47 protein-coding genes, 6 tRNA genes and 1 pseudogene (1 of these 54 only partly in view) are annotated in these 57,552 nt (G+C 62.8%); 42 read left to right on the top strand and 12 right to left on the bottom strand.

The features are described 5' to 3' along the window. The 4 genes from ABIB24_RS23825 to ABIB24_RS23810 form a co-directional block, all read left to right on the top strand. Positions 1-3,737: the 3' portion of an RHS repeat domain-containing protein gene (locus ABIB24_RS23825; RefSeq protein ID WP_354317366.1), read on the top strand. 55 nt of this gene lie to the left of the window's left edge; only the last 3,737 of its 3,792 coding nucleotides appear in the window; its start codon lies beyond the left edge, outside the window; the stop codon is at positions 3,735-3,737. A gap of 373 nt (positions 3,738-4,110) precedes the next feature. Beyond that, positions 4,111-6,060, top strand: coding sequence for a hypothetical protein (locus ABIB24_RS23820; RefSeq protein WP_354317365.1), 1,950 nt, complete (start codon positions 4,111-4,113; stop codon positions 6,058-6,060). Positions 6,061-6,207: 147 nt separating this feature from the next. Then, the gene (locus ABIB24_RS23815) at positions 6,208-8,409 is read left to right on the top strand and encodes an autotransporter outer membrane beta-barrel domain-containing protein (protein WP_354317364.1); all 2,202 of its coding nucleotides are present in this window, start codon (positions 6,208-6,210) and stop codon (positions 8,407-8,409) included. 51 nt (positions 8,410-8,460) lie between these two features. Beyond that, complete coding sequence (locus ABIB24_RS23810; RefSeq protein WP_354317363.1) at positions 8,461-9,921, top strand: hypothetical protein; 1,461 nt, start codon at positions 8,461-8,463, stop codon at positions 9,919-9,921. Between the two features lie 9 nt (positions 9,922-9,930). Here the strand turns inward: ABIB24_RS23810 and ABIB24_RS23805 are convergent, their stop codons facing one another. The 4 genes from ABIB24_RS23805 to ABIB24_RS23790 all read right to left on the bottom strand — a co-directional run bounded on the left by ABIB24_RS23805 (position 9,931) and on the right by ABIB24_RS23790 (position 14,352). After that, positions 9,931-10,665 carry a fimbrial biogenesis chaperone gene (locus ABIB24_RS23805; RefSeq protein ID WP_354317362.1) on the bottom strand — a complete coding sequence of 245 codons (735 nt, stop codon included), beginning with the start codon at positions 10,663-10,665 and terminating at the stop codon, positions 9,931-9,933. A gap of 63 nt (positions 10,666-10,728) precedes the next feature. Continuing rightward, complete coding sequence (locus tag ABIB24_RS23800) at positions 10,729-11,256, bottom strand: fimbrial protein (protein ID WP_170978822.1); 528 nt, start codon at positions 11,254-11,256, stop codon at positions 10,729-10,731. A gap of 159 nt (positions 11,257-11,415) precedes the next feature. Next, positions 11,416-11,826, bottom strand: coding sequence for a PA2817 family protein (locus ABIB24_RS23795; RefSeq protein WP_137163269.1), 411 nt, complete (start codon positions 11,824-11,826; stop codon positions 11,416-11,418). A 78-nt stretch (positions 11,827-11,904) separates the two neighbouring features. Then, on the bottom strand, positions 11,905-14,352 hold the full coding sequence (locus ABIB24_RS23790) for an acyl-CoA dehydrogenase (protein WP_354317361.1): 2,448 nt from the start codon (positions 14,350-14,352) through the stop codon (positions 11,905-11,907). A gap of 284 nt (positions 14,353-14,636) precedes the next feature. Between ABIB24_RS23790 and ABIB24_RS23785 the strand changes: the two genes are divergently transcribed. From ABIB24_RS23785 to ABIB24_RS23775, 3 genes are all read left to right on the top strand, one after another. Continuing rightward, positions 14,637-15,260, top strand: coding sequence for a glutathione S-transferase (locus ABIB24_RS23785; RefSeq protein ID WP_024086519.1), 624 nt, complete (start codon positions 14,637-14,639; stop codon positions 15,258-15,260). Positions 15,261-15,404: 144 nt separating this feature from the next. Next, on the top strand, positions 15,405-16,337 hold the full coding sequence (locus ABIB24_RS23780; RefSeq protein ID WP_085693398.1) for an ABC transporter ATP-binding protein: 933 nt from the start codon (positions 15,405-15,407) through the stop codon (positions 16,335-16,337). Continuing rightward, positions 16,334-17,113, top strand: coding sequence for an ABC transporter permease (locus tag ABIB24_RS23775; protein ID WP_003260104.1), 780 nt, complete (start codon positions 16,334-16,336; stop codon positions 17,111-17,113). Before ABIB24_RS23780 ends, ABIB24_RS23775 begins: the two co-directional genes overlap by 4 nt. 9 nt (positions 17,114-17,122) lie before the next feature. Here ABIB24_RS23775 and ABIB24_RS23770 read toward each other — a convergent pair. Then, a pseudogene (locus ABIB24_RS23770) lies at positions 17,123-17,629 on the bottom strand (DUF2062 domain-containing protein); the annotation flags it as partial. 142 nt (positions 17,630-17,771) lie between these two features. On the opposite strand from ABIB24_RS23770, the gene ABIB24_RS23765 reads away from it, so the two are divergent. The 8 genes from ABIB24_RS23765 to murB all read left to right on the top strand — a co-directional run bounded on the left by ABIB24_RS23765 (position 17,772) and on the right by murB (position 24,914). Next, positions 17,772-19,982, top strand: a complete 2,211-nt coding sequence (locus tag ABIB24_RS23765) for a DNA internalization-related competence protein ComEC/Rec2 (protein ID WP_354317360.1) — start codon at positions 17,772-17,774, stop codon at positions 19,980-19,982. A gap of 393 nt (positions 19,983-20,375) precedes the next feature. Continuing rightward, positions 20,376-21,011: a flagellar polar localization protein PocA gene (gene pocA, locus ABIB24_RS23760; RefSeq protein WP_016391244.1), complete on the top strand. Its 636-nt coding sequence runs from the start codon at positions 20,376-20,378 to the stop codon at positions 21,009-21,011. Next, on the top strand, positions 21,008-21,442 hold the full coding sequence (gene pocB, locus ABIB24_RS23755) for a flagellar polar localization protein PocB (protein ID WP_025338207.1): 435 nt from the start codon (positions 21,008-21,010) through the stop codon (positions 21,440-21,442). Before pocA ends, pocB begins: the two co-directional genes overlap by 4 nt. Then, positions 21,442-22,443, top strand: a complete 1,002-nt coding sequence (lpxK, locus tag ABIB24_RS23750; RefSeq protein ID WP_137163272.1) for a tetraacyldisaccharide 4'-kinase — start codon at positions 21,442-21,444, stop codon at positions 22,441-22,443. Before pocB ends, lpxK begins: the two co-directional genes overlap by 1 nt. 44 nt (positions 22,444-22,487) lie before the next feature. Then, a complete protein-coding gene (locus ABIB24_RS23745; RefSeq protein ID WP_011532874.1) occupies positions 22,488-22,673 on the top strand; it encodes a Trm112 family protein in 186 nt (61 codons plus the stop codon). Next, positions 22,670-23,434 (top strand): 3-deoxy-manno-octulosonate cytidylyltransferase, encoded by a 765-nt coding sequence (kdsB, locus tag ABIB24_RS23740; protein ID WP_025338209.1) that lies wholly within the window; start codon positions 22,670-22,672, stop codon positions 23,432-23,434. Before ABIB24_RS23745 ends, kdsB begins: the two co-directional genes overlap by 4 nt. Further along, on the top strand, positions 23,434-23,898 hold the full coding sequence (locus ABIB24_RS23735; protein ID WP_003259973.1) for a low molecular weight protein-tyrosine-phosphatase: 465 nt from the start codon (positions 23,434-23,436) through the stop codon (positions 23,896-23,898). The genes kdsB and ABIB24_RS23735 overlap by 1 nt, the downstream gene beginning before the upstream one ends. Continuing rightward, entirely contained in the window at positions 23,895-24,914 is a 1,020-nt protein-coding gene (murB, locus tag ABIB24_RS23730; RefSeq protein WP_354317358.1) for a UDP-N-acetylmuramate dehydrogenase, read from the top strand. Before ABIB24_RS23735 ends, murB begins: the two co-directional genes overlap by 4 nt. Positions 24,915-25,100: 186 nt before the next feature. Here murB and rne read toward each other — a convergent pair whose 3' ends face one another. Continuing rightward, a complete protein-coding gene (gene rne, locus ABIB24_RS23725) occupies positions 25,101-28,388 on the bottom strand; it encodes a ribonuclease E (protein WP_354317357.1) in 3,288 nt (1,095 codons plus the stop codon). 799 nt (positions 28,389-29,187) lie between these two features. On the opposite strand from rne, the gene rluC reads away from it, so the two are divergent. The 3 genes from rluC to sppA are packed head-to-tail and all read left to right on the top strand — an operon-like array spanning position 29,188 to position 31,818. Then, positions 29,188-30,144, top strand: coding sequence for a 23S rRNA pseudouridine(955/2504/2580) synthase RluC (gene rluC / locus ABIB24_RS23720; RefSeq protein WP_025338212.1), 957 nt, complete (start codon positions 29,188-29,190; stop codon positions 30,142-30,144). 3 nt (positions 30,145-30,147) lie between these two features. Beyond that, on the top strand, positions 30,148-30,822 hold the full coding sequence (locus tag ABIB24_RS23715) for an HAD family hydrolase (protein ID WP_075044131.1): 675 nt from the start codon (positions 30,148-30,150) through the stop codon (positions 30,820-30,822). A gap of 6 nt (positions 30,823-30,828) precedes the next feature. Beyond that, positions 30,829-31,818, top strand: coding sequence for a signal peptide peptidase SppA (sppA, locus tag ABIB24_RS23710; protein ID WP_013971572.1), 990 nt, complete (start codon positions 30,829-30,831; stop codon positions 31,816-31,818). A 280-nt stretch (positions 31,819-32,098) separates the two neighbouring features. Here sppA and ABIB24_RS23705 read toward each other — a convergent pair whose 3' ends face one another. Further along, positions 32,099-32,677, bottom strand: a complete 579-nt coding sequence (locus ABIB24_RS23705) for a Maf family protein (RefSeq protein WP_063911718.1) — start codon at positions 32,675-32,677, stop codon at positions 32,099-32,101. Between the two features lie 96 nt (positions 32,678-32,773). Here ABIB24_RS23705 and ABIB24_RS23700 point away from each other — a divergent pair, with 96 nt between their 5' ends. The 17 genes from ABIB24_RS23700 (at position 32,774) to ABIB24_RS23620 (ending at position 47,191) form a co-directional block, all read left to right on the top strand. Then, positions 32,774-33,301 (top strand): YceD family protein, encoded by a 528-nt coding sequence (locus ABIB24_RS23700; protein WP_012313431.1) that lies wholly within the window; start codon positions 32,774-32,776, stop codon positions 33,299-33,301. A 13-nt stretch (positions 33,302-33,314) separates the two neighbouring features. Beyond that, positions 33,315-33,497, top strand: coding sequence for a 50S ribosomal protein L32 (gene rpmF, locus ABIB24_RS23695; protein WP_003247154.1), 183 nt, complete (start codon positions 33,315-33,317; stop codon positions 33,495-33,497). Between the two features lie 3 nt (positions 33,498-33,500). Further along, on the top strand, positions 33,501-34,511 hold the full coding sequence (plsX, locus tag ABIB24_RS23690; RefSeq protein ID WP_354317356.1) for a phosphate acyltransferase PlsX: 1,011 nt from the start codon (positions 33,501-33,503) through the stop codon (positions 34,509-34,511). Between the two features lie 253 nt (positions 34,512-34,764). Further along, entirely contained in the window at positions 34,765-35,703 is a 939-nt protein-coding gene (gene fabD / locus ABIB24_RS23685; protein WP_354317354.1) for an ACP S-malonyltransferase, read from the top strand. Positions 35,704-35,718: 15 nt separating this feature from the next. Beyond that, positions 35,719-36,459, top strand: coding sequence for a 3-oxoacyl-ACP reductase FabG (gene fabG, locus ABIB24_RS23680; RefSeq protein WP_003247160.1), 741 nt, complete (start codon positions 35,719-35,721; stop codon positions 36,457-36,459). Positions 36,460-36,661: 202 nt separating this feature from the next. Continuing rightward, entirely contained in the window at positions 36,662-36,898 is a 237-nt protein-coding gene (gene acpP, locus ABIB24_RS23675) for an acyl carrier protein (RefSeq protein WP_016715141.1), read from the top strand. A gap of 188 nt (positions 36,899-37,086) precedes the next feature. Next, a complete protein-coding gene (gene fabF, locus ABIB24_RS23670) occupies positions 37,087-38,331 on the top strand; it encodes a beta-ketoacyl-ACP synthase II (RefSeq protein WP_025338216.1) in 1,245 nt (414 codons plus the stop codon). Further along, positions 38,331-39,146, top strand: a complete 816-nt coding sequence (gene pabC / locus ABIB24_RS23665; protein WP_137163278.1) for an aminodeoxychorismate lyase — start codon at positions 38,331-38,333, stop codon at positions 39,144-39,146. Before fabF ends, pabC begins: the two co-directional genes overlap by 1 nt. 4 nt (positions 39,147-39,150) lie before the next feature. Continuing rightward, positions 39,151-40,371, top strand: coding sequence for an endolytic transglycosylase MltG (gene mltG, locus ABIB24_RS23660; RefSeq protein ID WP_354317352.1), 1,221 nt, complete (start codon positions 39,151-39,153; stop codon positions 40,369-40,371). A gap of 9 nt (positions 40,372-40,380) precedes the next feature. Then, positions 40,381-41,013, top strand: a complete 633-nt coding sequence (gene tmk / locus ABIB24_RS23655; RefSeq protein ID WP_075044136.1) for a dTMP kinase — start codon at positions 40,381-40,383, stop codon at positions 41,011-41,013. Further along, positions 41,006-41,992, top strand: a complete 987-nt coding sequence (locus tag ABIB24_RS23650; protein WP_137163280.1) for a DNA polymerase III subunit delta' — start codon at positions 41,006-41,008, stop codon at positions 41,990-41,992. The genes tmk and ABIB24_RS23650 overlap by 8 nt, the downstream gene beginning before the upstream one ends. A gap of 30 nt (positions 41,993-42,022) precedes the next feature. Further along, the gene (locus tag ABIB24_RS23645; protein ID WP_025338221.1) at positions 42,023-42,805 is read left to right on the top strand and encodes a TatD family hydrolase; all 783 of its coding nucleotides are present in this window, start codon (positions 42,023-42,025) and stop codon (positions 42,803-42,805) included. Positions 42,806-43,510: 705 nt separating this feature from the next. Further along, a complete protein-coding gene (locus tag ABIB24_RS23640; protein WP_003260720.1) occupies positions 43,511-44,146 on the top strand; it encodes a TetR/AcrR family transcriptional regulator in 636 nt (211 codons plus the stop codon). Between the two features lie 209 nt (positions 44,147-44,355). Next, on the top strand, positions 44,356-45,324 hold the full coding sequence (locus ABIB24_RS23635) for a GTP 3',8-cyclase MoaA (RefSeq protein ID WP_354317350.1): 969 nt from the start codon (positions 44,356-44,358) through the stop codon (positions 45,322-45,324). Between the two features lie 66 nt (positions 45,325-45,390). Then, entirely contained in the window at positions 45,391-45,996 is a 606-nt protein-coding gene (locus tag ABIB24_RS23630; protein ID WP_013971585.1) for a DUF4823 domain-containing protein, read from the top strand. Between the two features lie 10 nt (positions 45,997-46,006). Next, a complete protein-coding gene (locus ABIB24_RS23625) occupies positions 46,007-46,567 on the top strand; it encodes a DUF1285 domain-containing protein (RefSeq protein ID WP_274078907.1) in 561 nt (186 codons plus the stop codon). Positions 46,568-46,774: 207 nt separating this feature from the next. After that, complete coding sequence (locus ABIB24_RS23620; RefSeq protein ID WP_137163284.1) at positions 46,775-47,191, top strand: cupin domain-containing protein; 417 nt, start codon at positions 46,775-46,777, stop codon at positions 47,189-47,191. Here the strand turns inward: ABIB24_RS23620 and ABIB24_RS23615 are convergent. From ABIB24_RS23615 to ABIB24_RS23605, 3 genes are all read right to left on the bottom strand, one after another. Next, positions 47,164-48,450 (bottom strand): cytidine/deoxycytidylate deaminase family protein, encoded by a 1,287-nt coding sequence (locus ABIB24_RS23615; protein ID WP_289515158.1) that lies wholly within the window; start codon positions 48,448-48,450, stop codon positions 47,164-47,166. The genes ABIB24_RS23620 and ABIB24_RS23615 overlap by 28 nt on opposite strands. 114 nt (positions 48,451-48,564) lie before the next feature. After that, positions 48,565-48,640 (bottom strand) — tRNA-Asn (locus tag ABIB24_RS23610). A gap of 62 nt (positions 48,641-48,702) precedes the next feature. Continuing rightward, complete coding sequence (locus tag ABIB24_RS23605; protein WP_137163286.1) at positions 48,703-49,899, bottom strand: amino acid aminotransferase; 1,197 nt, start codon at positions 49,897-49,899, stop codon at positions 48,703-48,705. A gap of 288 nt (positions 49,900-50,187) precedes the next feature. Between ABIB24_RS23605 and uvrB the strand changes: the two genes are divergently transcribed. Beyond that, the gene (gene uvrB, locus ABIB24_RS23600; RefSeq protein ID WP_039615454.1) at positions 50,188-52,203 is read left to right on the top strand and encodes an excinuclease ABC subunit UvrB; all 2,016 of its coding nucleotides are present in this window, start codon (positions 50,188-50,190) and stop codon (positions 52,201-52,203) included. Positions 52,204-52,335: 132 nt separating this feature from the next. Here uvrB and ABIB24_RS23595 read toward each other — a convergent pair whose 3' ends face one another. Together ABIB24_RS23595 and ABIB24_RS23590 are read right to left on the bottom strand one after the other, a co-directional pair. Then, positions 52,336-53,886, bottom strand: coding sequence for an MDR family MFS transporter (locus ABIB24_RS23595; RefSeq protein WP_085618191.1), 1,551 nt, complete (start codon positions 53,884-53,886; stop codon positions 52,336-52,338). Further along, a complete protein-coding gene (locus ABIB24_RS23590) occupies positions 53,876-54,931 on the bottom strand; it encodes an HlyD family secretion protein (protein WP_274078911.1) in 1,056 nt (351 codons plus the stop codon). The genes ABIB24_RS23595 and ABIB24_RS23590 overlap by 11 nt, the downstream gene beginning before the upstream one ends. A gap of 143 nt (positions 54,932-55,074) precedes the next feature. On the opposite strand from ABIB24_RS23590, the gene gltX reads away from it, so the two are divergent. The 6 genes from gltX (at position 55,075) to ABIB24_RS23560 (ending at position 57,453) form a co-directional block, all read left to right on the top strand. Beyond that, positions 55,075-56,556 (top strand): glutamate--tRNA ligase, encoded by a 1,482-nt coding sequence (gltX, locus tag ABIB24_RS23585; RefSeq protein ID WP_025338230.1) that lies wholly within the window; start codon positions 55,075-55,077, stop codon positions 56,554-56,556. A 289-nt stretch (positions 56,557-56,845) separates the two neighbouring features. Beyond that, a tRNA-Ala gene (locus ABIB24_RS23580) sits at positions 56,846-56,921 on the top strand. Between the two features lie 72 nt (positions 56,922-56,993). Next, positions 56,994-57,069, top strand: a tRNA-Glu gene (locus ABIB24_RS23575). A 53-nt stretch (positions 57,070-57,122) separates the two neighbouring features. After that, positions 57,123-57,198, top strand: a tRNA-Ala gene (locus tag ABIB24_RS23570). Between the two features lie 43 nt (positions 57,199-57,241). Further along, a tRNA-Glu gene (locus ABIB24_RS23565) sits at positions 57,242-57,317 on the top strand. A gap of 60 nt (positions 57,318-57,377) precedes the next feature. Further along, a tRNA-Ala gene (locus ABIB24_RS23560) sits at positions 57,378-57,453 on the top strand. Positions 57,454-57,552 lie beyond the last annotated feature (99 nt).

Here is a 57,552-nt window from a genome sequence, read left to right as displayed (position 1 = left end):
GTAATCGTGTTGACCCGCGTACCGGCCAGTATGGCCTGAGTATTGTATTACCTGTCTTGCGTGGCGACTATTTGGGTGGCGTAAGCTTCCCGCCATCGTTTACATACAGTTCGGTGGGCGCAGGTGACTTCGGCTATGGGCAAGGCTGGGATATCAATCTTAGCAGCTTCATCGAGCATGCTTATCCTGAAGGCGGGAGTGCGCTATCGTTGTACACCGGTGAGCGTTTCACGGTAGACGGTGTCGAGAGTATCAGTGAGAAAAAACTGGATACTTTCCATTTTCACAAGGATGGCGATGGGGTGTTTCGAGTCGAGCATAAAGATGCTCAGTTGACAGAAATTCTGGAACTTGTACAGATCGGTACCAAAAAACTGGCGCTGCCCACAAAGATTTACTCCGATTCGAAGCGCTGGCTCGAATTTGTCTACCGTGACAACCCGCAATTGCCAGGCAACCCCTGCTTGAGTGAAGTGCGTGACTCCGGGATAGATGGGCAACAGGGGCGTCGCCTGCTGTTGATCGAGTACCCGGGCGATATGATCATCACCTTGTACCCCGATCAACCTGCGGCGCGAGCCAGTTATACCCTCAAGTTCAAAGGGCGGCAGCTCGAGCGTATAGTCCTGCCCACCGATGATGCGGCTTATTGGGAGTTCGCTTATCAACAGGTGCACGGGCAAACCTGTGTGACCCGGGTGCGCAGGCCGACCGGTGCGGTGGAACATATCGAATATGGCATAGACGGTGATCCGGGCCACAAGCTCCCAGGCGTCGATCAGTACTTGCCGCGGGTCAAGCGTCACCGCATCGTTCCGGGTTTTGGCCAGGCCGAACAGGTTACCGACTACGAGTACTCTTCGACCAACTTCGTGGGTAATGGCAGCTCTGTTGTCTGGAACAATAATGGCCGCGATAACCTCTACGATGTGGCCGACGCCAACTATTCCTACTGGAGTAAAACCACCGAACGCTGCCCCGGGCAAGCTGACCGCACCGTGCTGAGAACCTTCGACCGCTTCCATCGTATGGTCGAGGAAAAACAAGTTCAGGGCAGTTGCGTCATTACCACGGTTAGCCAATACCCAGGCAATTCGGCTGAGCCGTTCGGCAAGCAACCTGAAAACTTCCAGTTGCAGCAACTTTCGACTCAGAGCTGGCAAAAAGCGAATGGTAAGCCGGGCACTGCCGTACACACCACCGAGTATGACCTGTTCGGCAACCTGATCAGAGAAGTTGCAGTCACTGGCGTCGAAACGGTGTACGAGTACTTCCCCGTTGACGGAGAGCCCGGCAAGTGCCCGGCCGACCCCCAGGGTTTTGTACGCTGGCGCAAGAGCCAAACCATCAAGCCATCGGCCAAAGGTGAGGGCGCAGCCGCGACCGAGCGTACCGAATTCGTATACAAGGCCCTTGACCCGGTTCCCCTGCCTGAGGGCACGCCCGACCCTGTCGCCAAGCCGTGGCTCGTGTTGAAAGAAGAACAAGCCTTCGTCATGGCGGGTGAGATGAAGGTGCCGCTGAGCCAGACGATTACCCATTACCATGAGTCCAAAGAAGACCTGCTGAGTTATGGGCGGCCGGCCGAGACGATCATGACCATGGGCGCAAAGCCTACGACCACCTCGTACAGCTACACGACAGAGGTGGTGGAAAACCATCCAGCCCTGGTCGTCAATCAGGTAGTGACGGGTTTCGATCATGGGCAGGCGCTGGAAGATGGAACCGTTCGCAATGTGCAGAAAACCTTTGCCTTGAAGCACTCGGCATTGACCGCAGAGCCGTTGCTCAACCGCGATGACAACGATGTGGAAATCGCCTATGCCTATGATCTGCTGGGCCGTGTGACTGTCGAGACGGTTGCGCCAAACGACAAGATTTACAAGGCTTCCCGCAAATACAGCTACGTGCTGGCGGTGGGGGACAGCCCGGCGGTGCAGACCTCGACCGATGTCAAGGGCGTGACCACCCGCACCCTGCTCGACGGCCTTGGCCGTGTGTTCGAAGAACAGCGTATGGAGGCCGACAGTGTCGAAATCTGGCGGCGCCAGCGGTACCGCAAGACCTACCTGGCCACCTACAACGCTTATGGCCAGCTTGCCGAAGAAACCGAGTACGACTGGATGGCCGATGTGGTTACCGAGCCGGGTATCCACCACGCAGTGGACCTGACGCTGCAGACAACATACGGCTACGACGACTGGGGCCAGCAAGCATGGCAAAGGGGGCCGGACGGCATCTGCCATTTCGAGGTGACGGACCCGGTTGGCACCGAGGCGTCGGCCCAACTGCCCATCACGCGTAGCTGGCGTGAGTCGGCGGATGGCACGGTTGCAAGCGGCGTGACCGAGACCTGGCTCAACCGCTTCGAAGAGGCCACGCACGTCAGGCGCTTCAGGAAGAAGGACGACACCGTTGCGTACAGCCAGCATACCTATCATTACGATGGCCTGGGGCGTGTGGCCCGGGAAGTGGCTGCCGACAAGTCCACCACGCTGAGCACGTACGACACCTTTGGCCGGTTGCTGACACAGACGCTCCCCGACAGGTCGGTGGTAACTCGCCGCTACGCCACGTTTGACAGTGACGACCTTCCGGAGAGCATCGATGTCGATGGCATTGTGCTGGGCACGCAAACGTTCGATGGCCTGAAGCGGCTTTACCGGTCTGTCACCGGTGGGCGAGAGCGCATTCTGCACTACAAGCCTGGGTATAACCGACCAGAGAAGGTGTTCACGCCTTCCAGGCAATGGGTCGAGTATGAATATAACCCGGTGTTGGGCGAAGAGCCGCTCAAACGGACATCCAGTCGGTTCACGGCTGACTACACGTATGACCCGGAGAATGCCCGGTTGCTGCGCTGTACAGAAGATGGGCAAACCCTGGAACGGGATTATTTCAGTACCGGGCAGATGAAATGGGAGAAGCGCACCGAGGGCAACGAAACGTTCGAAATGACGTATGCGTACAGCTATCGCGACCGTATGTTGAGCTACACCGATGTACTGGGCCAAGTGCAGGACTATCAGTATGACGATGCCGGGCGGCTGCAGAAGACTACCCTGGGCACGACAGTGGCGATGTTCGAGTACGACAAGCTGGGCCGAACATCGAAGATCGAAACCCGTGATGGTGATAACTACCTGATCACCTGGTTGGAGTATGACGAGTTCGATCGTGAAACCCTTCGCCGTTTTGACATGCCAAGCGAGATACAGACATTGAAGCAGGACTACGATGTCTGCGACCGGATTGAACTGAAGGCATTGAAACTCGGCGAGCAGGAAACGGGGGAGCTGCTCAGAGAGGAAACCTTTGCCTACGATGCGCGTGGCCGTCTGTATGATTACCAGTGCAGCGGGCCACTGTCCCCGGTCGACCCACAAGGGCATGTGATCCGTGCCCAGGCGTTCGAGTTCGATCCCTTGGACAACATTATCCTGGTTATCACCCAGCTGACAGACAAAGAAACTGATCAGCCAGGAGAAAATGTGGCCGAGTACTTCTTCGACAATGAAGACCCTGCGCAGCTCAGTAGCATAACCAATAGCTACCCGGGCTACCCCGCCACGGCGAAGTTGATCTACGATCCCGACGGGAACCTGACCGACGATGGTGAGGGCATGTTGATGGACTATGATGCAACCGGTCGTTTGAGGTCAGTCGAAAAGGCTGGTTTGATGTCGAGCTATCATTACGATGGTGTCGACCGCCTGAGTGGTCAAAGTGGAGGCTGAGTGTCTGGTCTCTTACAGTGAAAGCCCGCGTTAGTGTGTAATGTTGTTCACTCAAGTCTGATGTGACATCGATTGGGGCTGCCTTGCAGCCCTTCGCGGGCAAGCCCGCTCCCACAGGTACGGTGCAAGCCTCAAGGTACGCACAATCCTGTAGGCGCGGGCTTGCCCGCGAAGGGCCGCAAGGCGGCCCCAATCGCTTGAGTGAACAGCATTACGCGTTAGCGCGAGCTTTTTAATTTCCAGTCTGTGCATGGAAAGCAAAGAGGTCTTTCTGGCAACTGATAAAACTGTCAGTTGTGTGGGGGGTAGCCTCGGTTCTAAATATTCATGTGTTTTTTTCGACAACTCCCTCTTGAACTGCTGAGGCGCCAAAATGAAAATAGAAAGCGTGACCGTGGCTGATGTTGTATTTGCGCCTGTCTCACCTGAAATCGACCTGAAGCTCTTGGCAGACACATCCGACGGTACGATGCGCAGTGAGGTTTTGACCGACGATACCATCGAGATTTCTTTGACGATCAAGAGCTGGAATGCCGCAGGTGATCCCACCATGGGAGAGTTTGACCAGATGTGGCTGTATCACCTGCCAGAGGGCGGGGTGGAGGAGGAGCTCCACAGTGGTCAATATGATAAGGACAGTACTTTTCCCTTCCAGGTGAAGTTGGATAAGGCAAAGGTAAAATCATGGGGTGAAGGCAAACATGGTTTTTTTATCAGGGTGATTCCTTACAATAGTCCCTTGCCTGTTGATTTCCTCCCGTTGAACCTGATTTTCGATCGTGTGGCTCCTTATCCAAATCGACTTCCGACAGCTTTCCCGGCTATTGCCGCTGTGCTGGATGCCAATATTGGTGCGGTCAAGCTTACGTTGCCCGCCTATCCGGATTGGGATGCCAGAGACATCGTGGCGTGGATCTGGCGCAGGGAAGTGCCCAGCGACCCGGGCGACCTGGTGCCTGACGGCTTCACGCCTGTCTCTGCAGTGCCATTGTCGATACCGGTGCCTGAGAAGGTCATTCGGGATGCAGGGGATGGCGGCATCCATATTGCCTACCTTTTAAAGGACATTGCCGGCAATGTGAGTGCCGTGTCAGTGCCCACGCGCGTTACGGTGGCGACTGGCAATTTGCCTACCCCGGCGGACTTCAAAAGGCCCCTGGTCTTGGGCATGAACGGCGGAGTGGTGGACCAGGATGCCGTGTTCAACGGTATTACGGTGGAAATTGGTGCCTTCCTGCATTTCAAGGCGACTGACCTGATCACGATCAAGTGGGGTACGCATACTTTCGAAACGCGGACTGTCGGCACGTTCCCGGTCAAGCTGGCCATCCCTGCTAGCGTTGTCCTGGCTATTTATGGAAAAGGCTCTACCGGCGTGAAACCGGTCGAAGTCACGTATGAGGTGCACCGCGGTGACTACCTGTTAGGTGGCGAAAAGGATTCCTTCAACGTCAACCTCGAGCGCATTGGCCCAGTTGTACCTGATCCGGACCCGGAATGGCCGGGGCCTGTGAACCCGGAAATGGTCCTGCCGGATGTTTATGGGGGTAACGAGAACCTGAAAAACCGGCTGACCGAGGCGGATGAACTGGCCGATGCCGCACTTAAAGTAACGATCGATACCGCGTTCATGGAAGGTGATCTGGTCGAGTTCTACTATTCGGATGAGCATGTATCCGAGGCGGATTATGTACTCAAGGCGGCTGATCTCGGCAACGAAATAGAAGTGACGATTCCGTGGGTATACATTTGGCAGCACGATAATGGCGACCGCTCCGCTCACTACGTGGTCAGCCGTAAAGACGTGCCGAACAAAGCCGTATCCAACCCTCAGTCTATTCAGGTGGAGGCTATTGTCCTGCACCCTGAAGCTGGGCAGTTCCAGGGTGGGTTCAATAGCGGAGGGCGCGTCTGGCTGAATTGTACCGCCTTGTTTGATCTTGCAGATCCAACGGATACCCAACCCGGTGTACGTATTGATATCCCTGACTTGAGCGAGTGGTTGGCCGTTGGTGAGCAATTGACGCTGACCTGGACGGTGACGCACGGTACGTCTCCCGGTGGGCCCGATATACCAGGTGCCAGGTATGAGCAAACTATCGAGTTGGATACAGACAATCCGCCGACCGGGTTCGTGTGGCGTATCCCTTACGCTGACGGCCTGAAGCCAATTATCGAATTCGATCCTGGAGCCAGTTATGACGGGCTGGCGTCATTTACTTATGCATTTGAACGCAGTGGTAAAACGGTCACATCCGACCCTGCCGGGGCGGTGGTATCAATGCACAGTTTTGGTGAGGAATGCCCTCTCGTTCGCCCTTGAGCGTTGGCGGCACAGCATATTGAGCATGGTTGTTGAAAAGTCGCATTGATCATCAGGCTTTTCCTACATGGTTTTAGGCGATTTCTTAATAGCCTTGCTCACGTTTCTGCTGCCCGTTCACGGGTAAATCGATGAGGCAAAGGTGCAATGATCAAGCAACGCAGTTTTACCCAGACCCCCTTGGCGCTAGCCTTTGGGCAATTATTACTGGGCGCTTCGGCCGTATTTCTTGTCGGGCCGGCAAATGCCTTGACGTTGGTGGACCATGAGAAAACTATCGGTGCCGGCACCCCTGTTGACAGCTACAGGGTCACTGACGGCGGGCGCTTGGTAGCCGAGGGCGCTACCACACAGCAGATCGACGTGCGTACAGGCGGTGGTTTGCACCTTGAGGGCTCCACGGTGTCAGCCACGGGGGTCGCTGCGGTGATGGTCAACGGCGGTGCTTCGGCAACCATCGCCAGTGGCTCGCGCCTGACCAGCAACCTGTTCGGCCTCGATGTGCTGCGCAGTGCGACGGCTGGTGCCAGTGTGTCGGTAAATGGCAGCCATATCGAAGGGGGTATAGGCGGCGCCAGGGTGGCCGGCAGCTCTCATCTTTCTCTGACTGACAGTACCCTGGTGAGTAAAGGGGCGGCCGGTGCTGCCTTGCTGTTTGGCGATGCCCGGCTGGATGCGACCAACAGCCGGCTGACCGGCGCCAAGGATGGCATCCGGGTGGTTGGCGATGGCCTTTCGACTAAACCTGCATCGATCAATCTGCAGGGCACGCACGTGGAAGGCCAGAATGGCGCCGCCATCCGGGTGGGGAGTGCAAACCAGGCGCCCGGCGATGCGACGATCATCGTCACGGGCGGTACTACGCTGCTCGGCAGCAATGGCAACCTGCTGGAAGTGGCAAACAGCTCGAATGCCACGATGCAGGTCGAGGGCAGCAACCTGGTGGGTGATGTGTGGGTGGAGGCCGGTTCCAGTGCCAATCTGACTTTGGGCAACCAGGCCAGCCTGACCGGGCGCCTGACCAATGTCGAACGCCTGGCGCTGAGTGATGGCGGCCGCTGGAACATGGTGGAGGACAGTGAACTCGGGCAACTGACCATGGCGGGGGGCTCGGTGCGGTTCGGTGAGGCCACGCAGTACCAGCGCCTTACCCTGGGCAGCCTGTCGGGCAGTGGTACGTTCATCATGGACGCCGACTTCAGCAGCGCCCAAAGCGACTTCCTCGACATTACCGGCACGGCCACCGGCAACCACAGCCTGCTGGTGGGCAGCAGCGGCAGCGAACCCACCCAGGCAAACAGCTTGCACCTGGTTCACGCCGCGGCGGGGGATGCGCAGTTCTCCCTGCTTAACGGGCCGGTGGACCTGGGGGCGTTCTCTTATGACCTGGTGCAGCGTGGCAATGACTGGTATCTGGATGGCGCGACCAAGGTGGTAAGCCCAAGCACCGAGGCGGCCATGGCCTTGTTCAATACCGCGCCGACCGTGTGGTATGGCGAGCTGTCATCCCTGCGCAGCCGCATGGGGGAGCTGCGCCTCGACGAGCGTAAATCAGGCCTGTGGGCGCGTAGCTATGGCAACAAGTACAACGTTTCTTCTTCTACCGGTACGCCGTACAGCCAGGTGCAACAGGGCTTCTCGCTGGGTGCCGATACCCCGTTGCCGTGGGGTGACGGCCAATGGCTGGCCGGGGTGATGGCCGGCTACAGCAGCTCGGACCTGAACCTGACCCGTGGCGCCTCGGGTGAGGTGAAAAGCTACTACCTGGGGCTGTATGCCACCTGGCTGGATGCCCAGAGCGGCTATTACCTGGACAGCGTGGTCAAGCTAAACCGCTTCGACAACCAGGCCAAGGTCAGCCTCAGCGATGGCCAGCGAACCGAAGGCGATTATGACAACGTCGGCCTGGGGGCGTCGGTGGAGTTCGGGCGCCACCTGGCGTTGGACGATGGCTACTTCGTCGAGCCTTTCGGGCAGTTGTCGGTGGTCGGCATCCAGGGCAAGGATTACCACCTGGACAACGGCTTGAAGGCCGACGGTGATGCCACGCATTCCGTACTGGGCAAGGCCGGCGCGACGGCGGGCCGCACCGTCACGCTCGAGGGTGGGCAGTGGCTGCAACCCTATGTGCGTCTGGCTTATGTGCACGAGTTTGCCAACAACAACCAGGTAAAGGTCAACGATCACCAGTTCGACAATGACCTCTCGGGTTCGCGTGGGGAGCTGGGCATGGGGGTGGCGGTGTCGTTGATGGACCGCCTGCAGTTGCATGCCGACTTCGACTACAGCAACGGCAAGGCACTGGAGCAGCCGTGGGGCGTCAACCTGGGAGTGCGTTACAGCTGGTAAACCATGGCGAGCCGTTCATTGCGCCGGACTGGACACGTTGGAGGTTGAGTTATGCGAAACGGGAAGTCGGATACGCTTTTTCCTCCACCTTGGGTGGAAGGCTCGCTTGAAAACCTGGAGGGTGGCGCGCAAAACGTCATCCCTCTGGCCCTGCTGGAAAAGCCCCTGCGTGTGGATGTCCCGCCATGGCCGGGTTCCAACCCCTCCCATGACATGCCGGAGACACTGGTGCTGTTGTGCGATGGTGTGCAGATAGGCGAAACCAGGCAATGGGTGGCCCCCATTGCACTGGACGATTACTACGTCGAGATTCCCCTGGAGTACCTCAAGGACGACAGCACGCCTGAGTTGACCTACAGGGTCAAAGGTTACAACGGGGCGGAACGGTGTTCGGAGCCGCGGACCATAACCCTGGACTTGACCGGGCCCACGTTGGGCGGCGATCGCGGTAGCCTGATATTCGACGCAGAAGTGCTCACTGAGGGCGTAACGGCGGATTACCTGGAACGACACGATGATGTGCTTGTCGCACGGGTGCCGGACTATCAGACCTTTGTGCCAGGAGACCGCATTCGCTGGTTTTGGGATGCGCAGTTATACGACGACAACCTTGTTGCCGAGAAGGTAATCGAACAGGAGGGCTTTCCCGTCATCGTGGAAATCCCTGGCGATACCGTCCGTGAGCGGGGGGACGGAACTCGTTTTGCGCATTACCGGTTAAACGATTACGCCGGTAACAAGAGTACACCCGAAGAGCCGAAAGTGGTTCAGCTGAAGGTTGATACCGCGCCTGTGCCCAGGGACCTGACCTGGCCGGAAATTACCTATGCCACGGGAAGCGGGCAACAGGTGCAACTGGACCCCAACAAGAAGCTGAACTACATGCGGGTGACTGTGCCATCGGGGGCTGTATTCCCAGGGGAGAAGGTCGAGGTTTCATGGGGGGAGCCGGGTGGTGTCGGCAGCTACCTGGCGACAGAAGAAGCCCCCGGTTTTCCCGGGCAGTACGATATTCCGCTGAACCTGATTGCACAACACAGCGGCAAAGTGCTGAAAGTGTACTATCAGGTGACGGACAAGAATGGCAAGGTTCATCCGTCTGATGTACGCCTGGTATCGTTCTTGCCGCTCACTCAAGGGCTTACGACGCCAAACGTGAGCCCTTCCAGCCATAAAACGGTTTTTCTGTCCAATGTCCCTGAAGAGGGATTGACCATCACCCTCGATGCCTGGCGCTATAGCCATACGGATCACCGGGTCACGTTGGTCGTCAGCGGTGTGGATGACCAGGGTAAGCCAATGATCCAGGAGGTGCTGAAAGACCATGCCTTGACCTTGGAGGAAGTGGAAAACGGCTTGGGGTTTGATGATGCGCTCAAGGCGACCAAGGCTTTTCTGCTTTCGCTCAAGCGTGACCTGCTCACTGTGCGGGTTTCTGTCAGTTTCGATCAAGGCCTGACCTGGCCGCCATCGCCCAACTTTCCAATACTTGACCTGGACTTGCACGACTGAGCGGCTGCGTCATATCGACGAATCGGGCAGCGGTTTTTCCACCAGCCGGGTGCTGCCACCGTAGTCGTTGATTGTGCTGAAGCGTACCTGCAATCCTTCTGCGGGGCGGGTTGTCTTCAGTTCAAAGGCTTGGTTTTGCATGGGCAGCGCCATCAGCGCCGTGTCGATCTTTTCGGTTGTGCCTGCTTTGCCCACTTCCAGCCGGCCGAAGGTAAAGTGGTAGGGCGTGGGGTTGTGAACCTGCAGGAAGGTCTTGCCGTTCTCGCTGGCCAGCGACCACTGCAGGCTGTCCAGGTGCTGCTCGGGCACGCCTTGCACCTGGCTGGGCCGGTAGAACAGCTTGATGCGGGTGCGCATGGCGATCTTCAGCACATTTTGCTGCGCGCTATCGACCTGGGGAATTTCCTGCACATTGAAGTAGAACAGCGATTCGCGATCGGTGGGCAGGTTGTTTGGCAGGGCGTTTATCTTGACCAGTTGCTCGCGCTTGGGGTCGAGCCGGAACAGGGTGGGGGATACGGCAAAAGGCACTACGGTGCTGGTGTCGTCGGCCGCCGTGTTTACCCAGGCCTGCACCGCATAAGGTGCCTGGCTTGGGTTGGCGACAACCACCGAACTGCTGTGTTTGTCGCTGGGGTGGACAACGCGGGTGGCACTGATGGTCAATGCCGCTTCAGTGGTTGAGGAAAGCGTTGCCAGGCAGGCAAAGCTGAATACGTACTTGCGCAGCAGGGTCATGGACATGGTGGGACCGGCATGAGAGGTGAAACGGGTTGGTCCCCCCTGGTGGTGCCAGGGGGGCTTGAATCAGCGAATATCGACATTGAAGGAGATGTTGGTATCGATCTGCCCTTCGGTCACCGTTGCCGAAGTGGTGACAAGGCGGGCGGAAAAGACCATCTCGGTATCGCCGGTGTCCTTTACTTCATAGGCCATCGACTCGGTATTGGGCGCAAGGCGGCTCGTGAGGTCGTTGATTGCCAGACCCAGGCCGGTGCTGTATTCGAGGCCGTCCTTGAGGGCATAAAGATCGGAGTTGACGGGATCCGCACCCAAGCCCGCCTGGAAGGTGGCATAGGCATTCTGTGTGCCGGTCACGCAGCTTCCCGGTACGCGTAGTGCGAAGTGTACCTTGGGGGTTTCCTGGTCGACTGCAGTGAAGTCGAACGTATTGAAGTTACCCAGGTTGATCAGCGGCAGGCTTGGGCCGCCTGGGGTAACGACCTGGATGGGGCAGGTGCCAGGCCCGCTGACAGTACCTTCGAACTTGATGGGTTTTGCCATTGCCGCGCTGCTGCAAAGGCTCAGCGCAAGTACGGATAGTGTTTTTTTCATTGGATGATCCCTGTGTTGAGTGGCTGCGAACTCATGTATCTCAGCGCGCAGGCAGAGTACGCAGGGCAACACAGGGGGTCTGTAGGCGAAGTTTGCACATGCCGGGGGAAACAGGCTGGCCGAAGGGGCGCCATACCCCTTCGCCCGGGCAGCCCGGGATCAGTGGCGGGTATCGGCTGCCGCCGAAGCCAGCAGCTGCTTTTGCTCAAGCCAGTCAAACGCCTCGCCACGCTGCTCGCATTCGTAGCGGCGCTCTTCCAGGGCCTGGTACAGGTTCAGCTCTTCATCCGGCATGTAGTGCAGGCAGTCGCCGCCGAAGAACCAAAGCAGGTCGCGTGGCACCAGGTGGGCGATTTGCGGGTAGCGCTGGATTACCTGGCAGATCAGGTCTTGGCCCAGGTACTGGCTTTCCAGAGGGTCTTGCGGCAGCAAGCTCAACAGCTCGTCGAAGCGCTCGAGGAACAGGGCGTGGCTTTCCTCCGGTACCTGCTCGGCTTCACCCAGGGCCACCAGGATGGTACGCAGGTGGTTGAGCAGTTGCAGGTGGTATTCCAGATGGGGGGTGGCCATGGGGCGGTCCTCGGGGTGGTTGAAACGGGGGCGGAGTATACGCGGGTTACAGAAGGGGCCGCAAAACGGCCCCTTGGCTCAGCGTACCTTGCCTGGTTCGGGCAGCAACTGTGTCTTGTCGAAGGCATCCACATCGATCACTGCCCGCCGGGCGTGCTCTGCCTCCTGCAGTCGTTGCCCCTCGCCAGGCTGTAGCGCACCGCTTTCCACTGCCGCATCGATTATCGACTGCCCCGTTGCAGGCCGAACCTTGCCTTCCCTGATAGCCTGGTGCAGTGCCTTGTGCAGTGGGGCCGCCCCATCCAGCAAGTCGGCGGCCCGCTGTAGTGCCGCTACCGGGTCGCCATCGGCCTGCGGGCGGAAGCAACCTGCAAGCAGCTCCTCCAGGGCTGGGTTGCCCTTGCTGCTACCGATCAGCGCCGCCACTTCGGCATCCAGTTCATCGCTCGGCCCGGTATGGCGGCGACCGAAGGGGAACACCAAGACCCGTAGCGCGCAGCCGACAAAGCGGTTGGGGAAGTTGTCGAGCAACCGGTCCAGGGCTGTTTCGGCCTGGCCCAGGCTCTCTTCCATCGCCCAGCGCAGCAAAGGCTGCATGTGTTCCGGTGAGCCCAGGTCGTGATAGCGCTTGAGCGCGGCGCTGGACAGGTACAGGTAACTCAGCACATCCCCCAGCCTTGCGCTCAGCCTTTCACGGCGTTTCAGCGCGCCGCCCAGCAGCATCATCGACAGGTCAGCCAGCAGAGCGAAGGCCGCTGCCTGGCGGTTGAGTGCACGGAAGTAGCCTTGGCTCAGGGTATCGCCGGGCACGGATTCCAGTCGCCCCAGCCCCAGGCTGAATATCAGTGTGCTGGCCGCATTGCCGGCGGCGAACATGATGTGTTTCATCAACAGGTCGTCGAATTCCCTCAATGCCTGATCGCGGTCCTCGCGCGCGGCCAGGGCCATTTCCTTGAGCACGAACGGGTGGCAGCGGATGGCGCCCTGGCCGAAGATCATCAGGTTGCGCGAAAGAATGTTCGCCCCCTCGACGGTGATGAAGATCGGTGCACCCTGCCAGTTACGGCCCAGGTAGTTGTTCGGTCCCATGATGATGGCCTTGCCGCCGTGCACGTCCATGGCGTGCTGGATGCATTCGCGGCCGCGCTCGGTGAGGTGGTACTTGAGGATTGCCGACAGCACCGAAGGCTTCTCGCCCAGGTCCACGGCCTTGGCGGTCAGCAGCCGCGCGCTGTCCATCAGCCAGGCATTGCCGCCGATGCGTGCCAGCGACTCCTGGATGCCTTCGAATGCAGCCAGCGGGACATTGAACTGTTCGCGGATGTTGGCGTACTGGCCGGTGACCAGACTGGTGTATTTGGCTGCGCCAGTGCCCACTGCCGGCAGGGAGATGGAGCGGCCTACCGACAGGCAGTTCATCAGCATCATCCAGCCCTTGCCGAGCATGGCCTGGCCACCGATGAGGAAATCCAGCGGCACGAACACGTCCTTGCCGCTGTTGGGGCCGTTCATGAACGCGGCGCCCAGTGGCAGGTGGCGTTTGCCGATTTCGACGCCGGGCGTGTCGGTAGGGATCAGCGCCAGGCTGATACCCAGTTCTTCCTGCTCGCCCAACAGGTGGTCCGGGTCGTAGGCCTTGAACGCCAGGCCCAGCAGGGTGGCGACGGGCCCGAGGGTGATATAGCGCTTTTCCCAATTCAGGCGCAGGCCGATGACCTCTTCGCCGTTCCATTGCCCCTTGCAGACCACCCCGGTGTCAGGCATGGCGCCTGCGTCGGAGCCGGCCAGCGGGCCGGTGAGGGCGAAGCAGGGGATTTCCTCGCCACGCGCCAGGCGTGGCAGGTAGTGGTTGCGTTGTTCGTCAGTGCCGTAATGCAGCAGCAGTTCGGCCGGGCCGAGCGAGTTGGGCACCATCACGGTGGAAGCCAGGTCGCCGCTGCGGGTGGCCAGTTTCATCGCCACCTGGGAGTGGGCGTAGGCTGAAAAGCCCTTGCCGCCGTATTCCTTGGGGATGATCAGGGCGAAGAAGCCATGCTGCTTGATATGTGCCCAGGCTTCGGGCGGCAGGTCCATGTCCTGGCCGATCTGCCAGTCGCTGACCATGGCGCACAGTTGTTCGGTCGGGCCGTCGATGAAGGCCTGTTCTTCTTCGCTCAGCTGCGGCGCCGGGTAGGCGAGCAGGGTGCGCCAATCGGGACGGCCGCAGAACAGTTCGCCGTCCCACCATACGGTGCCCGCGTCGATCGCCTCGCGCTCGGTCTGCGACATCGGCGGCAGGGTACGCTGGAACCAGTTGAACACGGGGCCTGTGAATACCTTGCGGCGCCATTCCGGCAGCGCCACCAGGGCGACTTTCAGTGCCAGCGCTATCCAGAGCAGGGTCAGCAGCCAGCCGGGAGCGCTGCTGAAAATGCCCATCAGCAGCACATAAGCGGCCATGATGCCGAGAATTTGCAAGGGCGCCAGGCGCCGGTGCGTGAGGTACGCCGCGCCGATCACCAGCACTACCAACCACAACAGCAACATAATCGGTCCTCCTTGGAACCAGGGGGGTAAGCCGTCCCAGACAGCTTAGACGCAACGCTGCGAACGGCCGGGTCAGAACAGTGACAGGGCATGGCGGCGGGAGTTTCAGTCCGGTGTGTGCCTGTACCGGCCTCTTCGCGGGTGAACCCGCTCCCACAGGTACTGCATCACTCTCAGGTCTGGCGCAGAACCCTGTAGGAGCGGGTTTACCCGCGAAGAGGCCGGTACAGGCGACGAAAGTCTGGAGTAGACTGCACCACCTCCGCATTCATAAGGACGTTGCCATGCTGAAGATCTGGGGCCGCAAGAATTCGAGCAATGTGCGCAAGGCGCTGTGGATCGCCCACGAACTGGGCCTGGATTTCGAGTCGATCGATGCCGGCGGCGCCTTCGGCGTGGTCAACGAGCCGCACTACCGCGCGCGCAACCCCAACGGCCTGGTGCCGATGCTGGAAGACGGCGACCTGACCCTGTGGGAGTCCAACACCATCGTTCGCTACCTGTGCGCCGAATACGGTGCGGAGCAGGGCTGGTACCTGGACGACCCGCGTCAGCGCGCCCTGGCGGACAAGTGGATGGACTGGACCACCTCGTCCTTCGCCACGCCGTTCCGCCCACTGTTCTGGGGCCTGTTGCGCACCCCGGAAGACCAGCGCGACTGGGTGGCGATCAACGCTGCGCACAAGCAATGCGCCCAGCTGCTGGCCATTGCCGACGAAGCCCTGGCCAAACAACCGTACCTTTCCGGTGACCAGATCGGCATGGGCGACATCCCACTGGGTAGCTTCATCTATGCCTGGTTCGAAATGCCCATCGAGCGCCCGGCCATGCGTCACCTGGAGGCCTGGTACGAGCGCCTCAAGGCCCGCCCTGCGTACCAGGCAGCGGTAATGACTGCGCTGACCTGATCGAACACCACGGCCACTTCGATAGTCATTATCAATACACATGACTGTACTTGTGCGGCCAGGCCAAGCACCATTGGCCGCACTCACTGCGCCAGTGCCTTTACCTGGCGTGTCCTGCACCTTTTTCTCGGTAAGTGACCCGCTATGAGTTCCGCCCTGTCCATCCGACAGCTGACCAAGACCTACGGCAACGGCTTCCAGGCCCTCAAGGGCATCGACCTGGATGTTGCCGAAGGCGACTTCTTCGCCTTGCTCGGCCCCAACGGCGCGGGCAAGTCCACCACCATCGGCATCCTCTCCACCCTGGTCAACAAGACCAGCGGCACGGTCAACGTGTTCGGCCACGACCTGGACCGCGAGCCCTCGGCGCTCAAGCGCTGCCTGGGCGTGGTGCCGCAGGAGTTCAACTTCAACCAGTTCGAGAAAACCTTCGACATCGTCGTGACCCAGGCCGGTTACTACGGCATCCCGCCCAAGGTGGCCAAGGAGCGTGCCGAGCAGTATCTGACCCAGCTCGGCCTGTGGGACAAGCGTGACGTGCAATCGCGTTCGCTGTCGGGGGGCATGAAGCGCCGCCTGATGATTGCCCGTGCACTGATCCACGAGCCGCGCCTGCTGATTCTCGACGAGCCCACCGCCGGTGTGGACATCGAACTGCGCCGTTCGATGTGGAGCTTCCTCACCGAGCTGAACCAGAAGGGCATCACCATCATCCTCACCACCCACTACCTGGAAGAGGCCGAGCAGCTGTGCCGTAACATCGGCATCATCGACCACGGCACCATCGTCGAGAACACCAGCATGCGCCAGTTGCTGGGCAAGCTGCATGTCGAAACCTTCGTGCTCGACATCAAGCAGGACCTGGCCACTGCACCGGTGCTGCAGGGCTACCCGTGCCGGTTGCTGACCCCGCACACCCTGGAAGTGCAGGTGGAAAAGGACATCGGCATCACCGCGCTGTTCGGCCAGCTGGCGCTGCAGAACATCGAGGTGCAGAGCCTGCGCAACAAGACCAACCGACTCGAGGAGCTGTTCGTGTCCCTGGTGGAAAAAAACCTGTCGAAGGTGGCCGTATGAGTGTGGAACTACGCACCAACTGGGTCGCCCTGAACACCATCGTCTACCGCGAAGTGCGGCGCTTCCTGCGTATCTGGCCGCAGACCCTGCTGCCGCCGGCGATCACCATGGTCCTGTACTTCGTCATCTTCGGTAACCTGATCGGCCGGCAGATCGGCGACATGGGTGGCTTCACCTACATGGAATACATCGTGCCGGGGCTGATCATGATGTCGGTGATCACCAACTCCTACGGCAACGTGGTGTCGAGCTTCTTCGGCAGCAAGTTCCAGCGCTCCATCGAAGAGCTGATGGTGTCGCCGGTATCGCCACACACCATCCTCGTCGGTTATGTGCTGGGTGGCGTGCTGCGTGGCTTGGCGGTGGGCGTGATCGTGACCTTCCTGTCGCTGTTCTTCACCCATCTGCAGGTGCATCACCTGGGCGTGACCGTGGTCGTGGTGCTGCTGACCGCCACCATTTTCTCGCTGCTGGGCTTCGTCAACGCGGTGTTCGCGCGCAACTTCGACGACATCTCGATCATCCCGACCTTCGTGCTGACGCCACTGACCTACCTGGGCGGGGTGTTCTACTCGATCAACTTGCTGCCGCCGTTCTGGCAGACCGTGTCGTTGGCCAACCCGGTGCTGCACATGGTCAACTCGTTCCGCTACGGCATCCTAGGGGTGTCGGATATCAGCATTGGCACGGCGATTACCTTCATGCTGGTCGCCACCGCGGTGCTCTACCTGGTGTGCGTTCGCCTGCTGGTCAGCGGCCGCGGCATGCGTGCCTGACACCTTGCACCGGCATTGGCGCAGACGCCACTGCCGGCCCACCCACCAGCGCCAGTAGAGCATGGTGGTGAAGTAGCCGAGGATGCCCAGCACCACGCCGCACACTACCGAGCCGAGCAGGAAGGGTTGCCACAGCGTCGACAGCTGGTCGGTGATCCACTGGAAAGTCAGCTCGTCGGGCAGGGTGCGCGGCGGTACCTGCATCAGCCAGGCGCCGGTCATGTAGGTGACGAAGAACACCGGTGGCATGGTCAGCGGGTTGGTCAGCCATACCAGGCTGACCGCGATCGGCAGGTTGCCGCGCAGCGGAATGGCCAGCGCGGCGGCCAGCAGCATCTGCGCCGGCATCGGGATCAGCGCCGCGAACAGGCCAACGCCCATGGCCCTCGCCACCGAATGGCGGTTCAGGTGCCAGAGGTTCGGGTCATGCAGCAACTTGCCGAAAAAGCGTAAGGACTTGTGTTCCCGAATACTGGTCGGGTCCGGCATGTAGCGTTTGAAAAGTCGGCGCGGCATGTAGGCTCCCGGAGCGTTGATCCGGGCAGTATGCCCTGATTCCCGCTCAGCCTCGTTTAGAGTTTGTGACAATTGTTGAGCAAGCGCTGCCGGCAATTGGGCTATGCCTCAGAAGGTGATTTCGCTTCTGGAGCTCTACTTCATGCGCACAGGGATGTTTGCGCTCGCGCTCGGGCTGTTGTGCCTGGGCTTTCTCCCCGCATTGCCATCGGTCGGATGGCTGGTGCTGCTGGCTGCAGTCGGTGGCCTCGGCCTGTTCACCCGGCTGTGGCCACTGGGCTGTTTTCTGCTGGGCCTGTGTTGGGCCTGCTGGTCGGCGCAGCAGGCGCTGGATGACCGCCTGGCCACCGGGCTGGATGGCCGCACCTTGTGGCTTGAGGGCCAGGTGGTCGGCCTGCCGACCCGGACTGCGCAGGGTGTGCGTTTCGAGCTGGACGCGGCCCGCTCGCGGCGGGCAGAGCTGCCGCAGCGCCTGCAACTGAGCTGGTTCGACGGCCCGCCGCTGCGCGCGGGCGAGCAGTGGCGGCTGGCGGTGACCTTGCAGCGCCCGGCGGGGCTGCTCAACCCGCATGGGCCGGACCGTGAGGCGCAATTGCTGGCGCGGCGCGTCGGTGCGACCGGTACGGTCAAGGCCGGGCAGTTGCTGGCGCCGGTTGCCGGCGGCTGGCGCGACACGCTGCGCCAGCGCCTGCTGGCAGTCGAGGCCAATGGCCGGCAGGCAGCGTTGGTGGCGCTGGTGCTTGGCGACGGGGCGGGCCTGGCCCGGGAGGACTGGCAAACGTTGCAGGCCACCGGCACGGTGCACCTGCTGGTGATCTCTGGCCAGCACATCGGCCTGGTTGCCGGCTTGCTGTATGGCCTGGTTGCCGGGCTGGCGCGTTGGGGGCTGTGGCCCGCTCGGTTGCCCTGGCTGCCCTGGGCATGTGGCCTGGCCATGGCTGCGGCACTGGCCTACGGTTGGTTGGCTGGTGGCGGTGTACCGGTGCAGCGTGCCTGCCTGATGCTGGCCGTGGTGTTGCTCTGGCGCCTGCGTTTTCGCCAACTGGGTGCGACCTTGCCGTTGCTGCTGGCGCTGGTTGCCGTGCTGCTGCTAGAGCCGTTGGCCGCGCTGCTGCCCGGGTTCTGGCTGTCGTTCGCAGCCGTGGCCACGCTTGTCTATTGCTTCAGTGCCCGCCTGGGCAACTGGCGGCCCTGGCAGGCCTGGACGCGGGCGCAATGGGTGATTGCGATCGGCTTGCTGCCGGTACTGCTGGCTACGGGCTTGCCGGTGAGCTTGAGTGCGCCGCTGGCCAACCTTGTTGCGGTGCCGTGGGTCAGCTTGGCAGTGCTGCCATTGGCGTTGCTGGGCACTTTGCTGCTGCCGTTGGGCGGGGTAGGGGAGGCGCTGCTCTGGCTGGCGGGTGGTTTGCTTGATGTGCTTTTCCGGCTGCTGGCGCTGGCGGCGCAGCAGCCGGCGTGGCTGCCACCAGCCCTGCCGTTGTGGGCCTGGCTGCTGGTGTGCCTGGGTGCGCTGCTGGTTTTGATGCCCCGTGGCGTACCACTGCGCGGGTTGGGTGGCGTAATGCTGCTGGCGCTGTGGGTACCCCGGGAGACGGTGCCGTTCGGCCAGGTCGAGGTCTGGCAGCTGGACGTCGGCCAGGGGCTGGCGGTGCTGTTGCGCACTCGGCATCACGACCTGCTGTACGACGCCGGGCCTGCCAGGGGCGAGAGCGACCTGGGCGAGCGGGTGGTGTTGCCGACCTTGCGCAAGCTAGGGGTGGGCAGCCTGGACCTGATGCTGGTCAGCCACGCCCATGCCGACCACGCCGGTGGTGCTGGCGCAATCATGCGTGGCCTGCCGGTCGAACGGGTGATCGGCGGCGAAGTGCTGGATGACATGCAACTGCAGCCTTGTGTCAGTGGCGACCAGTGGACGTGGGATGGCGTGCGCTTTTCCCTGTGGCGCTGGGCTGATGGGCAGAGCAGCAATGACCGCTCCTGCGTGTTGCTGGTCGAGGCGCAGGGTGAGCGGTTGTTGCTGGCGGGAGATATGGAAGCCGGTGCCGAACGGGCCTGGCTGGCGGCCACAGAAGCGCCGCGGATCGACTGGCTGCAGTCGCCGCACCATGGCAGCCGCAGTTCGTCCAGCGAGGCCTTCATCCGCGCCACCGCGCCGCGCGGGGTACTGATTTCGCGCGGGCGCAACAACAGCTTCGGGCACCCGCACGCGCAGGTGGTCGAACGTTATCGGCGGCATGGGGTGGTGATGCATGACACAGCGGAGCAGGGGGCGTTGCGGTTGGTGTTGGGGAGGCAGGGGGAGGTGGAGGGTGTGCGGGGTCAGCGGCGGTTTTGGCGGGTTCGGGCGCAGTGAGGTGTAGTGGCTTGCAGGTGCTTGCCATTACATTTTCAGCGCCTGTGAGATCGAGCGCCGCCCGCGCGGCGCTTCGCAGCACAAGGCTGCTCCTACATCTGTTTCGGGCCAGTAACGCCTGTGCCAATGCGCGCGACCGCCTTGCTTGTCCGGCACGATATCGAGGTGGACACCAAGGGGCCGCGCGCCTTTGCCTCAGGAATAATTGGCCCGAAACAGATGTAGGAGCAGCCTTGTGCTGCGAAGCGCCGCGCGGGCGGCGCTCGATCTCGCAGGCGCTGCAACTGTCATGGCGAACCCCCACCCCCCCAACCCATTTCCCTGACCTCCGGCAGATGAGCCCCCGGCGCGCCTATGGTAGAGTGGCGGCCTTTTTCCGAAGGGGCGTTTACTGTGTGGGAATTGGTCAAGTCCGGTGGTTGGATGATGCTGCCGATCATTCTGAGCTCCATCGCTGCCATGGCTATCGTCGTCGAGCGCCTGTGGACCCTGCGCGCCAGCCGCGTCACCCCGCCGCACCTGCTGGGCCAGGTGTGGATGTGGATCAAGGACAAGCAACTGACCAGTGACAAGCTCAAGGCCCTGCGCGCCGATTCGCCACTGGGCGAAATCCTTGCCGCCGGTCTGGCCAACTCGCGCCATGGCCGCGAAATCATGAAGGAATGCATCGAGGAGGCCGCCTCGCGCGTCATCCACGAACTGGAACGCTACATCAGCACCCTCGGCACCATCGCCGCCATGGCTCCGCTGCTGGGCCTGTTGGGCACCGTGCTGGGCATGATCGACATCTTCAGCGCCTTCATGGGCTCGCAGATGACCGCCAACGCCGCAGTGCTGGCCGGTGGTATCTCCAAGGCCCTGGTCACCACCGCGGCCGGCCTGATGGTCGGTATCCCGGCGGTATTCTTCCACCGCTTCCTGCTGCGCCGCATCGACGAGCTGGTAGTCGGCATGGAGCAGGAAGCGATCAAGCTGGTGGAAGTGATCCAGGGCGACCGTGAAGTGGAAGTGGCCGGAGGCAAGGCGTGAAGTTCCGGCGCAATCGCCAGCGGGAGAGCGTCGACATCAACCTGGCGTCGCTGATCGACGTGGTGTTCGTCCTGCTGCTGTTCTTCGTGGTCACCACCACCTTCACCCGCGAGACCCAGCTGCGCGTCGAGCTGCCCGAAGCCGCCAGCGCCGAGCAGGCGCCGCCCGACCAGGGCAAGCTGGTGGAAATCACCATCAGCGCCGAAGGCGTGTACTCGGTGAACAACCACCTGCTGCCTAAAAGCGACCTGGCCACCCTGAGCGAAGCGATCGAGCGTGAGTCGGGCGGTGACAACAAGCTGCCGCTGGCCATCAGCGCCGACGGCAAGACCCCGCACCAGGCCGTGGTCACTGCGATGGATGCCGCCGGCAAGCTCGGTTTCAGCCAGTTGCGCATGACCACTGTCGAGGCGGCCCAGGGCACACCTTGATGGCCTTCGCCGACCGTCTGCTCGCCGCCTGGTACGCCGGGCACCCGGCCCTGGCGCTGCTGCGCCCGCTGGAGGCACTGTATCGCCGCGTGGTCACGCGCAAGCGGGCGCGTTTTCTCAGTGGCGAAAGTGCCAGCTACCGGGCCCCGGTGCCGGTCATCGTGGTGGGTAACATCACCGTGGGCGGTACCGGCAAGACGCCGATGATCCTCTGGCTGATCGAGCACTGCCGCCAGCAGGGGCTGAAGGTGGGCGTGGTCAGCCGTGGCTATGGCGCCAAGCCGCCGCAGCTACCCTGGCGCGTGCAGGCCGACCAGGCCGCCGAGCAGGCCGGCGATGAGCCGCTGCTGATCGTGCAGCGCACCGGCGTGCCGCTGATGATCGACCCCGACCGCTCGCGCGCGGTGCAGGCACTGCTGGCCAGCGAACCCCTCGACCTGATCCTGTGTGACGACGGCATGCAGCACTACCGCCTGGCCCGCGACCTGGAGTTGGTGCTGATCGATGCCGCCCGCGGCCTGGGCAATGCCCGCTGCCTGCCGGCGGGGCCGTTGCGTGAGCCGGCCGAACGCCTGCACGAGGCTGACGCGGTGCTTTACAACGGCGCCAGCGCAGACCGCGCCGATGGCTTCGGCTTCTGCCTGAAGCCGTCCGCCCTGGTCAACCTGCGCAGCGGCGAGCGCCGCGCGCTCGACCATTTCCCCGCAGGCCAACGCCTGCACGCGGTGGCCGGTATCGGCAACCCGCAACGTTTCTTCAATACCCTGCTGGGGCTAAACTGGCAGCCGGTGCCGCACCCCTTTGCCGACCATGCGCAGTTCAGCGCCCAGAGCCTGGCCTTCAGCCCGCCGCTGCCGCTGGTCATGACCGAGAAGGATGCGGTGAAATGCCGGGCCTTCGCCGCTGACGACTGGTGGTACCTGGCCGTCGAGGCGCAGCCGACGCCGGCCTTCGGTGCCTGGTTCGACAACCAGTTGCAACGCTTGCTGCGCAAGCCCTGAGCCCTTTTTCAATTCCCGGCCACCTGGCCTAAAGGAAGCCTCAAATGGACACCAAACTGCTCGATATCCTGGCCTGCCCGATCACCAAGGGCCCGCTCAAGCTCAGTGCCGACAAGACCGAGCTGATCAGCAAGGGCGCCGGCCTGGCCTACCCGATCCGCGACGGCATCCCGGTCATGCTGGAAAGCGAGGCGCGCACCCTGACTGATGAAGAGCGTCTGGACAAATGAGCCTGGATTTCACCGTGGTGATCCCCGCCCGGCTGCGCTCCACGCGCCTGCCGGGCAAGCCATTGCTGCCGATCGCCGGCAAGCCGATGGTGCAGCATGTGTGGGAACAGGCCCGCAAGAGCGGCGCCAGCCGCGTGGTCATCGCCACCGACGACGCCAGCATCGTAGAGGCCTGCAAGGCCTTCGGCGCCGAAGTGCTGCTGACCCGTGCCGACCATGAGTCCGGCACCGACCGCCTGGCCGAAGTGGCCGCGCACCTCGGCCTGCCTGCCGATGCCATCGTGGTCAACGTGCAGGGCGACGAACCGCTGATCCCGCCGGTGATCATCGACCAGGTGGCAGCCAACCTGGCGGCGCACCCGGAAGCCGGTATCGCCACCCTGGCCGAACCGATCCATGAGCCGGAAACCGTGTTCAACCCCAACGCGGTCAAGGTAATCAGCGACAAGAACGGCCTGGCCCTGACCTTCAGCCGTGCGCCGCTGCCCTGGGCCCGCGATACTTTTGCCAAGGACCGCAACCTGTTGCCAGAAGGCGTGCCGTATCGCCGCCATATCGGCATGTACGCCTACCGCGTCGGCTTCCTGCAGGACTTCGTCAGCTGGGGCCCGTGCTGGCTCGAGCAGACCGAAGCGCTGGAGCAGCTGCGTGCCCTGTGGCATGGCGTGCGCATCCACGTCGAAGACGCCATCGAGGCGCCTGCCGTGGGCGTGGATACCCCTGAAGACCTGGAGCGCGTACGGCGCTTGCTGGAGGCCTGATGCGCGTCCTGTTCGTCTGCCTCGGCAATATCTGTCGCTCGCCCACCGCCGAAGGCGTGCTGCGCCATCAATTGCAGGCTGCCGGGCTTGCCGACCGGGTGCATGTGGCCTCGGCCGGCACCGGCGACTGGCACGTCGGCAAGGCGCCTGACAGCCGCACCTGCAAGGCAGCGCTGGCGCGTGGCTATGACCTTTCGCAGCAACGCGCCCAGCAGGTCAAGGCGGCGCACTTTGCCGAATATGACCTGATCCTGGCCATGGACGAGAGCAACCTTGGCCATTTGCGTGCGATGCGCCCGCACACGGCAGTGGGGGAGCTCGACCTGTTCCTGCGCCGCTATGGCGCAGCACTGGATGAAGTGCCAGACCCGTACTACGGCGGCGCCGATGGCTTCGAGCAGGTGCTCGACCTGGTTGAAGCGGCGTGCCAGGCGCTGGTCCTGGAAATCAAGGGGCGGCTATGACAGTGCAGTGGCAGGAGCAGGTATCGCTCAAGCCTTACAACACCTTTGGCATCGACGTGAAGGCGCGGTATTTCACCCAGGTACATGATGACCAGGAGGTGCGCCAGGCGCTGGCCCAGGCGCAGCAAACCGGCGTGCCGGTGCTGGTGATTGGCGGTGGCAGCAACCTGCTGCTGACCCGCGATATCGATGCGCTGGTGCTGCATATGGCCAGCCGTGGCCGACGCGTGCTCAGCGACGATAGCGAACGTATCGTGGTCGAGGCCGAGGCCGGTGAGCCTTGGCACCCGTTTGTGCAGTGGACACTGGCGCAGGGGTGTTGCGGGCTGGAGAACCTCAGCCTGATCCCCGGCACCGTGGGTGCCGCGCCGATGCAGAACGTGGGCGCCTATGGCGTGGAGATCAAGGACGTATTCGTCGGCCTGACCGCCCTGGACCGTGAGACCGGCGAGTTGCGTGACTTCGGCCTGGCTGAATGTGCCTTTGGGTATCGCGACAGCCTGTTCAAGCGCAACCCTGGGCGTTGGTTGATCCTGCGTGTGCGCTTTGCCCTGAGCCGCACGCTGCAGGCTCACCTGGATTACGGCCCGGTGCGCCAGCGGTTGGCAGAGCAGGGCGTGACCGAGCCGACCGCGCAGGCGATCAGCGAGGCGATCTGCAGCATTCGCCGCGAGAAGCTGCCAGACCCGGCAGAGCTGGGTAATGCCGGGAGCTTCTTCAAGAACCCGGTGGTCTCGGCGGAACTGGTCGAGCGTATCCGTGCGCAGCACCCGGGAGTGGTGGCTTATCCCCAGGCCGATGGCCAGGTGAAGCTGGCGGCAGGCTGGCTGATCGAACAGGCAGGCTGGAAGGGCCACCGCGAGGGGGATGCCGGGGTGCATCGTTTGCAGTCGTTGGTGCTGGTCAACTACGGCCAGGCGAGCGGGGCGCAGATGCATGCGCTGGCGCGGCGGATCCAGGCCGATATCCTCGAGCGGTTCGGGGTCGAGCTGGAGATGGAGCCTAACCTCTACTGATTCAGTGCCTGGGCTGGCCCTTTCGCGGCTAAAGCCGCTCCCACAGGGACCTCACAGGGCCTGAGGGTAGTGGGGCCCCTGTGGGAGCGGGTTTACCCGCGAAGAGGCCGGTACAGGAAAAACGTCCAGCCAAGAAAAAGCCCCGCCAGTTCGCACTGGCGGGGCTTTTTCATTCAGCCTTGGCTATCAACCGTGATGAGGCTTTTGCTCATCAGTGGCTTCCAGGGCTGGCTCCTCGGTGGCTGCAGCAGCTTCCTGTGCGGCCTTGGCGGCAGCCTCGGCCTCACGCTTGCGGCGACGCACTTCACGCGGGTCGTTCGGCGCACGGCCGTTGGCCAGCATGACAGTGGCAGGTTCCACCGGCGCAGGGGCTTCGACCGGTGCAGGCTCGACGGCCACTGGGGCAGGCTCTGCCACCACTTCTGGCTGGGCCTCGACAACCGGGGCAGGTTGCTCGGCAACCGGAGCGGCTTCGATCACGACCGGGGCCTGCTCGATTTCACCGGCCTCGACGGCAGGCGCTTCTACCGGTGCTTCGGCAACCACTACCGGTTCGGCAGCAGGTGCTTCGTCGACCACTGGCTGCGGAGCGACTTCGACCACTGGCTCGGCAGTTGCCTCGACCACGGCCACAGGCTCGCTGACCGGCTGCTCGACCACCGGGGCCACAGCCACTTCTTCAGCCACGGCAGTAGCTTCGACCTGCTCGACCTTCTCGGCCTGCTCGACCGGCTGGGCGACTTCGCTGTTGTCGGTTTCCGCTACGGCGGCGACTTCGGCGGTGGCAAGCTCGGCCTGCTGGTTGGCCTGGGCTTCGGCGTCGGCACTGATGTTGCTGCTGGCGACAGCGGCAGTCACGGCCAGGCCGGCAGCCAGCTCGGCACCCAGCTCGGTGGCCTGATGCGGTTGTGGCTGCTCTTCGCTGCCTTCTTCCTCGCTGCCATCGATCAGCTCGCCGTTGGCGTTGCGCTGACGCTCACGACGGTTGCTGCGACGACGCTGGCCACGGGAACGGCGGCGCGGGCGCTCGCCATCGGTGCCTTCCTGTTCGTCCTGCAGCAGCTCTTCGTTCGGCAGTTGCTCTTCAGCCAGCTCGGCAGCCTGCTCGGCGGCTTCTTCGGCTACGCGTGGCTGACGCTCTTCGCGTGGTGGGCGAGGAGCACGTTCTTCGCGTGGAGCACGTTCTTCACGAGGTGCGCGCTCTTCACGAGGAGCACGTTCTTCACGAGGAGCACGTTCTTCGCGAGGTGCGCGTTCTTCACGCGGAGCACGCTCCTCACGCGGGGCGCGTTCTTCACGTGGAGCACGCTCCTCACGTGGGGCGCGTTCCTCGCGAGGTGCACGCTCTTCACGCGGGGCACGTTCTTCACGGGCTACACGCTCCTCGCGCGGCTGACGTTCCTCACGCTCGGCAGGGGTAGCGTCCAGTGGCTCACGCAGTTCGCGCACGCGCTCTTCGCCACGGTTGCCACGGCGGTCTTCGCGTGGCTGGCGTGGTGCACGTTCTTCACGCGGTGCACGCTCTTCACGTGGGGCGCGTTCTTCACGTGGTGCACGCTCTTCGCGCGGGGCACGTTCTTCACGAGGTGCACGCTCGGCACGCTCTTCACGCGGCTTGCGCTCTTCGTCGCGGCGGCCGTTGCGGTTGCGGCTTTGCTGGCGGCCGTTGCGGCGTTCTTCGTTGCGTGGGCTGCGCTCGGCGGCCGGCTTCTCGGTGGCAGTGACAACCGGCGCGGCGGCAGGCTCTTCCTTGCCGGCGAACAGGCTTACCAGCGACTTCACCAGGCCCTTGAACAGGCTTGGCTCCGGGGCGACCGGGGCAGGGGCGACCGGTGCGGCTGGCTGCGGTTCTTCGACGGTGGCCGGTACCGGCGCGTTGGCGCGGGCCGGGGCGGTCTTGACCGCGGCTTCCTGGCGAACCAGGGTGCGAGTGGCGGTCGGCTGCGGCGCTTCTTCGGCTTCGGCTGCGGCGATCTCGTAGCTGGACTGGTTGCTCAGCACTTCCGGGTTGTCGTCGCGCAGGCGCTGGACTTCGAAGTGCGGGGTTTCCAGGTGATCGTTCGGCAGGATGATGATGCGCGCACGGGTACGCAGTTCGATCTTGGTGATCGAGTTGCGCTTCTCGTTGAGCAGGAAGGCAGCCACAGGGATCGGCACCTGGGCACGAACTTCGGCGGTGCGGTCCTTCAGGGCTTCTTCTTCGATCAGGCGCAGGATGGCCAGCGACAGCGATTCGACGTCACGGATGATGCCGGTGCCGGAGCAGCGCGGGCAGACGATGCCGCTGCTTTCGCCCAGCGAAGGGCGCAGGCGCTGACGGGACATTTCCAGAAGGCCGAAGCGCGAGATGCGGCCGACCTGAACGCGGGCGCGGTCGGCTTCCAGGCACTCGCGAACACGTTCTTCGACGGCGCGCTGGTTTTTCGCCGGGGTCATGTCGATGAAGTCGATGACGATCAGGCCGCCGATGTCACGCAGGCGCAGCTGGCGGGCGATTTCCTCGGCCGCTTCCAGGTTGGTCTGCAGGGCGGTTTCTTCGATGTCGCTGCCTTTGGTGGCGCGCGCCGAGTTGATGTCGATGGACACCAGGGCTTCGGTCGGGTCGATCACGATCGAACCGCCGGACGGCAGGTCGACCACGCGCTGGAAGGCGGTCTCGATCTGGCTTTCGATCTGGAAGCGGTTGAACAGCGGCACGCTGTCTTCGTACAGCTTCACCTTGCTGGCGTACTGCGGCATCACCTGGCGGATGAAGGTCAGAGCTTCTTCCTGGGCATCGATGCTGTCGATCAGCACTTCGCCGATGTCCTGGCGCAGGTAGTCGCGGATGGCGCGAATGATGACGTTGCTTTCCTGGTAGATCAGGAATGGCGCGGCGCGGTCCTGGGACGCTTCCTTGATGGCGGTCCACAGCTGCAGCAGGTAGTCGAGGTCCCACTGCATTTCTTCGCTGCTGCGGCCAAGGCCGGCAGTGCGCACGATCAGGCCCATGTCGCCCGGCACGGTCAGGCCGTTCAGGGCTTCACGCAGTTCGTTGCGCTCTTCGCCTTCGATGCGGCGGGAGATGCCGCCGGCGCGCGGGTTGTTCGGCATCAGCACCAGGTAGCGGCCGGCCAGGCTGATGAAGGTGGTGAGGGCGGCGCCTTTGTTGCCACGCTCTTCCTTCTCGACCTGGACGATGACTTCCTGGCCTTCGCTCAGTACTTCCTTGATGTTGACCCGCCCTTCGGGGGCTTTCTTGAAGTATTCGCGGGAGATTTCTTTCAGCGGCAGGAAGCCGTGACGTTCGGAACCGAAGTCGACGAAGGCGGCTTCGAGGCTGGGTTCGATGCGGGTGATCTTGCCTTTGTAGATGTTGGCCTTTTTCTGCTCGCGCGCGCCGGACTCGATGTCCAGGTCGTAGAGACGTTGGCCGTCCACCAGGGCTACACGCAACTCTTCGGGTTGAGTCGCGTTAATCAGCATTCTTTTCATGTTGTACCGTCGGTTTCCGGGCTGCCGGAAACGGCGTTCGGCACACACGACGTCTCATGGTCGGTGCCAAGGTGCGCAAAGGGTGGCCGGGCCACCCCCGTGTCGAGCGACGTTCGGCACCAGCCGGTTGCCCAGCCTGCCGTTGTCGCGACGACGCGTCCTGTTTGCTGCGGTGCCAACAAGGCCCCGGTGGCTTCGAATTGGAATCCGAATCAACCAAGCGGGCCTTGTGCACTCAGTCAGGAGGAGGAATCAACCGTCAGCCGTGGACGCCCGGAGGCATCTGTTCAGGACCTTATCCGCTCGCCAGCCGTTCAGTGGGCTGGTGGGCCGGACGCGGTGCTACACGGTCCGAGGGCTGTGCATCTCCACCCTGCACGTATCCCTGATAATTCGGGTGCTGCCGCGCGCTGAATCCGCAACGGGTTGCATTTTTCGCCAACGCAGGTTCTGCGCTGGCGCCATTCATGTCCAAGGCAGGTATTTCCGAAGCATTCGCCGGGCGTTGCGTGGAAGCGACGGGGCGGGCAGAGGTGCAGCGAAAAGAATCGGGTAAGCAGGTGAAACACCGCACTTGTCGTTTTTTTTCGGTCTTCTCTACACAGCGCTGGTGGCGATTCCAGGCAATTCGGTAAACTGGCGAAAACCCCGTAGGACGGCCTCGCGTCCTGGAGAATTGCGTTGGTCAGGGACCGGCTAGGAGCCTGGTGCCGCTGGCCTGCCGCTTTTGGCGGCGTTCGCGACTATAGCAGCAATGATTAAGTGCTTCAATTCCATAAAAAATTGTTATGATCCCGCCATGACGACCAATACCCCTCCGACTTCCGGCGTTCAGCTGATCGAAGTCGCGCCGGAGCTTGCCGGCCAACGCATCGACAATTTCCTCATCACGGCCCTCAAGGGCGTGCCCAAGACCCTGGTGTACCGCATCCTGCGCAAGGGTGAAGTACGGGTCAACAAGGGGCGCGTCAAGCCGGAGTACAAGATCCAGGCCGGCGACATCGTGCGGGTACCGCCCGTCCGCCTGCCGGAACGTGACGAGCCGGCGCCGGTAGCCCAGGGCCTGCTGCAGCGCCTGGAAGCGGCCATCGTCTACGAAGACAAGGCGCTGATCGTGATGAACAAGCCGGCCGGCATCGCCGTGCATGGCGGCAGCGGCCTGAGCTTCGGCGTGATCGAGGCGCTGCGCCAGCTGCGCCCGGACGCCAAGGAACTGGAGCTGGTGCACCGCCTGGACCGCGACACCTCCGGCCTGCTGATGATCGCCAAGAAGCGCAGCATGCTGCGCCACCTGCACGCCGCGCTGCGCGGCGACGGTGTCGACAAGCGCTACATGGCGCTGGTGCGCGGCCACTGGCCGACCTCGAAGAAGCAGGTCAACGCGCCGTTGCTCAAGAGCAACCTGCGCTCCGGCGAGCGCATGGTCGAGGTGAACGACGAGGGCAAGGAGGCGCTGACCCTGTTCCGTGTGCTGCGCCGCTTCGGCGAGTTCGCCACCATTGTCGAGGCGCGCCCGATCACCGGTCGTACCCACCAGATCCGCGTGCACACCCTGCATGCCGGGCATATGATCGCTGGCGACAGCAAGTACGGCGACGAAGACTTCAGTCGTGAAATTCGCGACTTGGGCGGCAAGCGCCTGTTCCTGCATGCCTACGCACTGACCGTACCGCTGCCGGATGGTGGCGAGCTGAAGCTCGAGGCGCCAGTGGATGAAGTCTGGGCGAAAACCGTTGAACGTCTGAGTGCGTCCTGATCCATGAAAAAAGGCTATGAGCTACTGATCTTCGACTGGGACGGCACGCTGGCCGACTCGATCGGGCGTATCGTCGAGGCCATGAACGCCGCCGCCGAGCGTGCCGGTGAGGCGCAAAGCAGCGAGGATGCGGTCAAGGGCATCATCGGCCTGGCCCTGGGCGAGGCGATCCACACCCTGTACCCGCACCTGGCGCCTGCTCAGGTCGAAAGCTTCCGTCAGCACTATGCCGATATCTACATGGCCCTGGACCAGCAGCCCTCGCCGCTGTTCGAGGGTGTGGTCGAGTCGCTGGATGCCTTCCGTGCCGAGGGTTACCGCCTGGCGGTGGCCACCGGCAAGGCGCGTCGCGGGCTGGACCGGGTGCTCAAGGCCAATGGCTGGGAGCAGTTCTTCGACATCACCCGCGCCGCCGACGAGACCCGCGGCAAGCCGCACCCGCTGATGCTCGAGGAAATTCTCGGCCATTGCGGTGTCGAACCGGGGCGTGCGCTGATGGTTGGCGATTCGGCATTCGACCTGCAGATGGCCAGCAATGCCGGCATGCATTCGGTGGCCGTGGGCTACGGTGCCATGTCGCTGCGGGCGCTTGCCGAGTTTGGTCCGCAGGTGTGCATCGATCATTTTTCCCAGTTGCGTGAGTGGCTGGGTGGTTCCGCAATTCCATTTCCAAGGTAGGTAAGCATGGCAGACGAATGGAAAGCCCCCGAGGCCGAACCCGAGGAGCGCGAAGAGCGCAAGAGCTGGAAGCTGCTGGAAAAGACCCTGCTGGCAGGCGTTCAGGAGCAGCGCCGGGCGCGACGCTGGGGGATCTTCTTCAAGTTGCTGACCTTCGTCTACCTGTTCGGCATCCTGATCCTGTTCACACCGTTGATGGACATGGACAAGGCCGCGTCGCGCAGTGCCAGCCATACCGCGCTGGTTGAGGTACGCGGGGTGATTGCCGACCAGGAGCCAGCCAGCGCCGACAATATCGTCAAAAGCCTGCGCGAGGCGTTCAAGGACAGCAAGACCAAGGCTGTGGTGATGCGCATCAACAGCCCGGGAGGCAGCCCGGTGCAGTCGGGGTACGTGTATGACGAAATCCGCCGTCTGCGGGCCGAATACCCGGCCATCAAGCTGTATGCGGTCATCGCCGACCTTGGTGCTTCCGGTGCCTACTACATCGCCAGTGCGGCGGACGAGATCTATGCCGACAAGGCCAGCCTGGTGGGTTCGATTGGTGTGACGGCGGCCGGTTATGGCTTTGTCGGCACCATGGAGAAGCTGGGTGTGGAGCGGCGCACCTACACTGCAGGCGAGCACAAGGCCTTCCTCGATCCGTTCTCGCCGCAGAAGCCGGAAGAGACCGAGTTCTGGCAGGGCGTGCTGAATACCACGCACCAGCAGTTCATTGCCATGGTCAAGCAGGGGCGGGGCGAACGCCTGAAGGACAAGGAGCATCCGGAGCTGTTCAGTGGCCTGGTCTGGTCGGGCGAGCAGGCCAAGGAGTTGGGCCTGGTGGACGGGCTGGGCAGTGCCAGCTATGTGGCGCGCGAGATCGTGGGCGAGAAGGAGTTGGTGGACTTCACCGTGCAGGAGTCTGCGCTCGATCGCTTCTCCAAGCGCGTTGGGGCCAGCGTGGCTGAGCGCCTGGCGATGTGGATGGGGTTCCAGGGGCCGCAGTTGCGCTGAGGGTTCGTCGCCCGTTTTGCGGTGTTTGTGAGATCGAGCGCCGCCCGCGCGGCGCTTCGCAGCACAAGGCTGCTCCTACATCTGTTTCGGGCCAATTATTCCTGAGGCAAAGGCGCGCGGCCCCTTGGCGTCCACCTCGATTTCGTGCCGGACAAACAAGGCGGTCGCGCGCATTGGCACAGGCGTTACTGGCCCGAAACAGATGTAGGAGCAGCCTTGTGCTGCGAAGCGCCGCGCGGGCGGCGCTCGATCTCGCAGGCGCTAAAAATCTCAAGGCGGGTTACGGAATCACCACCCCTTCTTTGGTCAGCATATCCACCAATCTAATCAGTGGCAGCCCGATCAGGCTGGTCGCATCGCACCCGTGCGTGCTCTGGAACAGGCTCACCCCCAGCCCCTCGGCCTTGAAGCTGCCGGCGCAGTCCAGCGGCTGTTCCGCCGCTACATAGCGTTCCACTCGCTCCCGGTCCAGTTCGCGCAGGGTCACGGTAAACGGCACGCAGTCCACCTGGCAGTGCCCGGTGGCGCTGTTCAGCAATGCCAGTCCGGTCAGGAAGCTCACCTGCTGCCCGCTGCACTCCAGCAGCTGCTCGCAGGCCCGCTCGAAGGTGTGCGGCTTGCCCAGTACCTGCTCGCCCAGCACCGCAACCTGGTCCGAACCGATGATCAGGTGCCCGGGGTGGCTGCCTGCCAGGGCCTCGGCTTTTTGCCTGGCCAGCCGGCGCACCAGCTCCACCGCCGGTTCGTCATCCAGGCGCCGCTCGTCTATATCGGGGCTTGCCCAGGTGAAGGGCAGGCGCAGGCGCGCAAGCAGTTCGCGGCGGTAGGCAGAGCTGGAAGCCAGTAACAGAGGAAGCATGGTAGACTCCTGAATCAGTTGAACAAATTCTATCACGCACGATGCCGCCGAATTTCCTTTGACAGGGGCGGGGGGCATCCCTAGAATGCTGCGCCTATGTTGAATGACCCGATTCCACCTCACGTTGACCCGCGCAAATTAGCCGATCGTGGCGTAACCCTTAACGGTTCGCTGCAACTCGCTGATTTGGAAAGACTCTGCGACCCGCTTTCCGACAATGTCGGTACGGTGCAGGCGAAGTTCGATTTTGAACGAGATGAACAGCACGTGGTGGTTATCCACAGCGAGCTGGACGTCGAGGTCAAGATGGTTTGCCAGCGTTGTCTTGAGCTGGTCACCCTGCCGATCCACAGCGAATGTACATACGCCGTGGTGAAGGAGGGTGCGAATACCCAGTCGTTGCCGAAAGGCTATGACGTGCTGGAACTGGGCGAAGATCCTTTGGATCTGCAGGCATTGATCGAGGAGGAGCTTCTGCTCGCCTTGCCAATTGTGCCTGCTCATCATCCGGAAGAATGCCAGCAGCCGGCGGGCGCAGACGAGCCCGAATCGAGCAAGGACGAGGTATCGCGGTCCAACCCGTTCAGTGTTTTGGCGCAGTTAAAGCGTGACCCAAACGTTTAGGAGTTAATCAATTATGGCTGTTCAGCAGAACAAAAAATCCCGCTCTGCCCGTGACATGCGCCGTTCGCACGACGCCCTGTCGGAAAACGCGCTGTCGGTAGAGAAAACCACCGGTGAAGTACACCTGCGTCACCACGTTTCGCCAGAAGGCGTATACCGTGGTCGCAAAGTGGTCGACAAGGGCGCTGACGAGTAATCCTTGTCCGCTCAGATCATCGCGATCGACGCAATGGGCGGGGACTTCGGTCCCCGCAGCATTGTCCAGGCTAGCATTGCCTGCCTTTCGGCTACCCCCTCGCTGCACCTGACCCTCGTCGGTCAACCCTCCCTCCTTGAAGATCTTGTCAGCGGCCTTGCGGCTGCGGATCGCGCGCGCCTGCAAATCGTGGCCGCCAGCGAGGTGGTCGGCATGGACGAGCGGCCATCCCAGGCGCTGCGCGGCAAGCCGGATTCGTCGATGCGCATCGCCCTCGAACTGGTGCGCGACGGCAAGGCCCAGGCCTGCGTCAGCGCCGGCAATACCGGGGCGCTGATGGCGCTCTCGCGGTTCGTGCTCAAGACACTGCCGGGTATCGACCGGCCGGCCATGGTGGCGGCGATCCCGACCCAGACCGGTTACTGCCAGTTGCTCGACCTTGGCGCCAACGTCGACTGCAGCGCCGAGAACCTCTACCAGTTCGCCGTGATGGGCTCGGTGGCCGCCCAGGCCCTGGGTGTGCAGCGGCCGCGCGTGGCGCTGCTGAACATCGGTACCGAGGACATCAAGGGCAACCAGCAGGTCAAGCTGGCGGCCAGCCTGTTGCAGAACGCCCGCGGGCTCAACTACATAGGCTTCGTCGAAGGTGACGGGTTGTATCGCGGCGAAGCCGATGTGGTGGTGTGCGACGGGTTCGTCGGCAATATCCTGCTCAAGTCGAGCGAGGGGCTGGCGACGATGATCGGCGCGCGCATCGAGCAGTTGTTCAAGGGTGGCATGTTGTCGCGGGCAGCCGGGGCCGTGGCCATGCCGCTGCTCAAGCGCCTGCAGGCCGACCTGGCACCGGCGCGGCACAATGGCGCGAGTTTCCTGGGTTTGCAGGGCATCGTCATCAAGAGCCATGGCTCGGCGGGGGTGCAGGGCTTCCAGAGTGCCATCCAGCGGGCGTTGATCGAGATCCAGGAAAACCTGCCGCAGCGCTTGCATGGGCGGCTCGAGGACCTGCTGTTGTAGCCTGTACCGGCCCCTTCGCGGGTAAACCCGCTCCCACAGGTGCTCCACAACCTTCAGGTCTGTGGTAACCCTGTGGGAGCGGGTTTACCCGCGAAAGGGTCGGTGCTGAAGGAATAAAGACCTTAGGCATATCGCCGCTGAAGTGCTTAAATGTGACCGCTTGGTCTGGGTATCCATCCAAGCTTTCAGATTCCGCGCCTGGCCCAAAGCCCGGCGCACCCTATCCGACGACAAGATCATAAGGGCTTGTTCAATGTCTGCATCTCTCGCATTCGTCTTTCCCGGTCAAGGTTCCCAGTCGCTGGGCATGCTCGCCGAGCTCGGCGCCGAGAAGCCAGTGATCATCGAAACCTTCAAGGAAGCGTCCGAGGCACTCGGTTACGACCTGTGGAAGCTGGTCCAGGAAGGCCCGGAAGAACAACTCAACCAGACCGACAAGACCCAGCCGGCCATCCTCACCGCGTCCATCGCGCTGTGGCGCCTGTGGCTGGAAGAGGGCGGTGCCAGGCCGGCCTTCGTCTCCGGTCACAGCCTGGGTGAATACAGCGCTCTGGTTGCCGCCGGCAGCCTGAGCCTGAAAGATGCCGTGCGCCTGGTCGAGCGCCGTGGCCAGCTGATGCAGGAAGCCGTGCCGGCCGGTCATGGCGCCATGGCCGCCATTCTCGGCCTGGATGACGCCGTGGTCGTGGAAATCTGCGCCGAAGCGGCCGAAGACCAGGTGGTCAGCGCGGTCAACTTCAACTCGCCAGGCCAGGTGGTCATCGCCGGCAACAAGGCCGCCGTCGATCGCGCCATCGAGCTGTGCAAGGCCAAGGGTGCCAAGCGCGCCCTGCCGCTGGCGGTCAGCGTGCCGTCGCACTGCGCGCTGATGAAGCCGGCTGCCGAGCGCTTTGCCGAGTCGGTCAACGCCATCGAGTGGCACGCCCCGCAAATTCCCGTGGTGCAGAACGTCACCGCTGCCGTTGCCGCTGACCTCGATGCCCTCAAGCACGACCTGATGGCGCAGCTGTACCAGCCAGTGCGCTGGGTCGAATGCGTGCAGACCCTGGCCGCTAATGGTGCGGTCAACCTGGTCGAGTGCGGCCCGGGCAAGGTCCTGGCTGGCCTGAACAAGCGTTGCGCCGATGGCGTGACCACCTACAACCTCAATACCCCTGACGCCGTCGCCGCCACCCGCGCGGCACTGGCCTGATTTGGAGAAGCTTGCATGAGCCTGCAAGGTAAAGTTGCACTGGTCACCGGCGCCAGCCGTGGCATTGGCCAGGCCATCGCCCTCGAGCTGGGCCGCCAGGGCGCGACCGTGATCGGCACCGCCACTTCGGCCTCCGGCGCCGAGCGCATTGCTGCCACCCTGAAAGAACACGGCATCACCGGTACCGGCATGGAACTGAACGTGACCAGCGCCGAATCGGTTGAAGCTGTGCTGGCCGCCATCGGCGAGCAGTTCGGCGCACCGGCCATCCTGGTCAACAACGCCGGTATCACCCGTGACAACCTCATGCTGCGCATGAAGGACGACGAGTGGTTCGACGTGATCGATACCAACCTGAACAGCCTCTACCGTCTGTCCAAGGGCGTGCTGCGTGGCATGACCAAGGCACGTTGGGGCCGTATCATCAGCATCGGCTCGGTCGTCGGTGCCATGGGCAACGCCGGCCAGGCCAACTACGCGGCCGCCAAGGCCGGCCTGGAAGGCTTCAGCCGCGCCCTGGCGCGTGAAGTGGGCTCGCGTGGCATCACCGTCAACTCGGTGACCCCGGGCTTCATCGACACCGACATGACCCGTGAGCTGCCAGAAGCGCAGCGCGAAGCCCTGCAGACCCAGATTCCGCTGGGCCGCCTGGGCCAGGCAGACGAAATCGCCAAGGTGGTTTCGTTCCTGGCATCCGACGGCGCAGCCTACGTAACCGGCGCCACCGTGCCGGTCAACGGCGGGATGTACATGTAACACTGCAACTCAATGTGACGGATTTCGTAAAAAAAGAGTCATACTGCGAGCCTAAAATCCGTTATAAAGCTGCAACCAGATTCCAGGCAGCGGGTGTGGTGACTGGTGTGAAGGTGCGTTTAGCTTGAAAAGCGAACGTCTTTCTATAAAATTAGCCACCGGCCAGCTGCCTGACATATATCCATTAGGAGTAAACCTAGGTATGAGCAACATCGAAGAACGCGTCAAGAAAATCGTCGCCGAGCAACTGGGCGTCAAGGAAGAGGAAGTGACTCTCGAGAAGTCCTTCGTCGATGACCTGGGTGCCGATTCGCTTGACACCGTTGAGCTGGTGATGGCTCTGGAAGAGGAATTCGAGACCGAAATCCCTGACGAAGAAGCCGAGAAGATCACTACCGTTCAAGCTGCTGTAGACTACGTCAAAGCCCACCAGGCCTAAGACGCTGTAGTCGACGCTTCTTGTCGGGAAAAACCGCACTGCCTTTGCCGGCGTGCGGTTTTTTCTTTGCGAGCACCCTGCGTTTTGCAGATCGGGCTCGTTCACCGGGTACCAAGAGCTTGTTGCCATTTCATTCCATTGCTTGAATGCAATGGCAAGAAACTCTGTCATTAGAAAAGGAGAGTACTGTGTCGCGTAGACGCGTCGTGGTCACCGGTATGGGTATGCTGTCGCCACTGGGTACTGATGTACCGAGCACCTGGCAGGGCATTCTGGCTGGCCGCAGTGGCATCGGTCCGATCGAACACACGGACCTGTCTGCCTACTCCACCCGTTTTGGCGGCTCGGTGAAAGGCTTCGAGGTCGAGCAATACCTGTCGGCCAAAGAGGCCCGCAAGCTCGACCTGTTCATCCAGTACGGCCTGGCGGCCGGGTTCCAGGCAGTGCGTAATGCCGGCCTGGAAGTCACCGACGCCAACCGCCAGCGTATTGGCGTGGCCATGGGCTCGGGTATCGGCGGCCTGACCAACATCGAAGAAACCAGCCGCACCCTGCACGATTCGGGGCCGCGTCGCATTTCGCCGTTCTTCGTGCCTGGCTCGATCATCAACATGATCTCCGGCTTCCTGTCGATCCACCTGGGGCTGCAAGGGCCGAACTACGCCATCGCCACCGCGTGCACCACTGGTACCCACTGCATCGGCATGGCCGCGCGCAACATCGCCTACGGTGAAGCCGATGTGATGATCGCCGGCGGCGCCGAAATGGCCGCCTGCGGCCTGGGCATGGGCGGCTTCGGTGCCTCCCGTGCACTGTCCACTCGCAACGACGAGCCGACCCGGGCCAGCCGCCCGTGGGACAAGGGCCGTGACGGCTTCGTGCTGTCCGACGGTGCCGGTGCCCTGGTGCTCGAAGAGCTGGAGCACGCCAAGGCCCGCGGCGCGACCATCTATGCCGAGCTGGTCGGCTTCGGCATGAGCGGTGACGCCTACCACATGACTTCGCCACCCGACACCGGCGAAGGCGCTGCCCGTTGCATGGCCAACGCCCTGCGTGATGCCGGCATCCAGCCGGAAGAGGTCAGCTACATCAACGCCCATGGCACCTCGACCCCTGCTGGCGACGTGGCCGAAGTGGCGGCGATCAAGCGCGTGTTCGGTGAGCATGCCTACAAGCTGGCGGTCAGCTCGACCAAGTCGATGACCGGCCACCTGCTGGGCGCCGCCGGTGCCGTGGAAGCGATCTTCAGCGTGCTGGCGATCAACAGCCAGATGGCTCCGCCCACCATCAACCTGGACGAGCCGGACGAAGGCTGCGACCTCGACTTCGTACCGCACCAGGCGCGCAGCATGCCGATCGATGTGGTGCTGTCCAACTCGTTCGGCTTTGGCGGCACCAACGGTTCGCTGGTATTCCGCCGGTTCGCCGATTGATGCAAAGCTGGATCGATGGCCAGCCGGCGGCTGCAGTCAACCTGCAGAACCGCGGCCTGGCCTACGGCGATGGGCTGTTCGAGACCATCGCCGTGCGCGGCGGCCGGCCCAGCCTGCTGGACGGCCACCTCGCACGCCTGGCGCTGGGCTGCCAGCGCCTGGCAATCAGTGCCGACCTGGCGCTGGTGCGCGACGAACTCCTGCGCTATGCCAGCCAGCTCGGCGATGGCGTAGCCAAACTCATCCTTACTCGTGGTGACAGCCAGCGCGGTTACGCACCGGTTGCCGGTGCCGCGCCGCGCCGTATTCTGCAGGGCAGCCCGTTGCCCAGCTATCCTGTCGAACATGCCGAGCATGGCGTGCGCCTGTTCCCGTGCCAGACCCGGCTTGGGGAACAAGCGCTGCTGGCCGGCCTCAAACACCTCAACCGCCTGGAACAGGTGCTGGCCCGTGCCGAATGGCAGGACAGCGAACATGCCGAAGGCCTGATGCGTGATGGGCAGGGCAGGGTGATCGAAGGGGTGTACAGCAATCTGTTCCTGGTGCGCGATGGCGTGCTGTTCACGGCCGACCTCAGCCGCTGTGGCGTCGCTGGCGTGATGCGGGCCGCGTTGCTGGAACAGGCAGCGCTGCTGGGCATCCCGGTGCAGGTCTGCGACCTGCCGTTCGACGCGCTGGAGCAGGCAGATGAAGTATTTGTCTGCAACAGCGTCTACGGTGTCTGGCCCGTGCGTGGCGTTGCCGCGCTAAACTGGTCGCCGGGCCCGCTCACCCGTAAACTGCAGGCCGTTGCCCGTACGTTACTGGAAACCTGAATTCGTGAGACGTAAATTCCTGCTGCTGCTGGAAATGGGCTTGATCCTCGCCGGCCTTGCCGTGGGCTGGTCGGCCTGGAAGGTCAACTCGGTCCTGGAGCAGCCCCTGCACGTGACGCAGGAGCGCCTGCTCGACGTGCCAAATGGCACCACCCCCAATCGCATGTTCTATCGCATGCAGAACGAAGGGTTGCTCGACGACGCCGTCTGGTTGCGCCTGTACTGGCGTTTCAACATGGCCGGCACCCCCCTGCACACCGGCGAATACCGCCTGACTCCCGGCATGACCGTGGAGCAGTTGTTCGATGCCTGGCGTCGGGCCGACGTGGTGCAGTACAACCTGACCCTGGTCGAAGGCTGGACCTTCCGCCAGGTGCGCTCGGCCGTGGCCAAGCATGAAAAGATCAAGCATACGCTGGATGGGCTGTCCGATTCGGAAGTGATGGACAAGCTCGGCCATACCGATGTGTTCCCCGAGGGGCGCTTCTTCCCGGACACCTACCGCTTCGTGCGCGGCATGAGCGACGTCGAGTTGCTGCAGCAGGCCTACATGCGCCTGGACGAAGTGCTGGCCAAGGAATGGGCCGAGCGCACCACCGACCTGCCATACCGTGACCCGTACCAGGCGCTGATAATGGCCTCGCTGGTAGAGAAGGAGACCGGCATTCCCCAGGAGCGCGGGCAGATCGCCGGCGTTTTCGTGCGGCGCCTGCGCCTGGGCATGATGCTTCAGACCGACCCTACGGTGATCTACGGCATGGGTGAGCGCTACAACGGCAAGATCACCCGCGCCGACCTACGCGAGCCGACGCCTTACAACACCTACACCATCACCGGCCTGCCGCCGACCCCGATCGCCATGGTCGGTCGCGAAGCGATTCACGCGGCGCTCAACCCGTCCGATGGCACCAGCCTGTACTTCGTCGCTCGTGGCGATGGCAGCCACGTGTTTTCCGACGACCTCGACGACCACAACTCGGCGGTGCGCGAGTTCCAGCTCAAGCGCCGTGCGGACTACCGCTCCAGCCCCGCGCCGCAATCGCAGCCAGAGCCGCAGCCGCAGCCGCAACCCCAACCACAACCAAGTACCGACGAGGCCGAACAGCCTGAGGCGCCTGCCGACGAGTCTACCGCGCAGCCAGCGCCCGACCAGCCGCCTGTGCAGGACGCCCCTGCCGGCGGCGCGCAAGCGGCCGAACGGCCGATGCCTGACGAACAACATTAAGGACTGCCTGTGAGCGGCTTGTTTATTACTTTGGAAGGCCCCGAAGGCGCGGGCAAGAGCACCAACCGCGACTACCTGGCTGCGCGCCTGCGCGAGCAGGGCCTGGATGTGGTGCTGACCCGTGAGCCCGGCGGCACGCCGCTGGCCGAAAAGGTGCGCGAGCTGCTGCTGGCGCCCAGCGATGAAAGCATGGCGGCCGACACCGAACTGTTGCTGGTGTTCGCTGCGCGTGCCCAGCACCTGGCGCAGGTGATCCGGCCGGCGCTGGCCCGCGGGGCGGTTGTCTTGTGTGACAGGTTTACCGATGCCACTTACGCCTACCAGGGCGGCGGGCGCGGTTTGTCGGTCGAGCGGATCGCCACCCTGGAGCAGTTCGTCCAGGGCGACCTGCGCCCGGACCTGACCCTGGTCTTCGACCTGCCGGTCGAAGTGGGCCTGGCCCGCGCCGCCGCCCGCGGCCGCCTGGACCGTTTCGAGCAGGAAGGCCAGGCGTTCTTCGAGGCGGTGCGCCAGGCCTACCTGCAGCGCGCCGGTCGCGAACCACAGCGCTATACACTGCTTGATGCCGCCCAGCCTCTGGAGGCCGTGCAGCGCTCCATCGATGCGTTGCTACCAGGCATCGTGGAGCGTTGCCGTGGCTGAGGCCTATCCCTGGCAGCAGGCACTCTGGCAACAATTGGCTGGCCGCAGCCAGCACGCTCACGCCTACCTGCTGCATGGGCCGCAGGGCATCGGCAAGCGGGCCCTGGCCGAGCGCCTGATGGCCCGCCTGCTGTGCCAGCAGCCCCAGGGCCTGGAGGCCTGTGGCGTGTGCAAGTCCTGCTTGCTGCTCAAGGCCGGTAGCCACCCGGACAACTTCGTCCTCGAGCCCGAAGAAGCCGACAAGCCGATCAAGGTCGACCAAGTGCGCGAGTTGGTGGCCTTCGTGGTGCAGACCGCGCAGTTGGGTGGGCGCAAGGTGGTACTGATCGAGCCGGTGGAAGCGATGAACGTCAACGCCTCCAACGCCCTGCTCAAAAGCCTCGAAGAACCCTCCGGCGACACCGTGTTGCTGCTGGTTACCCACCAGCCCAGCCGCCTGTTGCCGACCATCAAGAGCCGGTGCCAGCAGGTCGCCTGCCCGCAGCCCAGCCTGGCTCAGAGCCAGGCCTGGCTGGCCGGCGCGCTGCCCGACAGTGACGAGGCCGAGCGCGACGAGTTGCTGACCCTGGCTGCCGGTTCGCCGCTGATGGCGGTCAGCCTGCAGGCGCAAGGCGTGCGCGAGCAGCGCGCGCTGGTCACCGACGGGGTGAAGAAGCTGCTCAAGCAGCAGCAATCGCCCAGCCAGCTGGCCGATGCCTGGAACGGTGTACCGCTGTTGCTGCTGTTCGACTGGTTCTGCGACTGGGCGCACCTGATCCTGCGCTACCAATTGACCCAGGACGAGGAGGGGCTAGGCTTGGCCGATATGCGCAAGGTGGTGCAGTACCTGGCGCAGAAGAGCCGCCAGGCCAAGGTGCTGGAGGTGCAGGCATGGATCCTGGAACAGCGCCAGAAGGTGCTGGGCAAGGCCAACCTCAACCGCGCCCTGCTGCTTGAATCGCTGCTGGCCCACTGGCTGCAGTTGCCGGGCGCCCGCTGATTTTCATTTTTTCATGTGTGCCGTTATCCCATGCTCGTAGATTCCCATTGCCATCTCGACCGTCTAGACCTGAGCGCCCACCAGGGCTCCCTCGATGCTGCCCTGCAGGCGGCGCGTGAGCGCGGGGTCGGGCATTTCCTGTGTATTGGCGTCAGTGCCGAGAATGCTGGTGCGGTGAAGGCGCTGAGCGAGCGCTACGCCGATGTCGATTGCTCGGTGGGCGTGCACCCGCTGGACCTGGCGCCAGGCGAAACGCCGGCGCTGGAATGGCTGCTGCGCGAACTGGCTCACCCACATGTGGTGGCGATTGGTGAAACCGGGCTGGATTACCACTACGAGCCGGAAGCAGCCGAGTTGCAGCAAGCCTCGTTCCGCCTGCACCTGGAGGCCTCGCGGCAGACCGGCAAGCCGGTGATCGTGCATACCCGTGCGGCGCGTGCCGATACCCTGGCGCTGCTGCGCGAGGCCAACCTGCCGCAGGCTGGCGTGCTGCACTGCTTCACCGAAGACTGGGACATGGCCAAGGCGGCGCTGGACCTGGGATATTACATTTCGTTGTCTGGCATCGTTACCTTCCGCAATGCCGATGCCCTGCGTGAAGTGGCGCGGCAGGTGCCGGTCGATCGTTTGCTGGTGGAAACGGATTCGCCGTACCTGGCGCCGATCCCGCATCGGGGCAAGCCGAATTTGCCGCAGTACGTGCGTGAGGTGGCGGAGTACGTGGCTTCGTTGCGCGGGGCCAGCTATGAGCAGTTGGCTGAACAGACCACTGCCAACTTCAAGCGCTTGTTCCCGTTGGCGCGGGTGAGCTGATTCGAAGAGGGTGGGTGTGCGAGGGCTACCAGGTGCCTGTCACAACATCTTCAGCGCCTGTGAGATCGAGCGCCGCCCGCGCGGCGCTTCGCAGCACAAGGCTGCTCCTACATCTGTTTCGGGCCAGTAACGCCTGTTCCGATGCACGCGGCCGCCTTGTTTGCCCGGCACGATATCGAGGTGGACACCACGGGCCCGCGCGGGTCTGCCTCAGGAATAACTGGCCCGAAACAGATGTAGGAGCAGCCTTGTGCTGCGAAGCGCCGCGCGGGCGGCGCTCGATCTGACAGGCGCTGCAACTATCGTGGCGGGCGCCTGGTGGTCCTCATGCAATCCCCACCAACCCCAAACTTGAACCCCGGCTTCATTACCCCTCGAAACACCCAAAAAAAACCCGGGTTCTGGGGGGGGAATCCGGGTTAAGACCATTAGGAGTAAAACAAAGGTACGCGGTCCCTGAGCACCTTTATCGGCGCGCCACTTGGGGGGGATGCGCCGCGCCAACACTTCAAGTATTGGTCAGCTTTGGCGCAGTGCCAGTGCATATTGATCGTTTTTTAAACAGATTTGGAATACGCCAACGTTTCATTCCTCCCGCAGCGCATGGCCGTAAGCATCATGAAACACAGACATGCTAGGATGATCCGTGCAATTTCCCGCAAGTTAGGCATAATAAACCGCTTCGATTGTCATCCAGTCCTTCCTATGCAGAAAGAACCTCGTAAGGTCCGTGAGTTTCGCCGTCGCGAACAGGAAATCCTCGACACCGCGCTCAAACTGTTTCTCGAACAGGGTGAAGACAGCGTCACTGTCGAGATGATCGCTGACGCCGTGGGCATCGGCAAAGGCACGATCTACAAGCACTTCAAGTCCAAGGCGGAGATCTACCTGCGCCTGATGCTCGACTACGAGCGCGACCTGAACGCGCTGTTGCATTCGGCCGACGTCGATCGCGACAAGGAAGCCCTGTCGCGAGCCTACTTCGAGTTCCGCATGCGCGATCCGCAGCGTTACCGGCTGTTCGACCGCCTGGAAGAAAAGGTGGTCAAGGGCAACCAGGTACCGGAAATGGTCGAACAGCTGCACAGCATCCGTGCCTCCAACTTCGACCGCCTGACCCAGCTGATCAAGGGCCGTATCAGCGAAGGCAAGCTCGAAGACGTGCCGCCGTATTTCCATTATTGCGCCGCCTGGGCGCTGGTGCACGGCGCCGTGGCGCTGTACCACTCGCCGTTCTGGAGCAATGTGCTGGAGGATCAGGAAGGCTTCTTCCAGTTCCTGATGGACATTGGCGTGCGCATGGGCAACAAGCGCAAGCGCGACCCGGAACCCTCGAACTGAAGCATCCGCGTTCAGGCAATACGCAGTACCTGTAGGAGCAGCCTTGTGCTGCGAAAGGGCCGGTACAGCCAGCACACATCTGCATGGCTGTACCGGCCCTTTCGCAGCACAAGGCTGCTCCTACCTATTTCGGCGATGTGCAGGGCTTGCAAAAACCTGATTTATGAGTCAGGTTTTGCCAGCCCCCATCATCCATGCCGGAGTCATTCATGATCGTCGATCGTCAAGGCAGGCGTTTTCGCAACCTGCGCGTCAGCCTGACGGCTGCCTGTAATTATGCCTGCACCTACTGCGTACCAGACGGCAAGCGCCTGGTAGCAGCACAGGACGAACTGCCGGCGGATGCCCTGGCCCGTGGCGTGGCCTACCTGATCGACGCCGCCGGCATCGAACGCTTGCGCATCACCGGCGGTGAGCCATTGGTCAGTCCACGTCTGGATGCCTTCCTGGCCGCCGTGGCCAAGCTCGACCTTGACGATATCTCGCTGACTACCAATGGCCAGCTGCTGACGCGCAAGTTGCCCCAGTTGCAGGCGGCAGGTATCCGCCGATTGAACGTTTCCCTAGACACCCTCGACCCACATGCCTTCCGCCGTATCGCCCGGGGCGGCGATCTGGCCAGCGTGCTGGCGGGCATGGAGCGGGCTAGCGCCATGGGCATGCAGATCAAGGTGAACATGGTGCCGATGCGCGGGCACAACCTCGATCAGGTGCTGCCGTTGCTGGATTACTGCCTTGAGCGCGGCTTCGAACTGCGCTTCATCGAGCTCATGCGCATGGGCCACCTGGCCCGTGACCACAACGCCTTCCTGCAGCAGTTCGTCGGCCTCGACCAACTGCTCGCACTGATCGCTGGCAAGCATGCCTACGTTCAGGTCGACGCGCCGCTGGATGCCACCGCCTTGCGTTATCAGGTACCCGGCAAAGGCCACTTCGGCGTGATCGCCAACGAAAGCGTACCGTTCTGTCGCACCTGTTCGCGGCTGCGCCTGTCCTCCACGGGCTGGCTACACGGCTGCCTGTCGTCGGGCAATCGCCATTTCGTCGGTGACCTGCTGGAAAAACCGCGGCATCAGGCGCTGCCGGCCCTGCAGCGCTTGCTGGTCAAGGCCTTGGCAGACAAGCAGGACCTGGCGTTTTCCGGCGATGTGATGGTGATGAAGGTGATCGGTGGCTGAAGCTGGCGCAAAAGCTGCATCCGCCGGCTATTCGCCGGTTTTTCGTCGCCGGCCACTGGAGGAAAGATGCGTAGCCTGGTTTTGCTGCTGGCGCTGATGGCGCTGGGCGGTTGCATGAATGTCAGCGATATGGGCGAGGGCGTCCGTTACCACATGAGCGATGCCGGTCTGCTGGACCACAGCGATACCCGGCGCACCCTGTCGATCCGCCTGCAGCCCGATTCGTTCATCTTCATCGGCCAGGGCGCGTTCGTGCCCCCAGGCAAGGGGCCGGTGCCGCGGCAGAACGCGGTAGCCGAGCAGGCCTACAAGAGCTTCGTCGAGTATTTCCCGCTGGTACGCCGCGCCCAAGGGCCACTGGGCCTGGAAGAGGCCATCGCCCAAGCGCGTTCAGTGGGTGCCGACTACGTGCTGTACACCCGCTTCGCCCGGACCGACGACCGTATCGGCAATGGCGACGAGTGGTATGACGAACAGGCGGTCGACCGCCTGGGCTGGGACACCGGCGTGGTGCAGATGATGCTCATCGAAACCAGCACCCGCTACCTGATCGACACTGCGCGTATCAAGAGCCGTGGCGGTTTGTTGACGTTCCACGATAAAACCCCGGAGGATTTGCTTGGCGCGCCGATGCGCGAGTACGCTCGTAGCCTTCTGGGTGTGAGTGAATGAGGCAAGCGTGATGAGCGATTCCGGCAAGGCCAATGATCTTCTGGCGCAGATTCCCAAGGCCAAGGGCCTGCCGCCGGTGCATCTGTGGAACCCGGATTTCTGCGGTGACATCGACATGCGCATCGCCCGTGATGGCACCTGGTACTACCTGGGTACGCCGATCGGTCGCAAGCCGATGGTACGGCTGTTTTCCACCATCATCCGCCGCGATGGCGATGACTACTTCCTGATTACCCCGGTAGAGAAGGTGGGCATCCGCGTCGACGATGCGCCGTTCGTGGCCGTGGCGTTGGATGTGGAAGGTAAGGGTGAGCAGCAGGTGCTGCGCTTCACCAGCAATGTCGAGGACCAGGTCGAAGCCGGGCCGGCCAACCCGCTGCGCGTGGTGATCGACCCGGTCACGCAGGAGCCATCGCCGTATGTGCTGATGCGCAGCAACCTTGAGGCGCTGATTAATCGGAATGTGTTCTACCAGTTGGTAGAGCTGGCGGTGCCGCGTGAGATCGATGGGGAAGAGTGGCTTGGGGTCTGGAGCCGCGGTGAGTTTTATCCGATCGGGCTTAGCAGCTGAGATCTCTGTTGCCTGCACCGGCCTTTTCGCGGGCTCGCCCGCTCCCACAGGGTTCTCCACAGGCTTCAAGGGTGTGGGAGCGGGCAAGCCCGCGAAGAGGCCGGCACAGGCAATAATCGGCCTCTTGGTTTTTCCCCGAATTGGTCATTTGTCTCTCTGCCCCACAGGCCTAACCTGCAGGCAATTGCCATCCAGGAGAAGCCCCCCATGAAACCCTTCAGCATCATCCTTTTCGCCCTGTTCGCCGCCCAGACCCCTGCCTGGGCGCACGGCGACGCTGCCGGCCAGGTCAAGGTCCTGCAGCAGCAACAACCCTCGAACGCCCCCGGCAAGAGCGCCGTGATGCTCACCGTCAGCTACGCCCCCGGCCAGGCATCACCCGCGCATCAGCACCCGGGCGCAGTGATGGCCTACGTGCTGGAAGGGGCAGTGGTATCGAAGCTCGATAACGAGCCGGAGAAAACCTACAAGGCCGGTGAATACTGGTACGAAGCCCCGGGTACCGTGCACAGCGTGTCACGCAACGCCAGTCAGAGGCAGTCAGCCAAGTTGCTGGTCTGGAGCCTGGTGGATGAAGGCAGTGCGGTCACATTGCCCTATCCGGCAGCAGGCTCGGAGCGCTGAGCCTGCCCCAGCCGGGTTGTCACTTCCTGCATCAGGTTCGGGTCCAGTACCTGGCAAGGCGCGACCTGCGCGTTGCTGGTGTAGAACGGCGGCAGATTTTGCGCCAGTCGAGCAACATCCTTGGCAGTGCAGCCAGTTGGCAGCAATACATATTGCAGGCTTGAGGGGAAAGACGGCGCGGTGTGCCGTTCCAGGGTGGAGCCATAGGCGCCAAGGGTCATGACCGCCTCGCTGCCGGCCGGGTCCGGAAAACGGAGCAGGACGAATGTGCAGTAACGGGGGTGGGTGAGATGCTGGTGTGCTTCGTCGCGGACCTGTGGGTCGTCATGGTTCATCAGGTTCCAGCGTAACGCGGCGTAGCTGCGAGTGGTCTCCATGAACGCAGTGCGAATGGGGGAGCGCGTTTCGTCACCGCCCAGGCAGGCCAGCAGATTGCCGAATGGGTCCAGCAAGGCTACGGCGTTGCACGTATCTGCCGCGAGAGCGGTGTCGACCAATGGCTCGGCCAGTTCGATGCCGGGCAGGCGAGGGTCTGCACTTTTGATGCGCAGGCTCCATGGGCTCAAACCCGCCAGGGCCTGGCGTACCAAGCTCCGGCTGGGTAGGGTGATCGGGTCTTTCAGGGCAGAGGGCGGCAGGCCGGCGTTGCTGCTTTCGTCGTGCACGTGGTTCACGCTGGCTTCGAACAACGAACGGGTAAGGCACATCGTTGCGGCGTCGATACGTTCGCCAGCGTAGATCGGCCCTTGCGCCGGCCCGACATAGTCGCGATCAAAAGGGCTGCCGACAGCATAGTAGCCCCATGTGGCTTGCACGCGCAGACGAAGTGCGGCCGGCAGGCCGGGGAATTCGAAGCGGCCGTCATGATTGATGCCGGCAAAGGTGTCGAGCGCACTTACCGCAACATTGAAGCCGGCAGTCAGCAAGGCACCTGCGCACATGGCGCAGGGGTCGAGCGTGGTGATGACGGTCAGTTCATGCGCAGGGGGGAGGGCAAGGCGCTGCTGGTTGTCGAAATACCAGTCGACCAGCCGGCGCTCACCATGCCCCGTTGGGTCGTGAAGCCTGTATGCGGGTTGCGCCTGGCTTGCAGAAGGCTCCAGCACGCGGTTGTGCAGGGCGACCAGTACCTTGCCAGTGGCATTTTCGATGATGCAGCCACCCACGGCGAACGTTGCTTGTCGGCTTGCCAGGAGGGCCTGGTTGGCGGCGATTGCCACCGCTTGCTGAGCGTTCTGGGTGAAGTCGTTGGCTTTCATGCTTGCCTGTGCTCGTCGAGGGATCTCGGACGATACAGCAGCCATGCTCTGGCATGAGGGGATAAGTGCAACAAAAAACCTCCAGTGCTTGCGCATCTGGAGGTTTTCAATGTTTGGCTCCGCGACCTGGACTCGAACCAGGGACCCAATGATTAACAGTCATTTGCTCTACCGACTGAGCTATCGCGGAATCTGTGCGTATCTTACTGATTGCCTAGGGGAAGTCAAGCCACCCCTAGGCAAAACAATGAGTTACAGCACCTGCACGATAGCTTTGGTCACCACGTGGATGTTGCTCTGGTTCAGCGCGGCCACGGCGATGCGGCCGGTGTCCAGCGCATAGATGCCGAACTCGTTCTTCAGGCGGGCGACCTGTTCGACGGTCAGGCCCGAGTACGAGAACATGCCAACCTGGCGGCCAACGAAGCTGAAGTCGCGGTTGGCGCCATATTCGGCCAGCAGCGCAACCATCTGCTTGCGCATGCCGTGGATGCGCTCGCGCATTTCGGCCAGCTCGGTTTCCCACATCTGGCGCAGTTCGGCGCTGTTCAGCACGGTGGCAACGATGGTTGCACCGTGGGTCGGCGGGTTGGAGTAGGTGGTGCGGATCACGCGCTTGACCTGCGACAGCACGCGGGTGCTCTCGTCCTTGGAGGCGGTGACGATCGACAGCGCACCGACGCGCTCGCCGTACAGCGAGAACGACTTGGAGAACGAGCTGGACACGAAGAACTCCAGGCCCGACTCGGCGAACAGGCGCACGGCGAAGGCGTCTTCGGCGATGCCGTCACCGAAGCCCTGGTAGGCCATGTCGAGGAACGGCACGTGGCCCTTGGCCTTGACCACTTCCAGGACGTTTTTCCAGTCGTCCAGGCTCAGGTCGACGCCGGTCGGGTTGTGGCAGCAGGCGTGCAGCACCACGATCGAGCCGGACGGCAGGTTGTTCAGGTCTTCGAGCATGCCGGCGCGGTTGACGTCGTTGGTCGGCGCGTCGTAGTAGCGGTAGTTCTGCACCGGGAAGCCGGCCGATTCGAACAGCGCGCGGTGGTTTTCCCAGCTCGGGTCGCTGATGGCAACCACGGCGTCAGACGACACACGCTTGAGGAAGTCGGCACCAATCTTCAGCGCGCCGGTACCGCCGACGGCCTGCACGGTAACCACGCGGCCAGCGGCCAGCAGTGGCGACTCGGCACCGAACAGCAGCTTTTGTACAGCCTGGTCGTAGGTGGCGATGCCGTCGATCGGCAGGTAGCCGCGCGAGGCGTGCTGGGCGGCACGCTGGGTCTCGGCTTCGATCACGGCGCGCAGCAGCGGAATGCGGCCTTCCTCATTGCAGTACACGCCCACGCCCAGGTTGACCTTGTCGGTACGTGGGTCGGCGTTGAATGCTTCGTTGAGGCCCAGAATAGGGTCGCGGGGTGCCAGCTCGACAGCGGAAAACAGGCTCATTGTTACCTTGGCTCTGATTGGAGTGTGATAGGACGTACACGCTCCAGCCCGAATGCACTGAAGCGGTGCACAAACGGGGAGTCAGTATAGTGATACCGACCGGTCACCGCGACAGTCCGGCATCGCTTTTCCGGTCATTTGCGCAAATATTTTTCGACCATTGGTCTAATTGCCGGGTCCACCGTAACAAGCGCTCACAGCTGTGCCTTGAAAGCGCCCCCCGGCGGGCGCATTTGGGTATAGACTACTGGCTAAATTTACAGTTGCTGCAACACCGCGAGGTCCGTCATGTCCGAGTTCCAGCTCGTCACCCGTTTCCAGCCGGCCGGCGACCAGCCCGAGGCCATTCGCCAGATGGTCGAAGGCATCGAGGCGGGGCTGTCGCACCAGACGCTGCTCGGGGTGACCGGCTCGGGCAAGACCTTCAGCATCGCCAACGTCATTCAGCAGGTGCAGCGCCCGACCTTGGTGCTGGCGCCGAACAAGACCCTGGCCGCGCAGCTGTATGGCGAATTCAAGGCGTTTTTCCCCAACAATGCGGTGGAGTACTTCGTTTCCTACTACGACTACTACCAGCCTGAAGCCTACGTACCGTCGTCCGACACCTTCATCGAGAAGGACGCTTCGATCAACGACCACATCGAGCAGATGCGCCTGTCGGCGACCAAGGCATTGCTGGAGCGGCGTGACGCGATCATCGTCACCACCGTGTCGTGCATCTACGGCCTGGGCAGCCCCGAGACCTACCTGAAAATGGTCCTGCACGTGGACCGCGGCGACAAGCTCGACCAGCGCGCGCTGCTGCGCCGCCTGGCCGACCTGCAATACACGCGCAACGAGATGGACTTTGCCCGCGCCACCTTCCGCGTGCGTGGCGATGTGATCGACATCTTCCCGGCCGAATCGGACCTCGAGGCCATCCGCATCGAACTGTTCGATGACGAGGTGGAGAACATCGCCGCCTTCGACCCGCTGACTGGCGAGGTCTTCCGCAAGCTGCCGCGTTTCACCTTCTACCCCAAGAGCCACTACGTCACCCCGCGGGAAACCCTGCTGGAGGCGGTGGAAGGCATCAAGGAAGAGCTCAAGGACCGCCTGGAGTACCTGCAGAAGGCCAACAAGCTGGTCGAGGCCCAGCGCCTGGAGCAACGCACCCGCTTCGATCTGGAGATGATCCTGGAGCTGGGCTACTGCAACGGCATCGAGAACTACTCGCGCTACCTGTCCGGGCGCCCGGCCGGGGCGCCGCCGCCCACCCTGTATGACTACCTGCCGCCCGATGCGCTGCTGGTGATCGACGAATCCCACGTCAGCGTTCCGCAGGTCGGCGCCATGTACAAGGGCGACCGCTCGCGCAAGGAAACCCTGGTCGAATACGGCTTCCGCCTGCCTTCGGCGCTGGACAACCGGCCGATGCGTTTTGACGAGTGGGAAGATGTCAGCCCGCAGACCATCTTCGTGTCGGCCACCCCGGGTCCCTATGAGGCCGAGCACGCCGGGCGCGTGGTAGAGCAGGTGGTGCGCCCCACCGGCCTGGTCGACCCACAGGTGGAAGTACGCCCGGCGCTTACCCAGGTGGATGACCTGCTGTCGGAAATCCGCAAGCGCGTGGCGCAGGGCGAGCGGGTGCTGGCCACCACGCTGACCAAGCGCATGGCCGAAGACCTCACCGACTACCTGGCCGACCACGACGTGCGGGTGCGTTACCTGCACTCGGACATCGACACCGTCGAGCGGGTGGAGATCATCCGCGACCTGCGCCTGGGTACTTTCGACGTGCTGGTGGGCATCAACCTGCTGCGTGAGGGCCTGGACATGCCCGAGGTGTCGCTGGTGGCGATCCTCGATGCCGACAAGGAAGGTTTCCTGCGCTCCGAGCGCTCACTGATCCAGACCATCGGCCGTGCTGCGCGTAACCTCAATGGCCGGGCCATCCTGTATGCCGACAACATCACCGGTTCCATGCAGCGCGCCATCGACGAGACCGAGCGTCGTCGCGAGAAGCAGATCGCATTCAACCTGGCCAATGGCATCGTGCCCAAAGGCGTGGTCAAGGACATCACCGATATCATGGAAGGCGCCACCGTGCCCGGCGCGCGCAGCAAGAAGCGCAAGGGCATGGCCAAGGCAGCGGAGGAGAGCGCCCGTTACGAGGCCGAGCTGCGCACGCCGGGCGAGATCACCAAGCGCATCAAGCAGCTGGAAGAGAAGATGATGCAGTTCGCCCGCGACCTGGAGTTCGAGGCCGCGGCGCAATTGCGCGACGAGATTGCCCAACTGCGCGAGCGGTTGATTACCAGCTGATTTTTTTACTGCCTGCACTGGCCTCTTCGCGGGTAAACCCGCTCCCACAGGATCGTTGTAATCCTTGAGCTCTGCGCAGTACCTGTGGGAGCGGGTTTACCCGCGAAGAGGCCGGCTCAGGCGACAACCTATTCAGTGGGTCTCCCCAGCCTTCAGCCCCTCTGGCAACTTCCGCGTCAACAACACCGCCAGCATGCTCACCGCCAACCCAATCCCCACAAAGTGGAACGCATCGTTATAGGCCATGATCAACGCCTGCTGATGAGTGATCTCGCTCAACTTGCCCAGCGCCGCATTGTCATTGCCCAGCCGCTCCGCCAGTTGCGCCAACCGCTCCGCCACCTGCGGGTTGCTCGGCACCACCGCCTCCCTCAGGTAATCGAAATACACCTTGGTCCGTGCATCGAGCAGCGTGGCCAGCAGCGCAATGCCGATCGCACCGCCCAGGTTACGCAGGATATTGAACAGGCTCGACGCTGAACCCGCATCCTGCGGCTGTATATACGCCGTGGCGATCAGCGAGATGGTCACCATGATCATTGGCTGGCCGATGGCACGGATGATCTGGATATGGTTGAACTGCGGCCCTGCAAAGTCCGGGTTGAGCACCCCCGAGCCGAAACTGGCGGCGCCGAACAGGCAGAACCCCAGGGCACACAGCACCTTGGGCGACACCACTTTCATCAGTTGCGGCACCAGCGGGATCAGGAACAGCTGCGGGATACCCATCCACATGATCACCTCGCCGATCTGCAAGGCGTTGTAGCCCTGCACCTGTGCCAGGTACAGCGGCAGCAGGTAGATCGACCCGTACAAGCCCACCCCCATGCCCAGGCTGGCGATGCTCGACAAGCCAAAGTTGCGGTTGCCAAGAATGCGCAGGTTGATCAGCGGGTGTGGCTTGGAAAACTGCAGGATGACGAAGGTGATCAGGCTGACCAGGGCGATGCTGCCCAGGCCGACGATCAGCTGCGACTCCAGCCAGTCCTTGCGGTGGCCTTCCTCCAGGAACACCTGCAGGCAGCCAAGCCCCAGGCCCAGGGTGACGATGCCGGCGTAATCGGTGCTTTTCAGCAGTTCCCAGTGCGCGTCCTTCTTTTCCAGCCCGTACAGCAGGCCGGCGATCATCACCAGGCCCGGCGGGATATTGATGTAGAAAATGTATTCCCAACCCCAGTTCTCGGTCAGCCAGCCGCCCAGGGTAGGGCCGATGGAGGGGGCGAAGGTGGCGGTCATGGCGAACATGGCCATGCCCTTGGCGCGGTGGTGTTCGGGCAGCTTGATCAGGGTCAGGGTGAAGGCCAGCGGGATCAGCGCACCGCCGGTAAAACCCTGCAGGGCGCGGAACAGGATCATGCTTTCGAGGTTCCAGGCCATCGAGCACAACAGTGACGACAACAGGAAACCGCCGGATACCCACACCGCCAGGCGCCGCGCCGACAGCAGCTGCACCAGCCAGGCGGTGAGCGGGATCATGATGATCTCCGCGACCAGGTAAGAGGTGGAAATCCACGAGCCTTCCTCCAGCGTCGCCGACAGCGCGCCCTGGATGTCCTTGAGCGACGAGTTGGTGATCTGGATGTCCAGCACCGCCATGAAGGCGCCGAGCATCACGCTCATTACCGCGATCCAGTCGCGCCGGGTCGGCTCGGCGGTGGGCCTGAGCAGCTGGTCACCGGCCATTGCGGCCTTCGTCTTCGCTGCGCAGGTCGACGGTGGCGGTCACCGACATGCCAGGGCGGATGCGCCCGTGCAGTGGGTTGTCGGCGCGGAAGGTCAGTTTGACCGGGATGCGCTGCACCACCTTGGTGAAGTTGCCGGTGGCGTTGTCGGGCGGCAGCAGGCTGAACTGCGCGCCGGAGGCGGCGAACAGGCTGTCGACCCGGCCTTCGATCGGTGTGTCGGGGTAGCTGTCGAACAGCAGTTCGGCACGCTGGCCGGGCTGCATGCGTCCGATCTGGGTTTCCTTGAAGTTGGCCTGCACCCAGATGTCTTCGTCCGGCACGATCGACAGCAGGTAGGCACCGGCCTGTACCACCTGGCCATTGCGCGCGTTGCGCTGGCCGATGCTGCCGCTGATCGGTGCGCGGATTTCGCAGCGGGTCAGGTTCAGTTCGGCCTGGGCCAGGTCGGCGCGGGCGTTGGCGATCTGCGCGTCGAGGCGCTTGAGCTCGGCGGTCAGCGCATTGACCTGCTGGCGCTGGCTTTGCAGGTCGGCACGGGCCTTGTCGACCTGCGAGCCGGCGACATGGCTGTCTGCGGACAGGGTGGTGACCCGCTCTTCCGATACGAAACCTGGCTTGCGCAACTTCTCGGCGCGGCTCAGGTCCAGGCGCGAGCGGTCGAAGGTGGCCTGGTTGGCCGCCACCTGGGCCTGGCCGGCGGCGATCAGGCTGGCTTGCTGGGTCAGGCGGCTTTGCGCCTGCACCTGCTCGGCTTCGCGGGTGGCCAGGGCGGCGCGGGCGCGTTGCACGGCCAGTTCGAAGTCGGCGGCCTCCAGGCGCACCAGCAGGTCGCCTTTTTTGACGTGCTGGTTGTCCTCGACCCGCACCTCGTCGATGCGTGCGCCCAACTGGCTGGAAATGCGCGTGATCTCGCCTTGTACGTAGGCGTTGTCGGTGCTTTCGTAGAAGCGGCCCTTGAAGTACCAGTGGGCCAGGAAGGCAAGGGCGATGACGGCCACCACGGTGAAGAAGACCAGCAGGCGGCGTTTGAGTTGGGCAGGCATGAGGACTATCGTTCCAGAAATGTAAATAAATTTAACAGCGGCACATGGCCGGTCGACAAGTGACGTTCGCGCCATTGCTGGAGCCCGGTGCCTGCCTCCTGCTAACATCCCGCCTTTGTTTCATCTTTCGTTCGAGACTCTCCATGACCACCGTACGCACGCGTATCGCGCCATCGCCTACCGGCGACCCCCATGTCGGCACCGCCTACATCGCCCTGTTCAACTACTGCTTTGCCAAGCAGCACGGCGGTGAGTTCATCCTGCGCATCGAAGACACCGACCAGCTGCGCTCCACGCGCGAGTCGGAACAGCAGATCTTCGATGCCCTGCGCTGGCTCGGCATCGAATGGAACGAAGGCCCGGACGTCGGCGGCCCGCACGGCCCGTACCGGCAGAGCGAGCGTGGCGAGATCTACGCCCGGTACGCCAAGGAGCTGGTTGATGCCGGCCATGCCTTCTACTGCTTCTGCACCGCCGAAGAGCTGGAGCAGATGCGCGCCGAGCAGCAAGCCCGTGGCGAAACCCCGCGCTACGACGGCCGCGCGCTGCTGCTGAGCGCCGAGGAAGTGCAGCGCCGCCTGGACGCTGGCGAGCCGCACGTGATCCGCATGAAAGTGCCGAGCGAAGGCGTGTGCGTGGTACCGGACATGCTGCGTGGCGATGTCGAGATCCCGTGGGACCGCATGGACATGCAGGTGCTGATGAAGAACGACGGCCTGCCGACGTACTTCCTGGCCAACGTGGTCGACGACCATCTGATGGGCATCACCCACGTGCTGCGTGGCGAAGAGTGGCTGCCATCGGCACCCAAGCTGATCAAGCTGTACGAATACTTCGGCTGGGAACAGCCCAAGCTGTGCTACATGCCGCTGCTGCGTAACCCGGACAAGTCCAAGCTGTCCAAGCGCAAGAACCCGACCTCGGTGACTTTCTACGAGCGCATGGGCTTCATGCCCGAGGCGATGCTCAACTACCTGGGCCGCATGGGCTGGTCGATGCCGGACGAGCGCGAGAAGTTCTCGCTGGCCGAGATGGTCGAGCACTTCGACCTGTCGCGTATCTCGCTGGGCGGCCCGATCTTCGACATCGAGAAGCTGTCCTGGCTGAACGGCCAGTGGCTGCGCGAACTGCCGGTCGAGGAGTTCGCCGCGCGCCTGCAGAAGTGGGCGTTCAACAGCGACTACATGATGAAGATCGCCCCGCACGTGCAGGGCCGGGTGGAAACCTTCAGCCAGGTTGCCCCGCTGGGCGGGTTCTTCTTCGAAGGCGCGCTGAAGCTGGACGCCAAGCTGTTCGAAAGCAAGAAACTGTCGGCCGACCAGGTACGCCAGGTGATCCAGCTGATCCTGTGGAAGCTCGAAAGCCTGCGTCAGTGGGAAAAGGAGCGCATCACCGGTTGCATCCAGGCGGTGGTAGAGGCGCTGGAGCTGAAGCTGCGTGACGCCATGCCGCTGATGTTTGCCGCCATTACCGGCCAGGCCAGCTCGGTTTCGGTACTGGACGCCATGGAAATCCTTGGCCCGGACCTGACCCGCTACCGCCTGCGCCAGGCCCTGGACCTGCTGGGTGGTGTGTCGAAGAAAGAAAACAAAGAGTGGGAAAAGCTGCTGGCCTCCATCGCCTGACAGTGGTCCCGAGGCTATAAGCCGAACCTGTGGGAGCGGGTTCACCCGCGAATACGATGGTGCGTTTTCCGTCGCATTCGCGGGTAAACCCGCTCCCACAGGGCTCACTGTTCAGTTTTGGCAAGGGCAGGGCGGTAAGTGATTGTTATCTGTGAAAAATTTTTTGAATATTTTGAAAAATTCGTTTGACAGCCCTGCGATCCGATCTTAATATGCGCCCCGTCCACAGCGATGAACGAAAACGAAACGCCAGGCACCCAGCCAGCGCTTCGGTTCAAAGCGACATTGTGGGGCTATAGCTCAGCTGGGAGAGCGCCTGCATGGCATGCAGGAGGTCAGCGGTTCGATCCCGCTTAGCTCCACCAAATTCCGTCTGGCAGCCAAGGCTGTCGGGCAAGACCGGGTCCAGCAACCGGGTCTTGAAGGTAAGAAGGTTCGTCCCCTTCGTCTAGTGGCCTAGGACACCGCCCTTTCACGGCGGTAACAGGGGTTCGAGTCCCCTAGGGGACGCCAGTTTTGCACAAGCGATGTTTCAGGATGTCGCTGGGCCGAGAGGCTAGAAATCCGGGGCTATAGCTCAGCTGGGAGAGCGCCTGCATGGCATGCAGGAGGTCAGCGGTTCGATCCCGCTTAGCTCCACCAATTTTTGCCGCGGTTCGCGCAAGCGGATCGGCACGAAGGTTACGTCCCCTTCGTCTAGTGGCCTAGGACACCGCCCTTTCACGGCGGTAACAGGGGTTCGAGTCCCCTAGGGGACGCCACTTTTCCTGCGTTTTGCAGGGCTTTAAAGGCTCGTCGATTACTGATGAGCCTTTTGTTTCGGGGCTATAGCTCAGCTGGGAGAGCGCCTGCATGGCATGCAGGAGGTCAGCGGTTCGATCCCGCTTAGCTCCACCATTTCTGCCGCGGTTCGCGCAAGCGGATCGGCACGAAGGTTACGTCCCCTTCGTCTAGTGGCCTAGGACACCGCCCTTTCACGGCGGTAACAGGGGTTCG

The sequence above is a fragment of the Pseudomonas sp. UYEF17 genome (genome assembly GCF_040546125.1).
GTDB lineage: Bacteria > Pseudomonadota > Gammaproteobacteria > Pseudomonadales > Pseudomonadaceae > Aquipseudomonas > Aquipseudomonas putida_Z.
Note: the sequence above shows the minus strand (reverse complement) of the source record. Positions and strands in the feature narration are given on the sequence as shown.

Coding starts and splice junctions, on each gene's coding strand:
- rluC (WP_025338212.1), top strand. CDS start 29,188: ATGACGACCAATACCCCTCCGACTTCCGGCGTTCAGCTGATCGAAGTC.
- rne (WP_354317357.1), bottom strand. CDS start 28,388: ATGAAAAGAATGCTGATTAACGCGACTCAACCCGAAGAGTTGCGTGTA.
- ABIB24_RS23700 (WP_012313431.1), top strand. CDS start 32,774: ATGTTGAATGACCCGATTCCACCTCACGTTGACCCGCGCAAATTAGCC.
- sppA (WP_013971572.1), top strand. CDS start 30,829: ATGGCAGACGAATGGAAAGCCCCCGAGGCCGAACCCGAGGAGCGCGAA.
- ABIB24_RS23815 (WP_354317364.1), top strand. CDS start 6,208: ATGATCAAGCAACGCAGTTTTACCCAGACCCCCTTGGCGCTAGCCTTT.
- uvrB (WP_039615454.1), top strand. CDS start 50,188: ATGTCCGAGTTCCAGCTCGTCACCCGTTTCCAGCCGGCCGGCGACCAG.
- pabC (WP_137163278.1), top strand. CDS start 38,331: ATGCAAAGCTGGATCGATGGCCAGCCGGCGGCTGCAGTCAACCTGCAG.
- ABIB24_RS23780 (WP_085693398.1), top strand. CDS start 15,405: ATGAGTTCCGCCCTGTCCATCCGACAGCTGACCAAGACCTACGGCAAC.
- ABIB24_RS23765 (WP_354317360.1), top strand. CDS start 17,772: ATGCGCACAGGGATGTTTGCGCTCGCGCTCGGGCTGTTGTGCCTGGGC.
- ABIB24_RS23800 (WP_170978822.1), bottom strand. CDS start 11,256: ATGAAAAAAACACTATCCGTACTTGCGCTGAGCCTTTGCAGCAGCGCG.
- kdsB (WP_025338209.1), top strand. CDS start 22,670: ATGAGCCTGGATTTCACCGTGGTGATCCCCGCCCGGCTGCGCTCCACG.
- ABIB24_RS23595 (WP_085618191.1), bottom strand. CDS start 53,886: ATGGCCGGTGACCAGCTGCTCAGGCCCACCGCCGAGCCGACCCGGCGC.
- rpmF (WP_003247154.1), top strand. CDS start 33,315: ATGGCTGTTCAGCAGAACAAAAAATCCCGCTCTGCCCGTGACATGCGC.
- ABIB24_RS23625 (WP_274078907.1), top strand. CDS start 46,007: ATGAGCGATTCCGGCAAGGCCAATGATCTTCTGGCGCAGATTCCCAAG.
- ABIB24_RS23775 (WP_003260104.1), top strand. CDS start 16,334: ATGAGTGTGGAACTACGCACCAACTGGGTCGCCCTGAACACCATCGTC.
- lpxK (WP_137163272.1), top strand. CDS start 21,442: ATGGCCTTCGCCGACCGTCTGCTCGCCGCCTGGTACGCCGGGCACCCG.
- acpP (WP_016715141.1), top strand. CDS start 36,662: ATGAGCAACATCGAAGAACGCGTCAAGAAAATCGTCGCCGAGCAACTG.
- ABIB24_RS23745 (WP_011532874.1), top strand. CDS start 22,488: ATGGACACCAAACTGCTCGATATCCTGGCCTGCCCGATCACCAAGGGC.
- ABIB24_RS23715 (WP_075044131.1), top strand. CDS start 30,148: ATGAAAAAAGGCTATGAGCTACTGATCTTCGACTGGGACGGCACGCTG.
- murB (WP_354317358.1), top strand. CDS start 23,895: ATGACAGTGCAGTGGCAGGAGCAGGTATCGCTCAAGCCTTACAACACC.
- ABIB24_RS23640 (WP_003260720.1), top strand. CDS start 43,511: ATGCAGAAAGAACCTCGTAAGGTCCGTGAGTTTCGCCGTCGCGAACAG.
- ABIB24_RS23615 (WP_289515158.1), bottom strand. CDS start 48,450: ATGAAAGCCAACGACTTCACCCAGAACGCTCAGCAAGCGGTGGCAATC.
- fabG (WP_003247160.1), top strand. CDS start 35,719: ATGAGCCTGCAAGGTAAAGTTGCACTGGTCACCGGCGCCAGCCGTGGC.
- ABIB24_RS23790 (WP_354317361.1), bottom strand. CDS start 14,352: ATGTTGCTGTTGTGGTTGGTAGTGCTGGTGATCGGCGCGGCGTACCTC.
- ABIB24_RS23605 (WP_137163286.1), bottom strand. CDS start 49,899: ATGAGCCTGTTTTCCGCTGTCGAGCTGGCACCCCGCGACCCTATTCTG.
- ABIB24_RS23785 (WP_024086519.1), top strand. CDS start 14,637: ATGCTGAAGATCTGGGGCCGCAAGAATTCGAGCAATGTGCGCAAGGCG.
- ABIB24_RS23645 (WP_025338221.1), top strand. CDS start 42,023: ATGCTCGTAGATTCCCATTGCCATCTCGACCGTCTAGACCTGAGCGCC.
- ABIB24_RS23630 (WP_013971585.1), top strand. CDS start 45,391: ATGCGTAGCCTGGTTTTGCTGCTGGCGCTGATGGCGCTGGGCGGTTGC.
- gltX (WP_025338230.1), top strand. CDS start 55,075: ATGACCACCGTACGCACGCGTATCGCGCCATCGCCTACCGGCGACCCC.
- ABIB24_RS23620 (WP_137163284.1), top strand. CDS start 46,775: ATGAAACCCTTCAGCATCATCCTTTTCGCCCTGTTCGCCGCCCAGACC.
- ABIB24_RS23735 (WP_003259973.1), top strand. CDS start 23,434: ATGCGCGTCCTGTTCGTCTGCCTCGGCAATATCTGTCGCTCGCCCACC.
- ABIB24_RS23705 (WP_063911718.1), bottom strand. CDS start 32,677: ATGCTTCCTCTGTTACTGGCTTCCAGCTCTGCCTACCGCCGCGAACTG.
- ABIB24_RS23635 (WP_354317350.1), top strand. CDS start 44,356: ATGATCGTCGATCGTCAAGGCAGGCGTTTTCGCAACCTGCGCGTCAGC.
- ABIB24_RS23820 (WP_354317365.1), top strand. CDS start 4,111: ATGAAAATAGAAAGCGTGACCGTGGCTGATGTTGTATTTGCGCCTGTC.
- ABIB24_RS23805 (WP_354317362.1), bottom strand. CDS start 10,665: ATGTCCATGACCCTGCTGCGCAAGTACGTATTCAGCTTTGCCTGCCTG.
- ABIB24_RS23810 (WP_354317363.1), top strand. CDS start 8,461: ATGCGAAACGGGAAGTCGGATACGCTTTTTCCTCCACCTTGGGTGGAA.
- fabD (WP_354317354.1), top strand. CDS start 34,765: ATGTCTGCATCTCTCGCATTCGTCTTTCCCGGTCAAGGTTCCCAGTCG.
- ABIB24_RS23795 (WP_137163269.1), bottom strand. CDS start 11,826: ATGGCCACCCCCCATCTGGAATACCACCTGCAACTGCTCAACCACCTG.
- ABIB24_RS23590 (WP_274078911.1), bottom strand. CDS start 54,931: ATGCCTGCCCAACTCAAACGCCGCCTGCTGGTCTTCTTCACCGTGGTG.